Consider the following 57,671-nt stretch of genomic DNA (forward strand, 5'->3'; position numbering starts at 1 on the left):
CTGAATCCCACCTCGGAGCGAGTACGGCAGGATGCGTTTATCAAAAATCAAAGCAGCAAAGCAATTAGACTTTTTGAAATCCGTAAGTGACAAGACAATTTTAATACCACCAGCTCACGGTTGTTCAAAAAATCAAGGCAAAAAACCAAATTAGGCTTCGGACATAAGAAATAGTATGGGCGCAATCAACTAATCGGTGTGCGAAGTTTGAGTAAATTATTTTTATTTCCATGCAACATTTCGTGATATAATACCACATATGAATAGAACATCATTTGATGAGCCAATCCTGTGTATTATCGGAAACGGAATTTCTTTCGAACCAATATCAATATTAGAATCATATAGGAGGTGATTGCAATGACAACCGGATTAACTTTAAGTGCTGTATGTATCCTTGGGCTGATCGTGATCGTTGGTGGTATCGTGATTGGTTTCCATTTCTGGGATAAGGATTGAACCGCAGAAGTCACAAGGGCAAAGCTGATGCTTTGCCCTTGTTTTGACTGCGTTACGAACAGCTTTCTAGAACAAAAGGGCAAAACCAGCGTTTTGCCCTCCAAGAATTGCTTCGCAATTCTCGTTGGCATTCCACCACGTTACGAGCATTTTCCTATGCCAGAACAAAGTGGACAAGCCCACTTTGTGCGTCACCGCACAATTGCATATGTAATCTTCCTCTGTGCGGTGATCGCATCCTCGCGGAGCTTTTTTACATTAATAGGAAACTCGTTTCCTATAATGTAAAAAAGGAGCGGAGAGACATATTGTTTCTCCGCTTTCCAGATTCAGATTGCCCAAAATTCAGATTGAACCGAACATTTCCAGGCATTCCCGGTTGGTGCCGCGGAAGATGTCATCTTGTCCCTCAAACATCCGGCAAAGCTGTTCGAGACGATCCCAATTATCCTTCACATAATATTCGTAGCTATGTCCCCAGATGTAGAATAACAGCTTCTCGCCCGGTGCAGGCTCCACATCAATAAACTTCTGCGCCAGTTCAAACAACTGCTCATCGTCGTGATGACAGGTTGCTTTTAAGAGGATCGGCTTCTCCGGTACCGCAAAGCCGTGTGTCGCTTCCACAGTGCGGCCGTAACGGATGCCGTGACGCAGCAGGTAATCGACTGTCGCCTCATCGTACGCACCATAGGCATACGCCATGCCTACCGGTCTCTGTCCATAAAGCCTTACAATGTTGTCAATGTCTGTCTGATACTCCTGATCCATCTGCTCCTCGCTCAGATCAACTGGGGCACAGTGGGTGAGTCCATGAACGGCAATCTCATGCCCCTGATAAAGATCCCCGATCGTCTCCTGATCCATCCGGTAGATTTCCTTACCGTCAATATCAAAATGGCTTTCTCTGCTCTGGATCCCTGTATTCAGGTTAAACGTACATTTCATGCCGTATCGGTTGAAGATCTCCACCAGCTTCCGGTCAGATTCTATTCCATCATCATAACTAAACGTGATCGCTTTCTGATAATTCATTACTTTCTGCTCCTTTCGCATCAATATCCTTCACATATAATATATCTTTCTGTACCACAAACCGCACTTCATGTCCGGCAAAGGTCATGCCATAGACCCGCTCCGGATCCTGCTGGTAACGCGGTCTTGGATCCTGCTCCAGCACCTTCGTCAACGCCAGAAGCTTGTCCGCAGGCAGCCCGCTTGCTGCAGCGACCTCCGATGGAAGTACCACAGAAACCATCCTTGCCTGTGTATGCCCGGTAAAACCCGCCTGAGCGTCCGGAACGCTGTCCGCATATGGAAGATATGGCTTAATATCATAAATCGGCGTCCCGTCCATCATATCCACACCTGACACCCATATCACCGGAGCCTCCGGTCCTTCCCTCTCAATCCGCTCGAGCTTCACGCAGGAGAGTGCAATCGGATTCGGACGAAACGGAGAACGTGTTGCAAACACCCCCATCCTCCGATTACCTCCCAGACGTGGCGGACGTACCGTCGGCGACCATCCCTTTCGCACCGCCTCAGAAAACTCCCACACCAACCACAAATGTGAGAAGTCCTCCATGCCGCGAACCGCATCCGCGTTACGGTACTCCGGTTCAAAAACAATCCTGCCTTGTAGCTGCGGCACAAGACCGCTCTGTCTCGGGACACCAAACTTCGATGCAAAATCCGTATGGATCCTTGCAATCCTTTTCATCTCCATACAAGTTCTCCTTTATCAAATCCCCCTAAATGCGAAAAAGGAGCCCGACACCGCTTACGCGCTTATCGAGCTCATCTCTTCATCAGCTACATCTCCGGACAGCTAATAATCAGGCACGTACCAGTTCTACCTGCCAAAATCCCTCCGTATGAGATGGTCCCTGTGTAATTTCGACTTTAAACTTATACATTGCCTCCTCCAACTTACGCTGGAACTGCACCTCGGAAAGATCTGAATCTGGCTCCTGCAAGATGATTGTGTCACCTACCTTTGCATAGCTGTACGCCGAACCTAATGTCTTAAATGTCGCCTTCCAAGTTTCCTTTTTCTTTAAAAAATCAAACACAATAATCACCTCTGCTTTCTATAAATATATGTCAGCTTCAAAATCCCGTGCCACTTATCCGCTATATAGATAGATTATAACACATTTTTCTATAAAAATAAAGGGATTCGGCTTATTTTTCACGAAAAACCGTAAAATAAATTACGATAATACCATTCGTACTGCGCCATACATGCCGGCATCGTTGCCAAGCTCCGCCAGACGGAACTGCTTGCCCTTCAGTGCAAACATAACATCCTGCTCATACTTCTCCTGTACGACATCCAGCACGATCTGTCCATTCTTGGAAACACCGCCGCCAATGACGAACGCCTGTGGATCAACCACTGCTGCCACATGGGACAATCCCTTTCCAAGATAACTTGAGAAGGTATCTACGATCTCTTTGGCAAGTGCGTCATCGTTCTTATACGCCTTAAACAGCTCCAGACCGGTGATCGGATGATCATACTGTCTGAGTTCTGACGGTGTATCTGTGCTCTCGAGCTTCTCTGCAGACATTCTGGTAATGCCGGTTGCCGAAGAATACTGCTCCAGACATCCTTTCTTGCCACAGCCGCAGGTACGTGTCTCGTGTGGATTTACAAAAAGATGACCGATCTCACCTGCCGCGCCGTTACTTCCGGTTAAGATCTTTCCATTCAGAATGATCCCACCGCCGACACCGGTTCCGAGTGTCACCATAACGATACTGTCAAAGCCTCTGCCGCCACCCTTCCACTGCTCGCCGAGTGCTGCAACATTGGCGTCATTACCGACCTTGATCTTCTCAACGCCGGTCAGCTTGCGAAGCTCATCTGCAACCGAGAAAATTCCCCAGCCGAGGTTAGCACATTTAAGCACTCTGCCGTCCTCTGTGATCGGTCCCGGCACACCCATGCCGATACCAAGAATATCTTCCTTCGCAATTGACTTCTCCTCGTTCTTATCTGCAATCGCCTTTGCAATGTCCGGCAGGATCTGCTCACCGTTATTCTCCTTACGGGTAACGATCTCCCACTTCTCGAGCATATTGCCCTCACCATCAAAAAGCCCCATTTTCACTGTTGTTCCACCAAGGTCTACCCCATAAATATACTTCATCTGTTCTTTTCCGCCTTTCCTTTATTGAACGCCAAAGCCTTCTTTGACATTTATGAGCGATAATCACCGTTTATTTTAACATAATCATAGGTCAGATCACAACCCCATGCCTTTGCTGAGCCATCACCCTGCTTTAAATCAATGTCGATGTAAATCTCATCCTCTGCCAGTACCTTTGCCGCAAATTCCTCAGAGAAATCAATACCGGCACCGTTTCTGCATACCTCAAGCGTACCCGCCGTTGACGAAAGATCCACATCCATCGTGTCAATCGCAAAGTCTGCATCTGCGTAGCCGATCGCACAAAGAACACGTCCCCAGTTTGCATCCTCTCCAAACATCGCACATTTAAAGAGAGGGGAACGAATCACGCTCTTGGCAACAATGATCGCTGTCTCCTGATCCGGAGCGCCCTTGCAGGAGCATTCTAAAAGTTTCGTTGCTCCCTCGCCGTCCTTTGCCAGCATCCGTGTCATATTCATCATGACAATATAAAGCGCCTGCTTAAATACCGCGAAGCCCTCTGCCTCCTCAGTGCTGATCGTAGCGTTGCCGGCAAGACCATTTGCCATAACACTCACCATATCATTGGTAGAGGTATCGCCGTCAATACTCAGACAGTTGTATGTGATCTTAACGATCTCATCCAGTGCCTTCTGGATCATCTGATGGGAAATTGCCACATCCGAGGTGATAAAATTCAGCGTAGTTGCCATATTCGGATGGATCATGCCGCTTCCCTTTGCCATACCACCGAGGCAGCACTTCTTACCGTCAATCTCAAACTCCACAGCAACCTCTTTCCTGACTGTGTCCGTTGTCATGATCGCTGTGGCAGCTTTCTCATGACCTGACTCACTCAGCCCGTCCACAAGCGCCTTCATGTGATCCGCAAACGGAGCAACCGGCATCAGCTGACCGATCACACCGGTCGAAGCAACAACCACCTGCGCCTCATCAATGCCAAGAGCCTCTGCTGCAAGCTTTGATGTCTCTGCTGCCACCTTCTCGCCATCGGCATTACCGGTGTTGGCATTCTTAGAGTTGACAAGGATCGCATGCGTCACTCCATTGCCAGCTGCCAGATGCTTCTTCGTCACACGGATTGGAGCACCCTTCACCTTATTCTGTGTATATACGGCCGCCGTCTCACACGGCTCCTTGCTAAACACCATACCAAGATCATTTTTATTTTTGTCCGGGTTCAGTCCGCAGTTCAGACCATTCGCCTGAAAGCCCTGTGCGGCACAAACACCGCCGTCTACGTAGCGGTAACCCTCAAATTCTGTCATATTCACAATAATCTTCCTTTCTTAAGCCCGCCTTTGGTCCAAGCCTCATTGTATTTGCTTTAGGCAGACCCACTTTAAGTTCCCCTATCCTCTCACTCGTAAGGGGCTTATCACACATTTGCGGCGATCGTGTCTTATATCCATATATCAATTACAGCTTCTCACCGGTCAGCAGCTCATATGCCTGAAGATACTTGGAAATGGTCTTCTCCACAATATCCTCTGGAAGAGTCCAGTCGTTGTCCGGATTCGCCTTGAGCCAGTCACGCGCAAACTGCTTATCAAAGGATGGCTGACCATGTCCCGGCTCATAGCCCTCTGCCGGCCAGAATCTTGAGCTGTCCGGAGTCAGCATCTCGTCACCCAGAACAATGTTACCGTTCTCATCAAGACCAAACTCAAACTTTGTATCAGCAATGATGATCCCCTTCTCCAGTGCGTAATCGGCGCACTTCTTATATAATGCGATCGTGTAATCACGAAGCTTCTGTGCATACTCCTCGCCCTTGCCCGGGAAATACTTCTCGAGATGAGCCACGCTCTGCTCATAAGAAATATTCTCATCATGATCACCGATCTCTGCCTTTGTAGATGGTGTGTAGATCGGCTCAGGAAGCTTATCGGACTCCTTCAGTCCCTCCGGCAGCTTAATGCCACAAACCGTGCCATTCTCCTGATAACTTGCCCAGCCGCTTCCGGTGATATATCCTCGAACGATACACTCGATTGGAAGCATCTCCAGCTTGCGGCACATCATGCTGTTACCGTCAAACTTCGGCTGCTGGAAGAATTCCGGCATATCCTTCACATCGACTGAGATCATGTGATTCGGCAAAATATCCTGTGTCAGATCAAACCAGAACTTTGACATCTGAGTCAATACAGTTCCCTTTTTGGTTACTTCGTTGTGAAGGATCACATCGAAACAACTGATTCGATCCGTTGCAACCATGATCAGGCTGTCTCCATTGTCATAAATCTCGCGTACCTTTCCTTCTTTCATCGGCTTTAGCTCTTTCATTTTTCCTCCAATCCCACACACCGCTCTATGTCGTCTGTGTGCGTGCATTCTGTCATTTTATTGCAGAGTTTGTCATTATCTCTTTAAGTATAATATTTTCTGGCAAAAATGCAAGTCAGGATTGGGAAAAGACGTCTTTGCGGAAAATATCACTCAAAAAAGCAGCTGTACCGGCAGACACATAATGATCCGCCGGCACGCTGCTTCTCTTTCATGCCATCGCAATATAGCGATACCGATTTTACGTTGCAATGCAAAATTCCGAAAATATTTCTCCGGTACAACAAAGATCCGATACGGATCATTCATTTACACTAACATTTCTTCTTATCAATCTGTGGATTGTATGCGTAGAAGTTCTTAGGATTTCTCTGATCCTGAATGCGGCGCAGACATTCCCCGAAACGCTGGAAATGCACGATCTCACGCATTCGCAGGAAACGGATCGGATCAGCAATTTCAGGATCCTTGATAATGCGCAGAATGTTATCGTAGGTCAGACGTGCTTTCTGCTCCGCAGCCATATTTTCGTAGAGATCTGTGATCGTGTCACCGGTACTCTGAAACTGGCTGGCACTGAACGGCTCCCCACTGGCAGCCTGCGGCCAGATTGCAAGCGTATGGTCAATATAATATTTATCAAAGCCTGATGCCTTGATCTCCTCCGGTGTCAGATCCTTCGTGAGCTGGTGGATGATCGTGGCAACAATCTCAAGGTGACCGAGCTCCTCTGTGCCGATGTCCGTCAGCGCACCGGCAACCTTGCGGTCTTCCATGGAATAGCGCTGTGAAAGATAACGAAATGCAGCCCCGGCTTCCCCATCCGGACCGCCGTACTGACTGATGATCACCATCGCCGCCTTCGGATCTGTCCTGGTAATATGAACCGGATATTCCAGTCTTTTTTCATAATTAAACATATGACAAACTCCATTCTATTTTATTAAATATGAAATTAAAATGTCAGAAACGCGAGCCGGTAAATGTCACAGCTCCCATGGCCACGGGGTTTCAACCCATGTCCAGTAATCCTTGCAGTTTACCTGATCCGCCTGAAGCGGTCCATACTTCTCGCTGTATTCCTGCACTGCCTCCTCACGCTGCTTTTTTACCATCTGATAATAACTCAGTGCTACCTTATCGCATGGGTGGGTGTCCAGATAGAGGTTTGTCTCCGTCAGAGCAAAGCTGACTTGGGAGATATATTTCAGTAATCGCATCTGATCCTTGCTCATAATCTGCCTCCTTTTGCGCAGCCCTGCGGGATGCATCCATAAAATTGCAAATTCAATTCCGGAAAGATCGTTCCATTGGCGAGACCGTCTGCCGGATCGTAGATTTTGCGCCACTGCTGCCACGGGACATAGCCGATGGCGAGAGGCATGCCGTAAAGAGGATCGGTACAGCTGTCACCGGCAGAATCATTCCGGCATTGTCCCTCTGCCGTGCGGCATGCGGCGTCCTGAGGAGTCATATTGCAGGATGGGACATTGTCCGGCATGCAGTCGCAGGATTCCGGAACGGCACGACAATTTCTGTTTCCGCGGCATCCCATATTCCCGCGGCATCCATTCATTGAGTTCATAGATATACTTCCTTTCTGCTTTTTTGAAATATCAGGAATATTTCCGTGATACTTTTAATATATGCAGGAACGAAAAATCGTTTACAGATAATTGGATGACATGAATTGTCTTGACGAAATAATTATCAAAGCGTTCGCTTGAGTAAAAAGGATCAAAATACGAAAAAGGTAACACCTCCGCTTTTATGCAAGGTGTTACCTTTTATAGCAATATATTATGTCGATTCAGCCTCCTGATACTGCCTACAAACCTAATTCTTTCAGTGCAGCCTCACTCGAAACAAATTCTTTGCAATCCGGATCATCATGTATTTCCCTCAACATCACTCTGTCCCACTCGTCAGGTGCAACAGTCTCTATATTATCCCAAGAACGTAGCGGAAAATTATGGATGATCAAATTCCACACAATCTCAGCCTCATTATCATTCATAACAGCAACCGCTCCCATAATTCGTTCCTTAATTGCTGACATATAAATACCTCATATCTTTTATAAACCAGTCCCCGACTATCAATTCTAATTATGTACAAAACAAAACCATCGTTATTAAATACTATACGATAATCTCCTACCCGCAAGCGGTAATTTTCTTCTCCCTGCAACTTTTTAACATCTCCAGCCGGAAGATGATTGGATTCATGTAAAAAACAATATAAACATTGTTTTATCAACATATAAGTTTATCCCCCTCGATGTTAATATGATCAAGAGGATATGTAATCCATGTAAAATTTTCTCATCACCCTCCATTTCCATTGACTTCCCATTTCTTTTCCCATATACTTAAATCGAAGCATTTTGACACGAAACACATGAACAAATGAAAGAAATGAGGGCATTTATGAAAAAAAGAAACAAACTTTTCCGAAACATCATCGTCTGCGCCTTGTCCGCCGCCATGGTGATTACCTCCGGCGATTTCTACGCAGCGAAGCCACAACATGCCGCAGCGGCTGACGTGATTCAGGCACTTGATTATGCCATTGTGGAAAACGTAGCGGATTTCCGCAGCTACATTGACAACGACTATCCGGCAAGCTCGCAGGATATCATTGAAACGGACTGGAGCGGAGATACACCTCTGTATGAGATCAACCTCCCATGTCCGGGTACACTTCTTGTGGCACCGATCAGCCCGGAGGGCTATGCCAAAGGCACCGTCTATATGGACCTTGCCAAAACGACTCCTGTGTTTAAGGCGGACGGCTGCGATTCCAGCCGCGACGAGATTTCTTCTTATACGATAGCCGCCGGTACATACTACTATCAGGCATCCCGCTGGAACGGAACCAATCCCCTGACAATCTCTTCCTTCATCGGCTTTATCCCGGCTAAGTCCGGTGGTCTGCGCTACACCAATGTACGCCCGGACTTTACCATTACAACCGATGTGACTGTTCCGGTCATCAGCAAGAAAGAGGATCTGACCTCCGCTGTCAACGCAGAAGCTTCCATTACGACAGACACGATCACGACTGACTGGAAGGGCTACAGTAATGTACACAGCTTCGTTGTCGAGGAAAGCGGCTGGCTGTTGGCGATGCCTCTTTGCGAAAATGACTATATCACTTGGGAGCTTTTCTCTGACACGGCGATCACATCCCGTATCTTCAAGGGAAAAACCCTCCAGAGCACGCAGGACACAATGTATAGCTGCTATCTGACACCGGGAACTTACTATTACCGTGGCAACCGCTGGAACGGAACCAATTCTCTTTCCTTTACGACATATCTTGGATTCATTCCGGATGCACCACGCTTCTCCGTAACATCCAACACACTGAATGCCGATGCTTCCGGTGCCAACGTTACCTTCCAGGGAGAAACCGGAACGATCCGTGTTATGGAGGGAGATTATGATCCATCCATTGTGATGAGCGACACATTCTGGAATACCTCCAACCGGGTAAATGTTATCAACGGCACTTCAACAACGATCAAGAAGAACGGTAAATACGTTGCCCGCCTTGAGACGGCCGATGGACTGTATGTGATGGTTCCATTCACGGTGTCCGGCGTTATCGAAAAGGTTGTTGTGATTCCAACCGCAACACCGGTGCCAACGCAGACACCGGCTTCAACACGGACACCTGTCACGACACCGACTCCGGGCAAGACAACCACCCCTTCCACAACTGCCACACCGGCGAAGAAGGTCTACAAGATCACGGTTGCCAAGAAAAAGCTGAAGATCAAGGTGAAGAAATCAAAGAAGATCAAATACACGATCACAAAGGGTTATGTCGGTCTGGTTCGTTTAAAGACCTCCAACCCTAAGGTTGCAACGGTCAACAGCAAGGGCGTTGTTACCGCCAAAAAGAAGGGAAAATGTAAGATTACACTGTCTCTGTCCAACGGTAAGAAGGTCGTTGTTCAGATCACTGTAAAAAAATAATTTCTCATACATCACTAGCACTTCAAAGGGGGTGTCCCAATATTGGACACCCCCTTATCAGACCATTTGCCGCATGATCGCGCCTTCCTCTCGCATCATACTTTAAAGCACTTCTAATTGTACAGCGAAATATTATAACGAAGCTTGCGGTAAATCTTGTAGAGGATCACACCGATCATACCAACAACCGTGCCTCCTACAAGTGCAATACCAAATGTTCCTCCAATTCCTAATAATATCATTCCTAAAATTTTCATTGATTATCAACCTTTCTTTCACTGCGTGACGCAGCTTAATAAAGGCCTGCAGCCTGTCGTGACCGCAGGCGCATCACCGGCAGCAGCCGCCGGCTTCTCCACTTCCACCGCCTGCTGCCGCATTTATTCCGTTTATATTAATTCATACCTTTATAAAATTCATACTGAAAGAAGCCCCTTTCTCCCGAAGAAGCAACTCCTCATATAAAACATTGAAATGTCCGATTCCGGACGGAAAACGGCATACTGCCGTCCTTGAAAACAGAATGATGCCGTGCCTGGCAAAAGGTATCCCTGACGGATGCCTCAGATTGCCCGATTGCATCATAGATAGGAATGATATCAGCCTTTAGAACCGTCCTGCTGATGTATGTATGCGATGATCACTGACTCACACGTCACGATCGCGCCTGCGGCATTCATTGCACGGCTCCGGAATATATTGTCCGAAGCACCACCGGCAGCCACGCCCAGCTTCACAAAGGAGCTAAGCTTTGAAAAAGTACGGTTCCTCTGACCGGATGCAGTCCGTCTGAGAACCTCGCCCGTACTGCGCAGCATCGAATCGCCAAGCTGCTCGGACGAACACATATCCTGACTGTCTGTCGGATTCTGCAAACTCTGGAATACGCCGGACGTCACAGTTTTGGACACGCCAAATTCAGGATCTGTCTTGACCTTCTCAAAACACATCCCTGAGAGGAATAAAACCACGATCAGGCAGATACTCATCCACCGCTTCATCTTATAAGTCTCTCTCATCTGTGACACCTCGTTTCGACTACATTTTATCAAATTTTAAACGTTTTGTCACGTCCCCTTTGTAACCACCCGGTTTACGCCCAAATAGATTTACCCCTTCGAAGAATTCCTTAGTTAAATATTATAAATTCCCTCTCTCCTGCATCTCCTTACCCAGGATCAGGAAAATCACACCGGTAAGGATCAATGCCGCCGGTCCGAATATATTGCCGGTCTGCAGATCCAGATTATCCACTAAAATATACGAAATCCTTCCGTTCAGGAACAGATTAAAGATCAGCATCGCCAAAAAAGAAACCGCCACCGAACGAACAAGGCATGCAATCCCATAGACCAGACACGCCGAAAAGAAGCATTGTATAAATAAACCAATAAAATCTTCCGGGTAGATATAATCCGGCCATCGATTCATGATCCACAGACATACCGGTACGATCATAATGTCATACAGCACAAAGTAAATCAGGACATCCACCCATTTATTCCTCTCATATAAGCCGAACAGTTCTCCCTCCTGCCCCATGACAGGCTCTACACAAAGCGCCGTCCACCACGCCGCCATGATCGGATAGATCAGCGCTATCTGATTCCACATGGTATCCAGCAGATGATACGTTGTCCCCGCAGACTGCAGTATGTAAATCGTAACCGGAACCAGAACATAACACACCAGAAACGGAAGATACTTTAACGGTCCCATTCCTCTCCACTGTAACGCCGTCCTGTCAAAACGGTTCATTATTTTTTCAATAAGCATATATAACCATCCTCCACTGTCGACTCCAGCGCATTTGAAACAGCTTCTCTCAGAATGACACGATGCATTTTTCTTCCCTTTTTGAGATATGTCTTCTCAATCTCACCATCAATTCCCTGTTTCACCTGTTCCTCATCCACCTCGACGATCCTTCCGGCTGCATATCTGCAAAGCTCCAGGGTATCTCCCTGATAAATAAAATTTCCATCTGCCATTACAATTGTTTTATCGCAGCTCGCCTCAACATCCTCTACGATATGCGTGGACAAGATAACAATCCTTCCGTCAGAAATATTGTCAATGACATTCTTGAACCGGTTTCGTTCCTCCGGATCCAGTCCTGATGTCGGCTCATCCAAAAGAATCACTTGCGGATCTCCCAGGATTGCCTGCGCAATTCCCACTCTTCGCACCATTCCTCCGGACAACGTCCTAATCTTTGCGTCCCTTTTGTCCTCAAGATTCGTATAGGTCAGACTCTGATCAATCTGATCCTTCCACTCTCTTCTCGAAAGCTTTTTGATATTGCAGAAATATTCCAGCATCTGATATACCGAAAGCTCCGGGTATCCGACAAACTTCTGCGGAAGATATCCGATTTTCCTGAGTCCCATTTTGCGGACATTGCTTTCATTTAAAATAATATCTCCCTTATATTGATAATACCCCGTCATACATCTCATCAGAGTTGTTTTCCCTGCTCCATTTGTGCCGAGCAGACCATAAACACCATTCTCCAGATCACAGCTGATCCCATGCAGGATTTCTTTGCGCCGGAATGATTTTCTGACCTCTTTTAACTGCAAGCTATTCCTTGTTTCCATAAACTTCCCTCATTATTCTAAAGATTCTATCCGATTATCGATACCCAGTTTAACCTCTGTATCATCCTCTGCCGGATACAGCATTCCTGTGTTTAATGTCTCAATGATATCACGTTCTCCCAGCAAAGTATCCACAATGTGATCGTTTGCAACGCACCAGTTAATATAATTATAATCCGGCGATACAATAAACGTTTTCCCTTTCATGGAATATTTCGTTTCCTGATCAATTTTGCGAAAAAGCTCTTTATATTTTGAAACATTTTCTCCCTCCGGAACATTTTCACAATCCAGACGGGAACATATCACCCGCACTCCTTCTATGTTCCTCTCCACAAGATAAGAATTTCCTATCAACGTGATGCCATCACTTCTCCCGGAAAGCTTCCATACCACAAATCCATGCTCCTTTGTTTGCGCGAGCGTCTTTAGATTCGAGGCAACCGGATATTTTCCTTTGCACCGCAGCGTCACTTTAAAATCCGTCTCCTCCGAAAATACCTCCCTTGAAAAGCAGTCGTCGCCCACGATCTTTCCTTTCAGCCCCGGATACGGATCGCCACTTTCCAAAAAGATCCTGTGCCATCCCGGCATCGGATAATATGCATAATTGGCAGGTAGCATCATTCCCTGCGTCGTTGCATAAAAGCCTTTGGTCGTACCATGATAAACAATCCGGATCGAATGCAGCTTCCCACGGGAATTATGAACCAGAAGATAATCCTCATCCTGCTCAAAAGTCAACTTCTCTCCCCGCTCATCCGTCACCTGATCAACCTGAAAAATATACTGCAGCGTGAACGGATACTCCTTTTGCGTCCCATCTGTCGGAACCACACAAGCTTCTGCCTGAAACTGATCCGTCACCGTAACATTCATATCATAACTCTCCACCTGAAAAGCCTTCTTATTCTGTCCCTTTTTCGTCAGAGAAATATCGGAATATTCCGCCTGCCGGTATCGTTCCACATACGACACAGAGTCCCATGTATTCGGAATATTCATCATAAAATAAACGGCTCCTGTCGGCTGAAAAAACAACGCCAGAAAGGTCACTGCCAACATTCCGGAAACAACACTCCAAGCCTTTCGTCCCGCCTGCTTCCACAATATGATTGCCAGCATGAAACACGCAAAAAATAACGCTCGGTAAATATGTACGTTTTCTGCCGTCAACAGATAATCCGCATCCCTGCAGATTCCACGTCTGCTTTGAAAGAAAAAGCTAAATAACGTTGTCAGTTTCCACAGAAATTCATGCTTGTCCGACATACTGCTTAACAGCGACAAAAAGCTCATATCGAAAACATAAAATGTAAGAGCGATCAACGCCAGACCATATAACCGGCTGGTAACCAGTGATATTACCCAGCCGATACATATGGCCACCAGAATCATCAGAAATATGTATATAAAGATAACCCTCACCGTGTACAGGACAAGTGCTTTACAAAGCACATCCGCCTGACTGTAACACATAATGTGAAATGCAAACAGATAAACGGAGCCCAGCAGATCCGCCCCTAATAATACAACAAACTCTTTCCCCTGCGCCCGCAGCAGTTGTCCGTTTCCAAGAAGCAGCTCCTCCATATGAAAACGTTTGATGTCGTAAAAACACTCGTATGCAATCACCAGATAAACCAGAAAAATATACGGTAAAATCTCCATCATCAGATCAATCGGTCTATTGACTTCGTTCCAGTATATTTTGGTCGTAAACAGAAAATAAGACACACAGCCCCAGAAGACAAGAAGCACTCCTGCCTTGATGGGACTTTTTAGAAATCGGATCACACTGGTTTTTATCATTTCACTCTCCACTATCTATTTGCTAATACACCCTTCTCCATTTCATAGACCGCATCACATAATACTGAGATATCCTCAGAAGAATGCGAAGCGATCAGTATCGTTTTCCCCTGCTCTCTCAGGTCGATCAGATACCGTCGCATATCCTCAACCCCGTCCTTATCAAGCCCGTTCATCGGCTCATCCAGAATCAGAATATCCGGATCCTCCATGATCGCCTGTGCCAGACCCAGCCTCTGCCGCATTCCAAGAGAATACTTTTTCACATGCCGCTTCAGTTTCGGATCAAGCCCTGTCCTCTCCATCGCCTGAATAATCTCCTCTTTGCCAATCTTGTTCCGAAGCCCCGCCAGCAGCTTAAGATTTTTGTAGCCGGAATAATACGGAATAAAGCCGGGCGTCTCAATGATGATCCCCATATTTTTCGGAAAATCCACATCCTTTCCAACTCTCTTCCCGTCCACGACCACCACTCCCCGGGTCGGTCGGATAAATCCGCATATGCATTTCATCAGCATCGTTTTACCGCTGCCGTTTCTGCCGATCAGTCCATGTATCTTTCCGGCTTCCAGAGAAACCGTCACATCGTTCAATATCGCCGTTTTGCCGATCGTAAGACTGAGCCCTCTGACCTCAATAATATCTTTCATAATGATCCATTCCTTTCCGATTACAGCTCCTTATTCCACCTGTTCGACATTAAATAATTCCATCCGATGCACTGCCCGGGCAGTAAGCACCAGCATCACACCGATAGCAATCATAAAATAAGCAAACGAACACCACACCGGCATTTTCGGCGCATTCAGAATCGTATCATAATGCAGCCAGATAATCGTATTTGCCATCGGAAACAGCCACATTGTATCCGTTTTCAATGAACATGTAACAACACCGGCAGCGATCACAAAAACTGCCACAAGAAGTCCAAGTGTCTGAACATGTTTTAATTTAAAGAAATAAATGATCAGGCAGATCAGAAACAAATATGCACACATCATACACAATGTCTGTATCACCGTCACACGCAGCGGAATCTGATTATACAGATTGGACGGCAAAAGCCGGGCAGTAAAGCTGTTTGCTTCATCCGGAAAATTTGCATTGTACTTCGTAACAACATCACTCCATCTTCCGGTAAAATCACCGCCTGTCATCAAAAGACTTCCTCCAAATACAACCCCCAGATATGTAAGAATCGTCATCATAAGGAACACAAGCTGCCCTGCAAACCAGTTAAACCGCCCTGTTCTCTGCAAGAAGAATAATGTATTACCTGTCACCTTCGGATAATCACTGATCAGTACCAGAAACACACAGGGCATAAGCATGACCAGCATTCCCGAATTGCCGATTGCAACGAACGGCTCCATCCGTTCCAGCTCCGCTCCCAGCTTTGCCGCCCGGGTCAACAGCGGTTCCACCGCAAGGATCCGCATAAACACCAGCAAAACCGGCACAATGATAACTCTCGGGTTTGTAATCCATTTGATGTATTCGCTTCTGGCAACTGCCAGAATACACTTTATACTTTTATTCACCGCAATCAACCCTCCTGCTTTGCACCACCAGATACACAATATAGAAAAACAGCACCAGCAAACCATGGTATAGCAGTACTTCTCCGATCTGACTTCCACTCCCTGCCAGATCCGTCAACTGATCCGGATCCAGAAATGCAGTCATACGCCGAAGCCATGTACTTACTTTTTCCGGATCTTCCAACATACGCCATCGTATTTTTTCGCAGGTCTGGTTGATTCCATATTTTATAAAAAACGGAATGCACATTACCAGATATTTGTTGCGGATCAGAGCTGTCATCATCATAATCGGTGCCGCCCAAAACATACCATACAAAAACATTCCGCCGACTTTAACCATAATCGTCTGAATATAATGTGTGCCCGAAATTTGTATATGTATTGCTGCCATCATTTCTTTGTATTGCGTCTGCAACTCGGGACTGTATGCGTTGATAGATGGAAATAACGCATGAACGACCAGCACAAAAATGATAAATCCAATCATGACTGCAAGTCCTCCGCATAAACAGCCTGTCATAAACCGGGATGTATAATAACAAAACCGATTCGTCCGAAACACCTCGAAACGTACCGATTTCGCTTCATGTTCATCGCAGACCAGAGGCACAAAGGCAAAGGAAGCAATGATCGGGACAAACAAAAACAGCCAGTTTCCCGCACCATTCCGGACAACCTCAAAGGAGCAGAACATTGTATCATCCAACATAAACTGCCGGTCAAAGGTCAGCAGCGAGCGGAATACAGAATACTTGTTTCCTGTAACGCCATCTTCATAAATGTATGCCGCAAAACACAGCAGACAGGTAAAGATAATACACAGATAAAAACCATATCCACTCAGAATTTTCCGAAAATCCGTTTTGATATTCCGCAGTATCATTTTCCGTTCCCTTTCCACCACTTTGTCGGTATCATGGCATACCGGTAATTTTGTCCGTCTGCCGCATCCAGATAACAGACATATGTCATTTCATCGTTTGTATTTTCCAGTGTAATCTTCCATGCCGGCGTAATCTTTGCAGACGAATGCTCCGTATCAATATATCCATTCTTTGTTCTGGCAAATTGCTGTGCATAGACAAGTTCAATCTCATTCACCTTAAATTTGATATGCTCTGTCATTTGGCTGCTGACAGATTTGATCGCACTTTCTAATGATATAATCTCCGACAGATTTGTTCTATTGACCGCATTTTCCTTCAGATAAAAGCCATCTATAATATCGACATCTTTACTTTCTACCATAAATGCGTTACCGATCAGCGAAGAATACTTGTCATATCCCAGACGTCCCTCATATTCTCCTGCTCTCATATAATCAAAAGGAATCCCCTCATACTCCTTCGTCGTTATCATATTATATCCATAGATATTTTTTGTTACACGGTATACATCCACCTCTGTCACAACTGTTTTCGCCGTCTTGTCTCCTGCACCTGGAAGACTGTTTATGTACTTTTCCAGAAATTTTACCGCATCGCAGACAGCAATTTTACGATCCTCTAACTGGTACTTCTCGGTGCTGTCCGGAGAATATGATGCAACATATTCTAAGTAAGCCGATGGATCATATCCATCCAGTCCCGGATACACTTTCTCATGCGTATCATCATTTTCAACTTTACTGCCATTGAGGGCAACTGTTTTCCCTTTATTAACCGTTCCGTACCCATACCCGATCGGATTACCAAGCTCCAGACAAACAGAGGGCTTCCACTCCGTCATGTTTTCATTCCATGTATCATCATAAATATAATAAACTCGTCCTTCTTTCCCGGAAAGAATCTGATCCTTCCAGTCCTTCACCTTATTATAATCCTGAACAAGTTCTCCCGTCTCGTCATCATACTCCAGCTTCGAACTTCCGCCACTATACAGCAGGTGATTCTCATTCATAGAATGATCCGGGAATAAATATCGAAACATTTCTCGAAACTCACTGTCATAATCTTTCATATCCACATCAAAGTTATAATCGGCAGTATATTGATATACACTCGTCTTCTTTGATGGAAGCTTCACGGAAAGTTCCTTTGAGGCCTGAAGATTCGAACAGGAATTGATCGTATCTATCACCTTGTCATCGCTGATATGCAAATCTACTGCGGATGTCTTATCTACTTGCCTCCTGCTCTCTGTTCCATGATTCTTTCCTCCACCGCAGCCGGTAAAGCAAAGGAGCACGATTACTGACAATGTCAGGTATATTGTTGTCTTCTTCATAAGCTTCCCCCTAATAATACCTATATAATTTTGTCCACCAGATCCTCATAACAATGTGAATCTGGTGGATCTTGTTATTATAAAAACTTATCCTTTATTACTTGCTATTAATTTATTGCCACAATGTTTCCTTGAGAATTGTATGTATCATTTGTTGTCGGAGTATAAGCAGACACTTTATACTGTACCGAAATGTTAGCAATCGGACTTCCCACACTTGGGTTGCAAGTAGCTTTACCTGTATTCGTTATTGTTTTCTTAGTCATAGTATAATTTTCACAGCGAATATATGTATAACCCGTTGTAGCCTTGCTATTCGTGTGAGTGCTATAATTACACGTTGCAGTTGCACCTTTTGCTCGCTGCTTAACAATAATGCTTTTTGCAACACCTTCAGAACTAGGTGCACCCGAATAATTTGCATGAGAAACCGCCCAGCTTGTCGCTCCTACATTGGCACCTCCGATCCCTAATGCTGCAATTAATGCTACCGCCAAAACACTCATAGTTTTTTTAAATTTTTTCATAATACATATCTCCCTTCAAAATAAATAACTTTAATTATAAATAAGTTGCTGTCAAATATTTTCTGGCATGAGCTGTCATATAACATCAAAACTGTCATTTTACCAGATTTAAATCTTCTTTTTACATCCCTCCATTTCTCTTTGCTCTTTTTAACTAAGCTTTTGTTTCTTCTGTGATACTTTTTGAAGCTGTTAGGAACATTCATTTCCAAAAACAAAACATAGATACCGATATTATATTGTTAATCGTTTGTTTTTCTAAACATTTACTATTCTTTCAACAGCCTTATTGATATTCTATTCCTCCTTTCTGTTTTTATGTTAACACATTTCTATTCATAAATGTCATACATCGTCTATTAGGTATCTTTTATTGACTAACTGGTTATTTTATTTTGATTTTTAGAACAATCCGTAATATAAATTTAAAGATAGAAGAAGCGCCCGAACCAGTATTTTACCGGAACGGGCGTTTCTTGGTAAGAGACTTATTTACAATCTTTTATTAAATATTTCATTCTTTGATTTTTCTGCTATGCACAATAATTCTCTGCATTTAATTCTCCGGCCAAACCAGCGATTCTACCTTAATCTTACAAACCTCTACCGTTTTTCCGTCCATTGCTGAACTCATGTCATTATGATATGTCAACTGTGTCGTTACAGTATCAATCCCCGGAAGTCTCCACGGAAGCTCCACCAAAACATACTGCGTTTCTATTACAGTTGTGACAATCCCATCTTTCGCTGTCCAATCTGCCTGCAGATTGATGACCATGTCCTGATCCTTCTGCTCTGTGGAAGTTAATGTTACATCATAACCATCGGTAACCGGCACTCCTACCAATGCAACCGTATTCTTCTGGAAATACTCATCATCCAGACTCTTTAACTTCTCTGCAACTGCCGCTACCTTATTGTTCTTTGATGCTTTGGCTTCGAGTTTCTTTGCTGCATATGCTGCTTCTGCAGTCGTATAGATCAGATCAATCGATTCCTTTGAAATATCCAGATCCGCATTCGGTGACTGTGTCGGTGTTGTCGTTGGTGCCGGTGTCTGTGTTACCTGCGGTGCTGCCGACTGTGTTGTAACCGGTGCCTGCGTTGCAACCGGCGTCTGTGTTACCTGCGGTGCCGTTGTCGTTGCCGGAGCTGTCGTTGCTTCTACCTTTTTCTTTGTCACCTTGATCACAAATTTAGCGGCAAGCTGACCCTTTTTCCCGGTTGTTCTTGCTGTGACATTGGCTTTTCCAACAGATACTGCCTTGATTTTGCCGGATTTGTTCACGGTGACAACCGATTTGTTACTGCTTTTCCATTTCACATTTTTCTTTGCGAATGATTTGCTGACCTGCAGTTTCTTCACTGCTCCAACCGTCAGTGAAATTGTCTGCTTTTTCACTTTTGCCTGTGTGGAAACCACATTAGCAGGCACGATCAGTGTTGCGATCAACGCTCCTGCGGTTACCATTGATACGATTCTTTTCATAAAGCTACCTCCTTGTTTTTCTTGTGAATGTTTCTTGCGTAAATTGTTGTTTATTTTAACACATATTTTATTACAAATGTCATACATTATCTATTCGGTCATTCTGATTGTCATATTGGTTATTTAAGCTTTTCTTAATACTGCATACTACAAAACCTCATCAAACCAAATAGACGTTTCATGATATACTTATTTCCCACTATTTATGCTTATTCCAATATTCAACCATTGTCTCCTCAACGACTTTCTTTTTTCTTCTACTGATGGACAACTCAATGTTATTGTCAAGAACCAGTTTATTCTCATTTTTCCAAACCTTTTTTATATGTTTTTTATTCACCATACATCCTCTGTATATCTCTATGAATAACTGAACCTCTTCCCCCAATTCGTTTTTTAACTGTGTTATATTCTTCCATGCTTCTATCCGTTCCTCTCTGGTATAAATAATACATTTTCTGTTTTCTAATTCAAAATACATAATATCACTGCTCTTTACTTTTTGAATTCCCTGGGTATTCTTAATAATGATATATGTTCGTCTGGAAACTGCAAGTTTTTCACACGCTGCTTGTAATGCCGGCAGCAATTCCTCATTCATATGATCCTTTCGAATATAACGAAACACTGCATACTCAAAAGATTGATACACATACTTCGTATAGGAAGTCATAAATATCACTATTGCATTCTTCTGCTCATCCCTAATTTTTTGGGCAATATCTATGCCCGATAAATTCCGCATTTTTATATCTGTCACAAATATATCGTATGGAGAGGTTTTTGCATTTAAAATTTGAAACATCTGACTTTCTTCATGACAATATTTTATATTAACATCATATTTTATCTCGCTCTGTACAGACTCAAGATATTCCTTTGTTCTCTGTAAATCTTGCAGATTATTATCCAAAAAAATTATATTAAACATTTTGTCCTCTTTAACCCTGCTGAATTATAATAATTTTGTATCTTTATAAATGATCTTTTAATTTTTCAAATCATGCCACTTTCCGAACCCCTCCCGGAAAACGGCACCTGATATTTTACATACTCAAATGTGCTGTTGTTACTATAATTTTGTATCGTTAAAACCCTTCTACTCCACCCTGTAGATTACGGTTCATACAATCCGTGTAAGACACGCTTCCGATCCTCTGTGTATAATGCACGGCACGATATCATCGCATTATCTTCCTGATAATCACCGGCAGCTGCAGCACACCGGTCAATATCACTCCGAGCGCCACACAGGACGAATAACGGTTGTATCCCATTACATTCATAACGACAGAAACAAAACAGGCAGCAAGAACCAAAACGATCGTTGTGCGCTGATAACGCATCTTTTCCTGTTCCGTTAATCTCTTATTTTCATGATCAATAGGACTGTTTATCGCAATACTTATTCCGCTGACGAGTAAGAATAACGGTATCAAACGGCTTACTGAGAAATGGGACACGGCATACAGACACCCTGCCAGAAGTCCGGTCGACATGATCATACAGATATACGCATGCTTTGCATGATACCCGCCGCCAAATTTCCGGATCGCCATAAACGGCATGATGATCAGAAAGCCCTCCGGAAACATACCAATAATACCGCTGATGACCAGAAAGATCACCAACGGTACAGTAGAGATTTGTCCGAAATCTGCTCCGGACAATTAAATTTTACTACTTTTTCAAGAACAAATCGATGGGGTTTGCACGAAACGACACAAAAACGCCATTTTTGGTCATTTTGGGGTGTTTTTGGCGATTTTGACCATGTATTTTAGAACTATTCCGTGAAATCGTTACCCGTTTTTCCAACTGTGACGGAACTATTCCGTGAGACAAACTTTTCCCGTGTTAAAGAGCTACCACCTTACACTTTGTATATTTCCGGTACTTTGCCATCACCTTTCTCGGGACATGCACCGTCAGATCCTTACAATTCCTCCATTTGCTGACGGATGCAGCGTGGAACTTCTCGCTGTGTATATAAAGATCCCTTTTAATTCCATTAGCATTCCAATCTATGCCCTGATACTTTCCATCCTTTTTCCATCCCCATTTAATTTTCTTTTTGGTCATACAATAAATTTTTTTAGTATGACCGGAATACCATTCGCCGATTGGAATCTTACTGACCTTCTTACCAAAAATGATCTTTTTCGCTTCACAATCACTAAAAGCATATTCACTCCACTCTACCTCATCCTCCACTCGGATCGTACTTTCCAGACTGTATTCAAATGCATCTGCCAATACCTTTTTTACCCGGTTCCTCCGAATAACAATCGTGCTGCCTTCCCCTTCGGCATCCACAAGACCTTTTTGGTAAATGACCATTCCGTTTTTCTGTGTATGCTTCTCCATCCACCATGGCAAATCTTTTAATGCACCCACATAATCCAGATTTGTAAACTTATCAAATTTAATGTTTTTCAAGTTCACACAATCCTTAAAGGCTTCTGACTCTATCGTCCTCATTCCCTTAGGGATCACGATCGTTTTTAACGACTTACATCCCATCAGATCCACCCACTCCAAGGAGTCTGTATCATCTGCCATCTCATAATACTCCATGTTGCTGCATCCACATACACGGCAGAACATAATGTCCTCTTCGTCTGATTGGGTGGAATATTCACTCCATCCGCTATATGCCGCCTTAATCCGCAGGCTTTTTATCTCATAGTGATCAATAAAGCTGTTGCAGTCTTTTACCGGAATCCCATCGATCTCCTTAGGTACTACGATATCCGTATATTTCGCGTTTCCATTCGCATCAAACTCCTGTTCAAAGGCGATCAGTTCATAAACCGGATCTGACACATCAAATCCATGTTTCTTCGGATAATACCACGATTCTCCCGCCGTTGTCTTATGATAGCAGAGTCCGTTCTGCTTCAGAGATATCGCTTCTTTCTGAAGCGGGGACAGCGTCGCTGCCGGTCCCCGTATCTCCTCTGCCTGCGCCTTGGGTGCGTCTAAACTGGAAATCAGTTTGTTTTCCCCGCTGTCCAGCCCACTGCCGGCTGTTATAAAAATGACAGCTGTAGCGAGAAACGTTCCAAGTAGTATCTTTCTCATAATACGACCTCCCTCTTCCTATAGTCTTTCTCTCTTTGAATTATCATCTATCATACAATGCTGATGTTTTAAAGCGCTACCACCTTACATTTCGTATATTTGCGATACTTTGCCATTACCTTTTTCGGGACATGTACGGTTACGTTCTTGCCGCAACCCCATTTCTTTACCGATCCCGTATGAAACTTATCACTATGTATATAAATATCGAGGTTTTGGGACTTTGGGGTATACATATCCAATCCTTGATAATTCCCATACAAGTCCACTCCCCATATAATTTTCCCTTTTGAAAGAATATGTACTTCTTTCAAATTATCATTGCCCCCAAAACACTGGTACGGAATCACATTTATTTTCTTTCCAAGAATTATTTTTTTTGCATTACAATCATCAAATGTCCACATACACAATTTCGGTGCACCGGTCACCTTGATTGTTTCTGCCTTGCTGTTTGCAAATGCATTCCCCATTATCTTTTTTATCTTATTTCCATGAATAGTCAATGTTCCTTCACGTTTTCCAGCATCAATCAGGCAATTTTTATAGATAACCATTCCGTTTTTCTTCGTATGTTGTTTCCGCCACCATGGTATTTTTTTCACTCCCCCTATGATTTCCAGATTAGAAAATTTTTTAAATATAACTTTCTCCGGTTTTTTGCATCTACTAAATGTATTGGCAAAAATCTTCTTCATACCTTTCGGAATAACGATCGTCTTCAATGAATTGCATCCCTCTAACTGCCACTTATCCAAATACACTGTATCCTCCGCCATTTCATAATACTCAAGGTTGGTACAGCCTAAAACACGAGATTCCACATAATCTTCTTCATACGATTGGGTGGAATAAACGCGCCAGCTACTATATGCTGCTTTAACCCGCAGGCTTTTTATCTCGTAATGATTATAAAAGCTGTTACAGTCTATTACCGTACCCCCATCAATCTCCCTGGGTACAACAATATCTGTATATTTCGGATTGCCGTTCGCATCAAATTCCTGCTCAAATGCAAACAACTCATAAATCGTATCTGTCGCTTCAAATCCATATTTTTCCGGATGAATCCACTCATCTCCTGCCGTTGTCTTATAATAGCATAGTCCATCCTGCTTCAAAGATAGCATCTCTTTCTGAAGCGGAGACAGCGTCGATGTCGGTCCATGTGGCTCTTCCTCAGCCTGTACCTTGGGTGCATCCAGACCGGAAATCGGCTTATTCCCCGTGCTGTCAAATCCACTGCCTGCCGCCACGAAAATAGCGGCAGCCGCAAGAAACATCCCAAGCAATATCTTTTTCATGTGCACTCCTCCTTCTTAACATATAAAATAATCATAATATACGTAATCTGTCTCATTATTAAATACCCGTAAAGACGGATCCTTATGATTGTAATTCACGCGATATACATCTGTACTGATCGACTCCAGTCCCTCATTTGTATATCCATTGCTTTCTCCATAGGCTCTAAGATTGTTTAACTTCAGAGTATATCCTACACCTGCAATAAAAATCGTATATGGCGAAAATGCACTATGATATAGGAAGCAGAAGCCCTGCCATATCATGATGATCTATCTCAAGCGACTGTATGATCGCCTCCGCATTTTTCCTTAGATTGTCATAAGATAATGCCACAACTTTTCCATTACCAACACTTCCTGATGTTGTTATAAGTAATGCCGTATTATCATCCAAATTGCTCCACACATCATTGTATCTTCTTTGATATCTCGTATATTGATGATATCCGGATACTCTTCGATAGTTTCTGCTTTTCAGTTCTCTCACTTGTTCTTCGTGTCGAAACTATTTAATTAAAATGTTTTTATGAAATCCTTTTTTTAAATTATCCGTCACATTCTCTACTTCTATTTCATCCTCATTAACCACATTACTCTGCTTTCCTCCCACATTTGCAATTATGTTCTGTTTTTGAGTACATACAATACTAATCTCTTTATTTGCACATTTTAACAATATGTGGTCTTTTTCAACCTGCCCTTCCGAAATCCATATTTTATTATTTTGAAGTTTTCTCACATTGTACATAAGATGAATCCTATTACTGATTCGAAGATCATCCTTACTTATTTTCAGCACATTGATGCATAACGTTACCATGCCATAGCCCTGGGTCGAGACAACAATAATCTCATCTTCCCCATCACCGTCAAAATCTCCACCAAAAACATCGCTCGTTATCTCCTCCAGTAAAAGCCCTTTTTCCCTATTAAAAATAATATATTGCTGATGCATATTGTCTTTTCCATTCCACGTCTTTATTCGATTTATTTGAAATCGCGTTTGAAGCCACACGGCATCGCTTACTTCACTGTTGACAGGATACACTTCGTATCTGTTCCATTCCGTCACTTCCGAGGAGATATCTTCTTTATCATTACTTTCATTTGTAAAATATTTCAAATGAATTCTACTGGAATCTATTTTTTTATCAATAGCTGATTTATAATATAAAAATATCAATCCTAAAATTGTCGCTACACAAATTACATATATGTTTTTTTTCATTTCATTTTCTCCACTCTTTTAACATACATATGCAATCAAAACAGTACTACTAACATGTTTTATTTAAAAATTATATTAAACATTTTGTCCTCTTTAACCCTGCTGAATTATAATAAATTTGTATCTTTATAAATGATCTTTTAAATTTTTAAATTATGCCACTTTCCGAACCCATCCCCGGAAAGCGGCACCTGATATTTTACATACTCAAATGTGCTGTTGTTACCATGATTTTGCATCGTTAAAACCCTTCTACTCCACCCTGTAGATTACGGTTCATACAATCCGTGTAAGACACGCTTCCAATCCTCTGTGTATAATGCACGGCACGATATCATCGCATTATCTTCCGGATAATCACCGGCAGCTGCAGCACACCGGTCAATATCACTCCGAGCGCCACACAGGACGAATAACGGTTGTATCCCATTACATTCATAACGACAGAAACAAAACAGGCAGCAAGAACCAAAACGATCGTTGTGCGCTGATAACGCATCTTTTCCTGTTCCGTTAATCTCTTATTTTCATGGTCAATAGGACTGTTTATCGCAATACTTATTCCGCTGACGAGTAAGAATAACGGTATCAAACGGCTTCCTGAGAAATGGGACACGACATACAGACACCCTGCCAGAAGTCCGGTCGACATGATCATACAGATATACGCATGCTTTGCATGATACCCGCCGCCAAATTTCCGGATCACCATAAACGGCATGATGATCAGAAAGCCCTCCGGAAACATACCAATAATACCGCTGATGACCAGAAAGATCACCAACGGTACAGTAGAGATGATAAAACTATAAATTGCGTATTCGTACAATTCTTTATCGTCAGACGAAATGGCACGGTTGTGAATCAGCCAGTCCGTTAATTCTGACAATAGACGATCCACTATTTTTCTCTCCGGAAACGTCCCAGCTCTTTTGGTGCTTTGGGCTGATAAACCACGAAGCAGGCTGTAGAATTAGCCTCTGTACGCAAAACGTGAGTGAGTGTTCTGGCTGTAAGTTCAGCCGCCTTGCTTTCAACTTTCTTCTTAAGATTCATAGTTGTATACCTCCTTGTATAAAATTGAGTATGTAGAGATTTGTCCGAAATCTGCTCCAGACAATTAAATTTTACTACTTTTTCAAGAACAAATCGATGGGGTTTGCACGAAACGACACAAAAACGCCATTTTGGGTCATTTGGGGGTGTTTTGGGCGATTTTGACCATGTCATACGGAACTGTTCTGCGAAATCGTTACCTGTTTTTCCAACTTTGACGGAATTATTCTGTGATACAGACTTTTTTTGCGGTCGAAGTTGTGATATACTGGAAAGAAGAGGAGGTATCCCCATGCAGGACATTCAACAGGAGACGATTGGACACCGCATCCGGCTCAGGCGCCGGGAACTGGGCTACAGCCAGCGAGAGATTGCCGGGCTGCTTGGCTTTTCCAAGAATCATCTTTCTTCCATTGAGAATGGGCGAACCGGACTAAGCCTTGATAAGTTCGTGGAACTATGCAGCATTCTTCGTGTGTTTCCCGATTATCTTTTACTGGGGGCATTGCATTCCGATCATATCCCTCAGAATATCATCGACAAGCTGCAGCTGTGCAGTGAGGAGGATGTGAAGCTATTGGAGCAGATCGTTGAGCTGATGGTAACACGCAATCAATCTGCCTGGACCAGGGATCCGGACAATCCGTAGGCTTCATATAATGTTTCATTTCGGACAGGAGGTGTTTTTTTGCGAATTGTGATCTGTGATGACGACAGGGAGCAGATTGAGCAGCTTACCCGTCAACTGAGACAGTTTTTCACCAGCTTGCACAGCAAGCTTCCGGATATTGTCAGCTTTGAAAGCGGAGAGGCACTTCTTGCCGATACCGGTTCTAAGGATATCGTATTTCTTGATATCGAGATGGCCGGACTAAACGGCATCTATGTTGGCAAGGCATTAAAGGAACAGAATAAAAACACCATTATATTTATCATCACTTCATATGTGGAATATCTCGATGATGCGATGCGTTTTCATGTGTTCCGTTATCTGACGAAGCCTCTGAATCCCCAGAGACTCTATGACAACCTGAAGGAAGCACTCCACCTGTACAACACCTTAAGTACCACGATCGCGATCGAGACAAAGGATGGGCTGTACACCTACAATGCGTATGAGATCATCTGTGTAGAGGCGCAGGCACGAAAAGTGATTCTATACACGCTGCAGCGCGAGTTGGAATCCATTAATAGTATTGATTATTGGGATGAAGAATTGTCCCTCCCCTGCTTTTTCCGCTGCCACCGGAGCTTTATCGTCAACATGAAATACATTGACCATTTTGATCACTCGCTGATCCATTTATGCAGTGACCGGTACACGGCATATCTGACCAGACGCAAATATTCCGAATTAAGGGAAAAGTATTTGCTTTATTTAGAAAGTACGAGGTAGAAGGATGTCGATTACTATTTGCTACGCAGTTATTTATTTTTTGGAGGCATGCATTTTATTGCAGTATTGCAGGAATCTTTTTACCGGGAAACGCTCTGCTGCTTTCCGGATCACGGCATTGACGGTCGGATATTTCATTTTATTTGCGGGCTCTTTTCAGGAGAATTTCACGCTGAATCTGATCCTGTTTCTGTCCGTGCATGTGATCTTTCTGTATCTGGCATATGACCTGAAACCGCTGACAGCATTGTTTCACTCTCTGTTTATCACGATCACCATGGTGCTCAGCGAGCTTGTCATCATCAGTCTTCTCTCTTATTTTGCGCCGGACTTTTATAATGAACGCACCTATTTCCGCAATGTTGTGATCCTGTCTGTGATCAGCAAATTGATTTATTTCTTCATTCTGCAGTTTACTTCGTATTATATCCAGAAGAGGTTTTCGCGAAAGCTGGTTTATGACAAAAGCTCTCTGGTCTTAAATGTTGTCCCTCTGATGTCGTGTGGGATCGCCATTGTTTTTACAAACGTCTGCATGAATATCGGTCTGAGCTTTTATTTGGACGTGCTGATCTCCGTATGCACGCTTCTGCTGCTGGTCATGAATATTTTCCTTGCCTGGTATCAGACCATGGTTCAGGAAAAGAACCGGCAGTTTCTGGAATTACAGCTCCTGCTGCAGAAGGAGCACGACACCACGCAGTATTTTCATTCCCTGTATGCGCAGGATGAGAAGCAGAAGATCCTGATCCATGACATCCGCAGGCATCTGCTGACAATCTCCAACCTCGCCAGGAATAAGGAGTACGATAAGATCACGGCATATATTGACCAGATCGTGCAGTCCTCGGATCTGCAGGAATCTGTCCGCTTCTGCGATAATAAGCTGTTAAATGCGATTCTTTACCGCGCAAAGCAGCAAGCCCGTAGCAGCGATACGACTCTGATCACCGATATCCGTTCCGGCTGTGCCGATCTTTTGTCCGAGCATGATATTACTGCGCTGTTTGGCAATCTTCTGGATAATGCGCTGGAGGCAACGCAGAACATTCCCCGCGCCTCCATTGAACTTGATATCCGGCATCATAATGCAAATATGATCGTGATCACACTGATCAACAGCTGCCGCAGCAATCCGTTCACGGCGAATAAACAGTTGTTTACGACCAAGCCGAATAAGCTCCGGCACGGCTATGGGTTAAAAAGCGTGCAGCGTGTTGTCGAGAAATATCATGGCGAATCGCAGTTTTATTTTGATTCCGATAATTTTACCTTCCACTCCATCATTATGTTGAAAAGTGATGTCCCTATAGCAGACGCAAAAATAGGGGGATAACCGGACCATTTCTTCATCCGGTTATCCCCCATGACTTAACAATCTTAATACAGTTCGCGGTAGATCTTGATCATACGCTCCCTGTCCAGAGGTACAAAGTTGTTGGCAAGCAGGCGCTGCTGGTTTTCGATGACGGAATCCGTAAACTCCTCGATCTCTTCCTCACGCATGCCATACTCATGCAACGGCTTCTTCTGGATCAGATGATTCAAAAGCTTCTCTAACTCCTCGTACACATTCTCTGTGGAGCAGCCCAGAATGTCCGCAATGAAACGGTTGAGCGTTGCAATCTCGCCGTCCGTCCTGATCTCCATGTAGTTCTTCATGACTCCGGTAAACATCGCATAATTGGACTCTCCGTGAGGCACATGATAGGTTGCCCCAAGCGGGTAGCTCATGGCATGCACTGCGGCACAGCCGGCGTTGCCAAAGGCGATACCGGCATAGTTGCTCGCCATCAGAAACTGAGGCAGAAGCGGCTTTCTCGCCTCCGGACCATGTGCGGCAATCTCTTTATAACCGTTTAAGATCATGTCGATCGCTTTGTAACCGAACATGCGGGTTGTCTGATTGCCCTTCGGGGACAGACTTGACTCGACCGCATGCACAAGTGCGTCAATGGAGCTTGTGGCAAATACGCCGAACGGCAGGCTTTCTAACAACTCCGGCACAAGCACTGCGCTGTCACCGTACATCTCGTCAACGGCAAGTCCCTTCTTGGTGCCGCGGCTGTTGAGTGCAAGGATCGCAATGTTCGTTACCTCGCTTCCGGTTCCGCAGGTGGTTGGCACAAGCACAAGCTCTTTGTCCTTGACCGGAGGGATCTTTCCATCGTACAGATCCAGTACCGGCGAAACGTCCTTCAATGCAAACAGCTTGGAAATATCGATCACGGTACCGCCGCCCACAGCGATCACACGCTTGTGCAGTCCCTTAATATCCTTGTACATTGCCTCAACCATGTCGTCGGAGGGTTCGCCCTGTCCGTATTTCTCCTGGAAGATCACATCGCATTTCAGATCCAGATCTCCGAAAAACGGCTTGTAAATATATTCGTTTGTGACCATCAGATCTCCTTCGCCGATCTGAAATTCCTCCGCAAATTCCCGCACCTTGTCAAAATGATAGATTTCCGGTTTTATCATTAATTCTTTCATATTCGTTTTCGTTCCTTTCTCTATGCAGTCAGCTTCGCAATGGCAGCCTCCATAATATCAAGACCTGCTTCAAGCTGCTCATCGGTGATCACAAGCGGAGCAAGGAAACGGATGACATTTCCGTAGATTCCGGCGCTCTCAACGATCAGTCCGTTGGCAGCGCATTCCTGTACGAGATCCTTGACGAGTGCCGGGTTTGGCTCCTTGGATGCCTGATCCTTGACAAACTCCAGACCGATCATGGCACCAAGTCCACGGACATCGCCGATCACACCGTATTTCTCCTTCATTGCCTTATAGCGTGCTGTGACCTTCTTGCCGATCTCCATCGCACGTCCGGCGAGATCGTCCTTCTCCATGATCTCGATCGCCTTGAGCGCGGATGCACAGGAAACGGCATTACCGCAGTAGGTTCCGCCGATCGTGCCTGCTGGAACTGCCTGCATGATCTCTTCTCTTGCCACAATGGCACTCAGCGGCATACCACCGGCAATGGACTTGGCGGTTGCCAGAATATCCGGTGCGCAGCCTGCCTCTTTCCAGTATTCGGAAGCAAACATGCGGCCTGTTCTGCAGAAGCCTGCCTGTACTTCATCGGCTACGAGAAGGATTCCGTTGTCATCACAGATCTTACGCACTGCCTTGACCCACTCGATCGGTGCCGGGATGAAACCGCCCTCACCCTGAAGCGGCTCTACGACGATTGCTGCGATCGTGTCTGCAGCACCGCACTCCTCAAAGACATCGTAAATGGAGCTGATGTAATAATCAATTGCCGCATCATCCGGCATTCCTGCCGGTTTCCGGTAGAGATATGGAAATCTCGCACGGAATACGCCGTGGGAAAGAGGTCCCATGCTTGTGGCATATGCTTTCTTGGAGGTCATCGTCATGGTCAGCTCGGTACGGCCATGGAAGGCACCGGAAAATACAATGATGTTCGGGCGCTTTGTGTAACCTCTGGCGATCTTGACGGCATTTTCATCTGCCTCGGCACCGCTGTTGGCGAAGAAGGTACGCTTCTTACCGCCCTTGACCGGAACGATCTCATTGAGCTTTTCTGCCAGTGCAACGTAGCCCTCATGTGTCACAATGTTAAACATACCGTGGAAGAATCTCTCTGCCTGCTCCTTGACAGCTTCTACCATAGCCGGCTGGCTGTATCCGACATTCAGGACACCGACGCCTCCGACCCAGTCAAGGAAATAGTTGCCATCCAGATCTTCCACCATGGCTCCCTCACCACGCTTGATCGCAACCGGATAAGCACAGCCGATGGCATCTGGAACTGCTGCATGTCTTCTGTCGATCAGGGCCTTTGACTTTGGGCCCGGTACACTCTCCGTAATAATCTTAGGTAACGCTTCTCTTAACATATCAGATTCCTCCTTGCATGTAATTTGCTTTTCTTTTGATATCAGAAATCTTAGCACAATATTTTGGCGTATTCTATGTGTTTTAGCATAATCATCCGGGAAGTTATTGTGCTGTCAGCACAATTCATGTATACTGATCCTTAGAAGCAGAAATTATCCGGAATCTCATGAAAATTTACAGGAATGTTATCTGAGTAGTCGAAATATCACGAATATTTACGGAAACGGGGGAAGCACTATGGCATTAACTCTAGAATATTTTTATCATCACACCCAGTCAAAGTATCAGCTCTGTCTGCTGACGCCGACCGCGAATCTGGACCGTCTGATCTCCTGGGTGCATCTCGTGGAGGACCGCAGCAACTGCAGCTTCCTGCGCGGCAATGAGCTGATCATCACGACCGGTATGGAGACCGCCAAGCCCGGCGAGCTTCTCCCTTTCGTGCAGCAGCTTGCCGATCAGCACGCCTGTGGGCTTGTCCTGAATATGGGACCGTATATCAGCTCTGTCCCGCAGGAGGTCAATGACTGGTGTCTTGCGCACCGTTTCCCGCTGTTTGCAATGCCATGGGAGGTTCATATTGCGGATATCATGCAGGACTACTGCAACGAGATCATCTCGGAGAAGCGGACGCAGGATCTGCGCACGGAGGCGCTGGAGCATGCCCTGCATATGAATATTTCCGAAAAGGACATTCCCGTGCTGGAGGGCTTCCGCGGCTGCTTTCTGCTGGTGAGCGATCAGGAGCTTTCCTTCCCGTGGTACGCCCATGTGCGGATGGGAGAACTGTTTTATTATGCTTCTGTCACACTTCCGTCCGTTCCGAAGGAGGCGCACTGCGGGGTGAGTGAACCTGTTTCTTCGCCGTATTCCCTGCCGGTGCAGGCAAAGCATGCCGGACGTGCGCTGACGGTCAGCCGGATCCGTAGCGAATCCCTGACGCATTTTCGCAATATCGGTCTTTACAATACGGTACTTGCCATCGATGATCCGGAGGTGTTTGCGCAGGCAGAGAAGCTTCTGTCACCGCTGACGGATCCCACGCTACGCCAGACACTTCGAAGCTGGCTTGAGCATGACGGCAGCATCCAGGCGGTGGCACAGGAGCTGTTCATGCACCGCAATACCGTGAATTTCCGGATCAAACGGCTGCGCCGGATCTTTGCGCTGGACACGGCTCTCCAGAAAACAGAGCTTTTACTGGCGTTTTACATGGAGGATGTGCGCCGTATTATGGCTTCGGACGAATAGCCTCGAATGCCCCGTACAGATCAAGCGTGCCATACCCCCACTCTTCGTTTGGGAAGCGGCGTCCGTCCCGGTTTGCTCCGCGGATCAGGTATTTCTGTACGCCGACCGTGTCCATGTTGATGTCGTTGCCCTTGACGATCCCCCACTCCACCAGAAGAATGGCAGCCCCCGCTGTCACAGCCGCCGCAGCACTGGAACCGCTGCGGCTCACATAGCGCACCGGTCTGTCGGGCTCCGCCGCCACATTGCCGGGCTCCGGTGCCGGACCGTAGATATTGATGCCGGGTGCCGCAATGTCCGGTGCAATCTCCCCTCGCACATTAAAGCCCCTGCTTGCCTGCGCAGCCACACTCCGGTTCGCACCATCGTAGTAGGAAACGGTGATGATCTGCAAATTGTTAGACGGATCGCACAAGGTCGTATTGGGATCCGGGCGCAGAAAATAAGTCCCGTTATTAATAAATTCACGGATCGGCAGCCACATGTCAAACTGCGCCGGAATGTCCGTCTCATTGTACACACGGAACCGCCAGATCCCCTCCTCGGGACCAAAGAAGCGGAGACGGATGCATTCATCCCCACTCTCAAAGGAAACCAGCAGATAATCAATATAGACAACGGTCTTTTCCAACAGAAAACGGATCATCTGCCGTTCGCCGACACGGGCATAGATTCTGCCACTGAACTCCCCGCCGGGCGAGATCAAAGCCACGGAGCAAAGTCCGGGCGCCTTGCACCAAAGCTCTGTTGTGAAGTCGGTCTCAGCAGGATCGACCCGAAGCTCCACCTCCGTCTCTCCCCGGGCGGCAAGCTGCTCCTGATGATAGTGGTGTGATTCGTTTCCCTCATTGCCGCCTGCTGCCACGACAACAAAGCCCCTCAGATCGCCATAGGACTGCGCAATATGACCGAGTGCCCCTCCCCGGTAATGGCTTCCGAGACTTGTTCCCATGCCGATACACACGACCATCGGCTTTCTGCGCCGATAGGCGATCCTTGCCAGATAGCGGATCCCCAGCATAATATCATTTTCCATAAAGCACGGCACATCCGGGTCGATCCCGTAATAATCACGGATGTTTCTTTTGGCAGCTTTGCATTTCACAACGACAAGCTCCGCCAACGGAGCGATTCCCGAAAATTCCTGTGCCGCATCTTCGTTGCCGCATGCCACGCCCGCCATAAAGGTTCCATGTCCCTCGGTATCTCTGCTCGGTACGATATCGTAAGGATTTGCCGACTGCAGCGCGCGGTTGATGGCTTCTCTTCCGTATTCCGTGCCATAGGAAAGCTCCTCCGGCAGTCCGCCCTCCTGTCCCGAATTCGGGACATACGGAATGCTCTGATCCCAAATGGAATAGATCCTTGTCGTTCCATCAGCATTCAAAAAAGAGGGGATCGTGTAATCAATCCCCTCTGGTGTGCGATAAAATTTTATTTATATAATTGCTTCGCAATAGTGCAATCCATCATTTAGTGGTAAATATCTTTTCGTATGTCCATACACTATTTATCACTTCCATGCACGAAGTCCGGCGTAGAATTTCCGCCCGGTTCCTGCCGATGCAAGTGCTGCCCGCTTCACGCCCCTGACAAAGCGGACACAGTCTCTGATCTCTTCCTTTGAACCGCACTCTCTGTCAAACCGCGCTCTCTCAAGCTGACGGAAATACCTCCCTGTCATGCCGCTCTCCACGCCCTTCGGATCAAGCCCGCTAAGAAGCGTAAGATATTCCTGATCGGTCATGTGCTCCGGCTTGCCAAAGCCACAGCAGCGAAGCACCTGCTCGAGCTGATGGTTCAACTCCAGAAGATATGCACCGCCTCCATGACATTTTCGCAGACGGTATCTTCTGCGCAGACGCTGGCTGTACCAGATCAGCCACAGAAGCAGTAAGACTGCCACCGTTCCTGTCACGGCAAGCAGGATTTTCTTCTGCTTCGGAGAAAGTGCTTTCCTGCCTGCATCGCTTCCGGCGGATGTACCGGAACTGCTTCCGTCTGAGGATGCGTCCATCTGATCGCTGCTTCCGCCATTCTGTCCGTCGGCATGCTCAGTCGCAGCCGGTTCCTCGGTGATCTCAGGTTCTTCCGTTTCAGAAGGATCCTGCGCTGCCTTTTCGCTGCTCTGCGGATCATTCTCAAGGAGGTGTCATCGCCGTAATCCGGCTCCTCGGTCGGTGCGGTCTGGGTAAATCCGGATCCGTTGTTGTTGATCTGACCGGTCGCATCCTGTGCGCTTGGTGTCATATCCGCCACGGTCCAGCCGCTGCTCAGACTGTAGACCTCCGTCCACGCATGCGCTTCCTGATCCAGCACCTTCGCCGTGTAGGTTCCATCCCCGTTGTCGACAAAGTCTGATGCCGGTACACGGTAACCGGACACATAGCGGGATGGGATTCCCATCGCACGAAACAGCACAGCTCCTGCTGTCGCATAATGCTCACAGTAACCAAGCTTCTGCACGAAAAGGAAATTCTCCACATAATCGGTACCGACTTCCTTTGCCTTCAGCGTCTGACTGTACTTTGTATTTTCATTCAGATAGATTCGCAGCGATTTGATCGTCTGATCCGGAGATACGAAAATGGTTCTTCCGCTTCCGGTGGTCTTCGTGATCGGAACATAATTGACCAGAAGATCCTTTGCAAGCTGCTTCGTCTGTGTCAGACCACCCGGCAGCCACAGATCCTCACTTAACACATACTGGAAATACCTGCCGAGATTCGGATCCGATACGGCAACATAGTACTTTCCGTCCTCTAACGACGGCATATCTTCCCCATCCGTGATCTGCTGCTTATTCGAGCCGAAATTGTCATCGTCTGTCTCATATATCGTAACGGATTCCTGATTTCCCAATCGTTCCCCGGCATAATACGGAACGCATTCCTTCTGCAGAAGTCCCGCCGAGCTTGCCTGAAAACGAAGACCCATTCTTGTTTTCTGGGTAAGCACCTCGTATTCGCTGACGTCATCGCTGCGCCGGAAGCCCTTGTCGTAATCAAGCATCAGCGTTCCCATGGAGCTTTCATCCAGCTTGGAGAAATATGGAAAGTACGCAAACGTTGTCGGGTTGCCCTTCTCATATTTGATCTTCATATGCATGGCGTTCTTTTGCCCCATCGAATCCGGATCTGCCAGATATTCCTGATACGATACTGATCGGTTGTCCGAAGCAAGCTTTCTTGCCTGATATACGTTATAATCCTGCGTCAGAAGCTGATAGCAGGTCTCGGTTCCAAACAGACCGGATATTTTCTTTTTCTTGGAATTGCTCCATCTGCCGTTTTCGTATCTTGTGCCGATAAAACCGCGCAGATAAATATCTTCCGTCGGTTTCTTGTCTACGGTCAGCGTAAGCACGGTCTCCCCGGTAAATTTCGGGGAAGTATTGGTAAGCACACCCGGCTGCTCAATGCCAAGAAGTGCCTGAATCTTCTGCACGGTCCGCACCCCAAAGTTCACAATCTGCTTTTCCATGGTGTGCTGCGTCTTAAGGAGCTTCTCCTCTCCCTGCAACGCCTGATCCTTCGTTGCTACCGACAGTCTGGCTCCTGCTCCAAACAGCACCAGAATACATACTAACATGATCGGATAGAATAAACGGTGACGCACAATGGAAACACTGATCTGGCGGAAATGTCTGGAACCGCCTACATGAAATTCATCGTAGCACATCTGTGTTCCCAGAATACCGGCGATCAGAAGGATCATTGCCGGTATGGTCGGCGCCTTTCCCCAGAGAAGACCACAGGCTACAAGAAGTGCCGCAGGCAGTGTCCCCCAGAACATGCCGTGACGGTGTGCATACACCCGTGACATAAACAGTCCGGCAAGAAGCTCCAGATCCAGAACGATCCATGTTCCAACGGCTCCGTGATACCGGTCCGCATACGGCTGAAATGCACCGGATACACCGTAATTATACTGTCTCTGACGATGCGCGACCGCATCCGTCAGTGTCGTCATATCTGCTTTGATGTGTCCCAGATATCGGACTGTCAAAATCCCCCATATTATTAGAGTAAAAAGCAGAAACAGATCCGCCACCGGATACTTCACAAACGGAATCTTATACCGGCTCTTTACCTTATGCTCCAGACGCCGGAGCGGTGCCGCTGCAAGCACGGTAAACCAGATCGACGCCACCGCAAGTGCAATGGCAAATTTATATAAGCTTCCTGCTTTCAGAAAGATGGAATACACACACAGATGCATTCCGAAAAGCTGCATGAAAAGACAGATTCCCTGCATAACGAACGGCTTTCTTTTCATGATATTCCCCCTTTATTTACAAGCGGCCTGTCCCCTCCGCTAAACAACTAATTTCTTCGCGCCAAGCTGCCTCTCGATATCGGAAACATCCCCGCTGTATCTTGCCTGTGTCTCGCCATTCAGCTTGAGCACCAGCTCTGTGTCAAGCTCCAATGTCGTAATACCCGGCATCTCATGATATTTCTGCCGATAAAGTTCAGTAAGCTCCTTCCGGCTGTGATACACCGGAAGCTGCCCCAGACGAAACAGCATTTCGTATATATTTTCCTCTTTCTCGATCCGGTATCTGCAGATATCATTTCTCTGACTGTCAAACCAGATGACATGATGACGGCATCCTTCTAACACCAGCGAATGGCTGATCGAAGCGATGATCTGCAGATAACTGTCGCGCTTTGTCTCATGCTTTCTGCCATGATGCCCCGCCGGCTGATACAGATCCAGATAGAAATCGACCGGACAGCCCAGCGGCAGTGACTGCTCGCGAACCATCATTTCGTCCGTCTTGGCTGTCAGCTTCCAGTGAATGCTGCGAAGCTTGTCTCCCGGCTGATAATCACGGATCTTGAACACCTCGGACGGATCATCTCCGCCGCGTTCTTTGGAATAATCCTCGCTCTCCCCCGCAAAATCACGGCTCTGGCGGCTGACCATCACCGGAACCTCGCAGATTCTCGGCAAAACGAGCATCGTCTCCGGCTTCAGTGCCTTCCAGTACTTCGCAGAAAGCGGCACTGCGACAAGTCCGAGAAAATCATAGCACCAGACCTTCCCGATCTCCATATGGATATTACCGACGCAGCGGGCATGATATTCTGTCTTGATGACGGCTTCCTTTTTGCTGCCCGTCAGATGTGAATAGAACCAGGTTTTCTCTGTTTTCTGTCCCATCGGCAGCGTTCCTTTCACCTGCACCGCAATCCTTCCTCCGATTGGAAAGCTTCCGTTGCGCACCCGCAGTAATACCGGCACCTTCTGTCCCTGCTCTACCACGGGAATCGGCAGCTCCATTGTAAGTCTCAGACTGCGCATTGCCGGCAGGAGAGTAAGCATCAGAAAGAACGGCAGGGCAAGCTCCACATAAAACAGCATCAGAAAACTGGTGCTCCATAAAGCACCGCTGTATAAAATGTCAACGCGATCACGATCAAATATGTGATGAGTCTTTTCATGGAATCACACGCCTCTCCGATTATTTTCTGACCTTCGGTTTCTGAACGCTGGAAAGAATCTGCTCCAGCACGGTATCTGTGGATACATGTCCAACACGTGCCTTGGAATTTAATACGAGACGATGTGCCACCACAGCACTAAATACTTCGGTGACATCGTTTGGCACAACAAAGTCACGGTCTGACAGGAATGCAGCCGCCTTTGCCATCTTTGCAAGTGCGATGGTTCCACGCGGACTCATACCAAGCTCCACAAGCGAATGCTCTCTGGTGGCTCTTGCAAGATCTACAATATAAGAATAGATCTCATCGTGCAGATAAATATTCTCAACCTCTGCCCGGATCAGGATAAGCTCCTGTGCCGGAATAACTCCCTGTACATCGTCAAGCTGTATGCCGTTGCTTCTTCCCTTTGCGATCGCAATCTCGTTCTCGGCATCCGGATATCCCATGGTCATACAGATCATGAAACGGTCAAGCTGTGACTCCGGCAGAAGCTGGGTTCCGACGCTTCCGACCGGATTCTCCGTCGCAATTACCACAAACGGCTCCGGAACACGTCTTGTCACACCGTCCACTGTGACATTGCCTTCCTCCATAACCTCAAGCAGTGCCGACTGTGTTTTCGGCGAGGTGCGGTTGATCTCATCTGCCAGAAACAGGTTACACATGATCGCACCCGGCTGATACACAAAAGCTCCCTGTGCCTTTTCGTACATGGAAAATCCGAGGATGTCCGCCGGGAGTACATCCGGCGTGAACTGCATACGGTGACTGTCCATCTCCATAGCTCCCGCAAATGCCATCGCAAGTGTTGTTTTACCGACACCCGGTATATCGTCGATCAGGATATGACCGCCTGCAAGGATCGCCGCCATCGCGAGACGGACACACTCATCCTTACCGATCACTACCTTTTTGACCTCGTTCATTACTGCACATGCTTCCTGATAATATCTTTCATTCATTTTGTTTAACACCAAACCTTTCCCCATTGCTCTGTTTATCAAACTCCATCCCCCGTATCAACAATCCCGAACATTACACCCTGTCCGAAAAGCTCTAACTGCGACTGTCTCCTGACTCTCGCCGCCCCTGTCTCCTCTAACGTCTGTGTTGAACTCAGAAGACCAAAGCATCGTGGTATCACAAGCTCTGCATTTCTGCGGCTCTCATCGACCGCACTGCCCTCCAGATAAACAACGGCAAACCGGAAATCTGCCAGCTGGTAACAGTCCGTCTGATACTGCTCCGACACCAGCTCCGACCAGCTGCCGTACTCCACGATATAATCTTCATATTCTTCGGAATATATTTTGTCCTGACAATCCACAACAGTGCTCCTTATACTAAGATGCTACGTGAAAGCAAAGGGTTCGAAAAAGCTGTGCTTTTTCTCACTCGCAGGCGCATTCACATAGCGTCCGCCTTCACGCATATAGATAATATATGCACTTAATCGTTGCGCTGTGTCAGAAGCGTTGCCTCACCGCTTTCCCTCATCTCAATCTTCGGCGAACCGTGATTTTCGATGTAGTCCTTTGTGATCGTTACACGACCGATCATATCATCCTTCGGGATCTCATACATAATATCCAGCATGAAATCCTCGATGATCGCACGCAACGCTCTTGCACCTGTCTTTTTCTCGGCTGCCTTCACGGCAACTGCCTGAATGGCATCCGCATCAAACTGCAGATCGACCTCATCGAGCAGCAAAAGCTTCTGATACTGCTTTAAGATCGCATTCTTCGGCTCTGTCATAACGCGGGCGAGCATCTCCTCTGTCATTGCCTGCAGTGAAAAGATAACCGGCAGACGTCCGAGAAACTCCGGAATCATACCAAACTCCCGCAGATCCTCACGGTGACCTTGGATAAAATATTCTCATCCTTATCATAGGCATCGGAAAGCTCCGCCTGAAAGCCAATGGATGCCTGACTGGTAAGACGCTTCTTGATGATCTTGTCCAGCTCCGGAAATGCTCCGCCACAGATAAATAAGATATTTCTTGTATCGATCGTTGTCATCGGCACCATGGCGTTTTTATTCGTGGCACCAACCGGTACCTCAACCTCGCTGCCCTCCAGAAGCTTTAACATGCCCTGCTGTACGGACTCGCCGCTGACATCACGGCTGTTGGTATTGCGCTTCTTGGCGATCTTATCAATCTCATCGATAAAGATAATGCCGTGCTCTGCTTTCTCGACATCATTGTCCGCAGCGGCAAGCAGCTTGGAAAGCACGCTCTCGACATCGTCACCGATGTAGCCTGCCTCTGTAAGACTTGTGGCATCCGTGATCGCAAGCGGTACCTGCAGGATCTTCGCCAGCGTCTTGACCAGATAGGTCTTACCACAGCCGGTCGGACCCACCATGAGAATGTTGGATTTCTCAATCTCGATCTCATCCATCGTGTCCGTCAGAACACGCTTGTAATGATTGTACACCGCCACGGACATTACCTTTTTGGCATAGTCCTGACCGATGACATATTCATCCAGATGCTTCTTAATGACATGTGGTGCCGGAAGGTGGTGGATATCAACGATACCCTTCGTTTCTTCCGGCTTCTCTGTCTTCTCCTCCGCCTTCGGCTCTTCATGCTTTTTCTTTTTGAGTTTCTGATTGTTCGGAATCTCCTCGAACATGTTCTGATTGCCGTTAAACATGTCCATATACGGCGCATGCCGCTCATCATTCCCGGAAAGCCGCTCATGCTTCCCATGGAATCAAAGGTCTTCTGCATGCAGTCCGGGCAAATGCAGATATTGTTCGGAATATGGATCATCTTTCCTGCCTTGCTCTCGGGACGTCTGCACAGATAGCAGATTTCCTCGTAATCGGAGTTGTCTGTCGTGGTATTGTTATCTTCTGCCATTTTGTAACCATGCCTTTCTATTTTCTATCAAAAGTCATAAAAGCTCTTTCCGAAGCTTTCTTTTGTTTTCTTGCGGTTTTTCTTCATTTTCCTTGTACTCAGGCTGCTTCCGCTGTCTGACATGCTGCTTCTTGACGTTCTGCGGCTGCTTGTAAAATCTGCCCCGCGGCGACGACGTCCCTTACGCTTGCTTGCCGAGAAGGACTTGCGGCTGTTCAGGGACATTGCCCCGTAGGAGCGTCTCGTTCTGATACGGCTTCTGCGCTTTCTGCGGGAGTTCATCCGGTAATTTACCACCAGAAGAACAATGAGTAAAAGGATCAGCCCTGCAACGATCACCAGAATCACTCTGTCCTTAAAAAAGGACACCATATTGTAAAAGCTGTACTTGATTCCGGACAACTTTGTCAGGATCACGGCATGCTTTTTGTTGGTTTTGATCTGTTTGATCTCGGAATCAACGATCTGTCTGGATGCCTCGTCCAGATGAGAGGCTGACTTGGAGCTATCGTAAATAATATCGGTGGAGCCGACCATGCGCCCATCGTAGGTATATTTCACGGTTCCGATGACATTTTCGCCGTCTTGGATCTTAACGGAATCATCGTATTTGATCTGCTGCTTTGCTTTCTTTATGCCCACGCCCTTCGGAAGGACAACAGCTGATTCTGCAGACAGACGAAGCGGTGACTGCTCCGCATTAAAATAGCTGTCAAAGGTATTAAAAAGGTTCTCGTTCACATCGCTGTTCTCACCGTTGACTTCATGTTTGGAGAACTTTTCAAAGGCAAAGTCAAGAATCCTTGTCGTGTCTGTATATTCATTCGGCTCGCCCTGCTTCGGACTGTTGCCCTTCATAATAACGGAGACAACCTGCATGCCGTCCTTCTCCGCGAAGGTAACGAGCGTCGAGTGCGCCATGGATGTATATCCGGTCTTACCGCCGATCACGTAATCCTTCTCGTAACGGCTGCTTGTCTCATATCCGTTGATCATCTGATGATGGTTGAGAAGCTGTCCGCCAAGGATCTCGCCGGCTTTACGCTTGTTGGTCGACTTGACCTGATAGGTTCTGGTGCCACAGATCTTCTGGAAGGATGGATTCTTCCACGCCTCTCTGGCAATGCATGCCATATCGTATGCGGATGTATAGTGATCGTCGTTGTGAAGACCATTCGGATTCATAAAATGCGTGTCCTTGAGCCCAAGCTGCGCCACGCGCTCATTCATCATGTCCACAAAAGCACTGACGCTGCCCGCCACATGATCGGCTGCCACAAGACACATCTCGTTGGCAGACTGCAGCATAATGCCGTACAATACCTGCTCGATCGTAAACTTCTCGCCCGGCACGCAGTACATGGAGGAGCTTCCGGTCTCAATGCCGTGCGCCTCTGCCTCGGTAAACGTGACAACGTCACTCGGCGAACTGTTCTCCAGCGTCAGCAGCGATGTCATGATCTTGGTGATACTCGCCGGATAATGCTTCTGGTGCACGTTCTTGGAATAAAGCACGGTTCCCGTGGAGAGCTCCATCACGATCGCCGATGCACAGCTTAAGCTTTTCTTGTCCGGTCCCTTCGGCCACTTGGACGCCGCCTGTGCGGTCTGGCTGCATATACTTCCTACCATAAGAATCCCCGCCATCACAGCAGCGATAAACCTTTTCTTTTTCATATGACTAATCCTCATTTCAATCTATAAAACTGCGTTATCTGCACAACTACACATTCTATACAAGTATAATATTATTTGCATAAAAAGGCAAATCATGCTATACTTGACAGCGAGCTTGTGTTCTCGTAGTTAAATGGATATAACGGCCCCCTCCTAAGGGGCAGTTGGGGGTTCGATTCCCTCCGGGAACGCTGAAATATAGGATTTGAGACGATATTTGAGAATGGATGTTGTTTCGGATCCTTTTTCTTTACCGGTGTTTCTTATATTTTTCTTAAAATCCGATGAAGCCATAGCATTCTGACCGCGAAAAATATATCATCAAATTGGTTTCTATGTCATAATTTTTGTATTGTCACAATTTTTCAAATTTTCCTGCATAAGATCCATTGACATGAAAACAATAGAAGAATATAATAAAAGTACGAAAAAACATACGATTTTTTGTACAGAAACGAGGTGTTAAGCATGTTAGCAGTAAAGAGCATGGATGTAAGAGAAAATTTCAAGGCATTATGTGATAAGGTTTTCCGAGGGGAAACATTGATTGTTTCAAGACCTAAAAACGAAAATATAGTGATGATGTCAGAATCTGAATACAATGCGCTTATGAAAGCGAAAAGAAACGCGGAATACCTCGCTATGCTGGATAAATCCATGGCGGAAGCAAAAGCTGGTGGTTTTATCACAAAGACAATTGATGAGTTAGGAGAATACGAATAATGAATGTAGTATTTACTCCGACTGCATGGCAGCAATACACGGACTGGCAGAAGGAAGATAAAAAGATTGTAAAACGGATCAACGAGCTTATAAAGAGCATAGACCGCGATGGCTTATTAGAGGGAATCGGTAAGCCTGAACCGTTAAAGCACAGGAAAGTATGTAGCAGACGAATAACGGACGAACACAGACTTACATATAACTTTGACAGCAACAAAAATCTCATAATATATTCTTGTAAATTTCACTATGAAGATTAGCACCGTTCAGGTGCTTTTCTTTATTGTCTGCATTAGTGCTTCTTCACATACAATTTATCATGTTTTTTAACAGAAATCTCCTAATCAATTCCAAGCAGCTCCAGCAGTGCGCTTTCTGCTGCCCCGGGCTCCTTCCGGAAAACATCGATCAACCGCCCGTCCCCGCTTCGATTTTTAAATGCGGGATAGAGGAATCCGCATTCCGGCTCTCCCGGCTCATAATCGTCCTCCAGCGGGCAGAATATTCCGATCAGAAAATCATAAACCTCCTCGGATTCCCATTGGCTTTCCCCGTCCGTTCCTTTCCGCGGGATATCGTAACCGCCGTGAAATACATACACCGCAAAACCGCCGCTTCTCTGGTAATGACGTCCGACCTCCTCGTAAAACATCTCCAGCAGAGCATCGTTTTTCAGCTCACTCTCATTCAGAGCGCAGAGAAGCTTTCGCATGCTGTCATCGGAAAGGTCCCTTGTCCGGTAAGCGTACTCCTTCAGCTGCACATTCGTCTCCGCAAACGGAACTGCCTTCGCCAGCTTCAAATTCTTGTCCCGCTCCGGTGCGGTCAGATTCAGAAAATGCTGATTAAAGGTTCCATCAATAAAACCTTCTTCATCCATATATGCGCCCGCAATGCGGTCAAAGCAGTTTCTTTTGACAGTCATGCGCCTTGTCAGTTCTAACATGTCATCCCGATTGATCATTCCCATTGTCCTAACGTACCTTTCCATTGTCCGGGAGCCGTGAAACAAGCTCCCACAGACTGTATTTTTATGCTATACTCTAAATGTACAGCTTTTGCCGAAGCTGTTAATTTACATAATATATTCCTTTACACATAAACGCAAGCACAAGAAAGGACAAACAACTATGATCGATATGACAAACATTAAAAATATAATCTTCGACATCGGAAGCGTTCTGCTCGAATACCGCTGGGAGGACATGCTGATGGATCACGGTCTTTCCCGCGAGGACGCCATCAAGATCGGCACTGCTATGTTTACAGATCCACTCTGGTCCGGCATGGATCTTTCCTCCACCGGAGAAGAGCAGGCTATCATCGAAAGCTACCACCGGAAATATCCGGAGTACGGCGATACGATCGAGTGGTTCATTAATCACTGCGAATACATGCATGTTCCAAGAGAGGATGTCTGGGAGCGCGTGCATCAGTTGAAGGGGCTTGGCTACACGCTGTATCTGCTGTCCAATTATCCGGAAACAATGTTTCACAAGCACACCGACAATGCTCCGTTTATCGCAGATATGTCCGGTGGCATCATTTCCTTTCAGGTAAAACAGATCAAGCCAAATGCCGAGATCTACCAGTCACTTCTTCGCAAATATGATCTTGTTGCCGATGAATGTCTCTTCTTCGATGACCGCGCCGACAATACAGAAGGCGCCAGAAAGCAGGGGATCCACGCCATCACAGTAACCTCAAGACAATTCCTTGTCGATGAGCTGGACAAAATAATAGCAGCAAAGAACTCCTGATTCTTTGCTGCTCTACATTAACTTACCGATTTCATCAAAAATACAGTGACACTTCTCTTCCTCGAAGCTGACGTTCACATGCATGTGACCGAACATCCACGCCTCGAACTCTGTCGTGTTCTTGATCTGATCCAGATAATCCGTCAGATAATCCTTCTGATAGAAATCCGGGTATCCATCCATCTGCTCCAGAATAGAGGAGCATGGACTGTGCGTGATAATATAATCAACCTTATTGCCATGTGCCGCAAGGTTATCTAAACCCTCCTGCATCTCCTCCTCAGACGGAAGCTCACGCTCCCACCAGGACAGATGGTTGATCCGGAACATCTTACGCATCTTGTACCAGCTCTCGATCCGCTCATCATCCGGCTCCAGCACGCCGTCCGGAATATCATGGCAGCTCGCACCGCCAAACGTAAAGATACTGCGGTCGTCAATATCAAAAACCTGCCCTCTCATCAGATGGATCACGGATGGACGGATAAAGTTCACCTTACCGCCATGCCATTCCTCCACCGGAAGATTGTCCAATATATCATAGTTGCTGTGATTACCTGCAACAAACAATGTCGTAAATTTCCTATTCTCCAGCCAGTCGAGATTGCCATTCTCTCTCGGACTGTCATCCCAGATTCCAAAATCACCGCAGATGATCACATAGTCATCCTTTGTCAGCTCTACCCCTTCCGGAAAAACATACTTGTTCAGTCTGCTCTTCCAATCGCCGTGGGTATCGCCCGTTACAAATACCATCTCCATCAGCTCCCAATTTTATTTGCGCGTGCGCACGAAATTTGAGTCATATATTTTATTATACATGTATTCGGGGCAAAATGCTACCAAAAAAATAATTTGGTAAATTTCATCAACTACTTTCACACCGGGAGCCTGATTTTCAGCATTTATGCCGTCTGCACCGTCATCCGCAGCACGTCCGGTCACCTACAGGGAATATTTACCTCTACTCCGTCTGATCCGCCGCCCACACGGCCTTCGGTCCGTGTTCCCCGGTACGGATGCGGACAACGTCCATCAGCTCGTAAACGAAGATCTTACCGTCGCCGTGTTCTCCGGTGTGTGCCGTGCGGCAGATCGCGTCCACCGTGCGCTCCGCCCACTCCTGGCTGGAGACAACAATCTCGAATTTCACCTTCGGAAGAAGGTTGATATCCACATCATAGCCCCGGACCTTCTCCTTATATCCCATCTGCGTACCGCAGCCCATCACCTGAGAGATCGTCATTCCATGCACCTGCAGCTCCTGCAGGGCATCCTTTACATCCTCCATCTTATCTTCGTTAATGATCGCATCTATTTTAATCATGATTCCTACCTCCATTTCAATCAATATGTTTCACTGCACAAATCCAAGCCATTCGCTGTTCACCGCATTAGTCCAGACCGTTAAAGGAAGGATATGCACTCTCTCCATGCTGGCTCTCATCAAGACCCATGCGCTCATCATACTCTGTGACACGAAGCGGTGTGAACAGCTTGACAATGGATGCACAGATCAGTGTTCCGACAATCGCCACGGCGATCGTTGCGACAATGCTGATCACCTGCGCCAGAAATAAACGATAATCGCCGTAAATCAATCCATCCCAGCGGGCAACACCATTGATCGACTTCTGTGCAAATATTCCGGTTGCGATACCTCCCCAGATACCACCGACGCCATGACATCCAAATGCATCGAGCGCATCATCGTAACCAAAACGCTTCTTTACAACAGACATCATGAAATAGCAGATCGGACTGACGACGATACCGATGATAATTGCAGACCAGAGCGGTACGAAGCCGGCTCCCGGAGTGATCGCCACAAGTCCGAGCACCGCACCGGTACAGGCACCGATCACGGTTGGCTTTCCATCACGGATCATATCGATCGCCATCCAGGAAAGCATTGCACAGGCTGCCGAAGTGTTCGTTGTCATAAAAGCGTGTACGGCAAGACCGTTGGCGCCCAGAGCACTTCCTGCATTAAACCCGAACCATCCAAACCAGAGGATGGAAGCTCCCAGCAGAACAAACGGAATATTGTGTGTGCGGTATGCTGTTTTCTCGTAACCGCGGCGCTTGCCAAGCATCAAAGAAAGCACAAGACCGCTGACACCGGAGCTGATATGTACGACATTGCCGCCGGCGAAATCGACAGAGCCGAGCACCTCTCCGAGAAGTCCTCCCTTGCCCCATACCATATGTGCCATCGGGAAATACACAATCAGAAGCCACAGTGCGATAAATGCGAACAGTGCTTTGAAACGCATTCTTCCTGCCACGGAACCGGTGATCAGTGCCGGCGTAATGATTGCAAACATCATCTGAAATGCTGCAAACAGCAATGCCGGTATTCCGTCTGCATATGCACCCGGCTCCCAGCCTACATTTGCCATACAGAAGCTTTTCAGGTTACCGATCACGCCGCCACAGTTGCCGCTGAAGGAAAGGGAATATCCCACAAGCACCCACATCATTGAGGCAAGCCCCATAATAAAAAACGAAGAGAGCATCGTGTTCAACACGTTCTTCCGGCGGACAAGTCCACCATAGAAAAATGCAAGCCCCGGCGTCATAAAGAACACAAATGCCGTTGCTATCATCATAAATCCAGTATCTCCAGAATTTAACATATCCGTACCACCTTTCTGTCCATAACCATTCTCCTGCCTTCCAAAAATAACATATCTTCGTATTTGCCTTTTTCAGAAAACAAAAAAGGCGCTTCTATCTTGAGATAGAAGCACCTTCGCTCTTTACGAAAGTCATCATAGCACAATCAAAAATCATTTTCAATAGTTTTTTCAAAATAAACTTGATTTTTCTTGGTACGGTTTCGGCAAAGACTTTTCAAAGCAAAGCGGACGCTTAATTTTAAAAAGCTTATAATCTTAGCATTGTACGTTTTCCATCTCGTTATACGTTGTGACGGTACTCGTATGGCAGCACCTTCATTCCGTTGTAGCTTGGACAGTCACGCACCCACTCCAGAGATTCTTTGACGATGGCGGTCTGCTGTGGAATGTTGTTTGGCTCACCGGCGTTGGAACCGATCGGCACATGCGGTGCGGTGATACGCGGTGCTCCCTGCTGTCTTGCGATCGGCGGAAGTGCGGCGATGACAACACAGCTCATGCCGGCTTCCTCGCAGCAGCGTGTTACGATGGTTGCGGAGCGGTGACAGGTGCCGCAGCCGCCGGTACAGAGAACGATATCAACACCCTGCTCCTTGAGCTTTCTGGCAATCTCCGGTCCTGTCTCCTCACGGAACTTCTCAACATTTCCGCCGCCTCCCATGAAGGTGTATGTCTCATCTGCCAGCGATCCGATGAATCCGGCGTCGACAAGCTCATGGAGACGGTCGATCGGGAACATTGCATTGACGTCCTTGTTGATATCTGAATTATCAAAGCCTCCGTGTGTTACCATCAGCTGGTCAGACGGCGTATCGAACGGAATGGTCCGGTAAGAAAAGTCGCCGGAGGTGTTAAACGGTGTCTGATCCTTTTTGTGGATACCTCCCGCTGTGATAAATGCGACCTTGCACTCGCTGAGCGGTTTCTTAAGCTCGGTAAATACAGGCTTTGATGTGATCGGTACAAATATTTCTGACTGCATTCCTTCTACTGTCGTTAAATTCATAATTGCCTCCTTATCTGTGCATTCTCCCGGAATGGATGTCATCCCGCAGGCACTGAATACTGTTATTATTCTTCAATCGTAGCTGTTTGTGTCATCAAAACTATTTCTTTAATACTTCAAACATTATTGCTTCCCTGTGCTAGATGGATTCCACCGGGATATCCCGTTTCCCGACAACCTTCATACAGCTAAAATAAAATTCCGTTTCCTGTCCGTTTTTCAGGACAACAGGGGTAAATATCCATCTTCTCGGAACGGCAATACAGCCGAGATCATTCATGATATTTACCTTGACCGCCGTGTCGTTGACCTCCACGATGCGGCCTCCCAGCAGACAGGGTTCGATCTCATGGTCCGTCACCATATCGGAGCTGTCATAATCGTATGGATTTTCTACAACCTGAATGTAGCTGAAATAAAATTCCATCTCATGACCCGGCTCCAGAGGTTCGGAAGTGATGACCAGACGCTTCGGGATCGTGATGACCCCGAGACGACCGTGCAGATGGACTTTGATCCGGTCATCCTGTACTTCCTTGATGAGTCCTCCCATTTTGATCGGATTGATCATATAATCCATTAGTGTAATGTCCCGTTATCAAGCAATTTTGTTTCCGGAAGTCCTAACAGCTTGTTATTCGCATTGATAACATCGTTGTTCCATTTCTTTGGTGCAGGCTTGATCTCTACACCAGCCATCTTATTCTTCAACATCTGAATTGCACGGGTTGCGACTTCCTTCGTTACACAGGAGCAGCCGGCCACATTATTTTCAAAGCCGCCCTTGTCCATATTCTCCTCAACCATTGCTGAGGCATATTCATTTCCAACAACAAGCTGTCCCTGATAAGCACAGAAGGAAACGCCCACAACAGGGATTCCGCGCTTACCTGCCTGACCGATATGCTGGATAAAATCAATATGGTTATTTCCAAAGCCCTCTGTCGTGATGATGCAGCCGTCAATATCGAGCGCTTCGAGCAGAGATCCGAGCCGTTCGGAAACCCACATCTTCTCATCGTTGACCTGCGGTGAACCGACGCAGACAACGCCGATCAGATCCAGCTCCTGATCTGCCGCAAGTCCTTCTACCAGCGGCTCACGGATGTAATGTCTTGTCATTTCCTTTGTTGCCGGTCCGATACATGTCAATGCATGGATGGAACCGTCACGCACCTGGTTCGGTGTCAGCATGATCGGCACGTTGCCGCAGTCTACGTTTTTCTGACCGCCGAGAATACCACACGGCTCTGTCGGGCAGATAACATTGTCATGCATTGCGCCCTGTCCCATGATCTCCTTTACCAGTACGACACGCGGGTTTCCGCTGCGGCGGATGTCCTCGCAGGTCTCCTCACGGATCACTTCACCGTCATATTTCTTCAGCTCATTCCGGATCGCCTGAATAATGTAATCCTGACATTTATGTGCGGCAAACGGACCCGGACGGCTCATACCGGTCTTCCTCTCGATCACGGCATGGCAGCGGATGATAATATCATTTTCATCGGCACAGCCCGGATGACCAAAGTACATTTTCTCATCAAGATATCCCTCGGATGAACCAAACTCATGAACCTGTACGCCATCCTCATCGACACCGGTCAGCATAAATACAACGCCGTCTGCGACCTTGGTAACGCCCTCGCCAAGCTCACCCTCTACCTTGGTTGCGATTGGGCAGACGTCCATGATCGTCTCGGTGTAAACATGACGTTTGTCCGGATAGATCACATCGAGTGCAAGGCTCTTGCAAAGAGGATCCTCCTTGACCGCCTTATCCACGATCGAACCGTCGATCGTAATCTTTCCATCCTTGATCGATGTCGTATCTCCAATCTCCACATCGGTGATCTTAATGTGCTTTTTGATCAGGGTGCGGATCACCTTTTTGATGCTCTCGTCAGATGCCGGTGCCTCCGGCGCTTCCACAACAGCAGGTGCTGCCACGCCGCCTCCTACCGGTACGTCCAGCTTAAAGCCCTCCAGGTTTGATGCCTTATCAATTTCAATATGTATCATGCCATTCCCTCCTGTCGTGGTGCGAATAACCGGGGTCTGTGCTGCCTCAACCGGCTCCGGTGCTGCCGGTGTTTCCGGTTCTGCGGCTGCCTCCTCACAGTCATTCACTTTATCTACTACTTCTTTCGTGATCGGTGTCAGTGCCTCGACATCCGTAAGCAGGGTGCTTCCAAGCACCTGCTCGATGCGAAGGCCTTCCGGGCTTAAGGTAAGAAGTCCTGCCTCTTCCATGTCATCAAACAGTCCCGGATCCTCCAGATCTGCTTCACTGATGACAAGTCCCTTTTCCCTGCGGCAACAAAAGATTGCCGGATCCTTTAAATGCTGCTGTAATGTTTCCTTTGTAATTGACATAGTGCTTCCTCCTTATCTATTTTTGATCTTTCTAATAAGATGAAAATTAACTGCCCGAAGGGCTGCGTCGGTTGAATGATACACCGGAAGCCCAAGCTGCGGCGCACACGACATTACCGTGTTGGAGCAGTCGGTACAATTGCCGATCAGCACCGCCTGTGCGCCGGCCTTCTTTAATGCCATGACCTTCTGCACCTGCCCCGGACATCTGCCCGGATTCTCGCATTTGAGACTGCCCTTCACCTCTTTCGCCTGCTTGCATTTCTCTACTCCCACAACCTCCGAGCCAAGACTGGCTGCAATCTGCTCCATTCTCTCCTGACAGGCACTGCAGGCACATACAAGAACGCCGATCTTTTCCGGTCCCTTCGGAAAACATTCCGTGGCGATCAGTCCGCCGGTTGTCTTGATGACAGGTGCATCAGGCGATGTCCGTTTCCCGGTAAACGGTCCTCCCATGATCAGCTCGCCATAGGAATCCCCCAGCCCGCCTGCCTTCTCAAACATGGCGGAAACCTTTGTGCCGAGCGGCACATCGAGGAATACCTGAATCAGCTTATCCTGCTCGTTGCCTGCAATCTTTCCTGCCACCGTCATGTCCTTGTCGATAAACGGTTTATGTTCATCCACTGCCTCCTGAATCCTGCAGGCGGTCTCAGCATTGGTAACAATAGCATCCGCCGCCAGCGGAAGATCGGTCACCTTCAAAAGCTTTCCAAGCACCTCTCTGATAATGGCTCTTTCTTCGCCCATCGGATACATGTCCTCCAGCAGTGTCAGCGAAATGTCCGGATCCTTATTGGCTTCCCTCAATGCCTTCACCGCCTCAGTATGTTTCTCCTTGATCGCGATCACTCCTTTTGTGGCATGAACCACATCCATCGCGATCCGAAGCCCCCGCAGGAGCTGTTCGGGCTTTTGCCTGATCCTCTCTATATTATGGGAAAGGATCGGTTCGCATTCTGCCGCATTGATGATCACTGTGCCGCCGTGTTCAAACGGTTTGGAAAGTTTTGCGTAGGTTGGAAATCCGGCTCCGCCCAGTCCAACCAGTCCCGCTTCCCGGATCAGCTCTAACGGCTCGCTCCCCTTTAACGCTCGTAGTCCGCTGTCTGCTCTCCGACAGCTTTAATGAAAATGCTTTGCTCTGTCACCTTCGTGACGACTCCCTTTACACTGGAATACAGGTTTGCTCCCAGAGTGTTTTCCCTCTGAAACGCAACAAGTTGCCCCCGGTTTACGCTGTCGCCATCGACAACCACGGGAACAACTTGCTCTCCAAGATGTTGTTTCAAAGGATATTCATAAATATCTTCCATACGAATATCACCTCTGCTCTATTTCATTTTGCTTGACTTCCTTGCTATGGCACTTAGTATACGGTAGGTCTGACCATAAGTAAAGAAGCAATCCTGCATCCATCCCATAACAAACTGTTATGAGAAGAGCGAAAAACCGGCAGACTGCCATATCACAATCTGCCGGTTTTTCGCATCTTTATTTACGATATTTGTAATGTCTCCTTGATCGTCTGCGCAAATTTTCTCGCCGCCGGCGACAACCCGGAATCCGCACGCGCACCGATTCCAAGCTCTCTGGAAAAATACGGTTCCAGCGGCAGCGCAAGGATCTTGCTTTGCGCCGTGCCAATCACAAGATTCGGAAGAATACTGACGCCGAGATTATTGGATACCATGGAGATAACGGTATGATCATCTGTCGAGGTGTAGCGGATGTCGGGCGTGATCCCCGCCTTCTGGATGGCGTTGTGAACATCATAATCCACGCCCTCCGCCGAAATGATAAACGGCCACTTCTCAATCTCCTTCATCGGGATCGCCTCCCTGCCATTGACCGGATAATCCTTTGGCAGAATCGCCATAAGTGCATCCTCGTAAAGCGGCGTCCAGCGCAGAGAACTGGCACGCTTTTTGCTGAGCAGTCCGAGATCCGCCTGACTGTTCTCGACCCACCCGACAATATCATCCGTGCCGCCCTCCAGCAGCTCGATCTCAATACCCGGATATTTCTGTTTGAACGCAAAGATGACCTGTGGCAGCCAGCTTCTGGAAATACTGGCAAATGTAGCAATACAGAGATGACCGGTTTCAAGTCCGTTAATGTTGCTGACCGTCTGCGTGAGCTGCTCATTAACTGCCAGCAGTTCGCGCACAAGCGGCAGGATCGTCTCCGCATTGGAGGTCAGCGTAACCCCCTTCGGCGTGCGCAGGAACAGAGGAAAGCCAAGCTCCCGCTCCATCGCCTTTAACACATGGCTGACACCGGGCTGCGTGTAGCCCATACGCTCCCCGCTTTTCGTGAAATTCTTTGTCGCCGCCACGTCAGCAAAAAGAATGTATTTGTTGATGTCCATCCAACCACTCCTTCCCATAATTGACACCACGTTATGAGCATTTTCCTATATCCACAATTTAAAAAACGGGGACATCCTGTGTTCAGGACATCCCCGTTGATATCGTTTCGTGTATCATAACACTATGTTATGGGAGTCGTCAAATGGAAATGATGTAATCACTTTTAATTTGTCCAAAACCCCAATTCAATATTTCGACAGGCAATCTCTTTAAATCTTGGCAACGTAAAATCGATCTTTCCGTATCCCTTATCAATCAGTATGTCTTTCGAAATAAGAATTCTACGATATTCATTGTAAGTATTCTTATTCATTTGTGAAACACGCAATATTTCCCGGGTCGTCAGTTCCTTCGCCTGAAACATTGCCTGTAAAACCTCTTTTTCTTTTTGTGACATATCTTCCCAGATAATATCATAAACATTATTCGTCATCTTTTCATCAAATTGATCAATGATTTCTTTGTAATTTTTCTTTGTCCGAAAACACAGATAACCCAGCACCTGAAACGCATAAGAATAGCCCTTCGTAAATAATGCCATGTCACCGGCTTCCCTATCTGTCAGCTGCAAGTTCTTTTGGTAATCCAACATAATCGAATTTAAGCTTAACTGTTTTAAATCTTTCTTCTCTGCCCGTTTCAAAAAACTGATACGATCATCTTTCTGCAAAGACAAAATATTTTTCTTCAATCCTGCCATTAATATTACAATGTCATAATCTTTTCTTAACCAGATATTAAATGATTGAAAAAAGGCTTTGATATTCTGCGTATTGGAAATCTCATCTATTGTAAATAAAATGCGTTTCTTTTTCTTTGTGATACATTCCAAATATTGTTCGATCTTATGATTTGCACTTTCAATCGACTGCGTCTTTTCCAAAGTGATACCCACCACAGAAACACTGATCTTTAATTCGTCTAAAAGTTTCTTCTGCGACAAATGTTCCAATGTCTGTTCAAACATATCGAGATCTCTGTTCAAAGAAATAACAATGAAATCTTCCCGCTTCCGAAAATATTTTTCCACAAATGACAGCGCAACTGTTTTCCCGCAGCCACGAAGACCTGTAAGAGCATATGCCCGGATACTTGGTTCTTGTTCCAGATAAGTCTCTATAATTTCATTTAACTCTAATTCACGATCAATATAATTTCCCGGCATTTTCCCAAATACCAGGGAATAAGGATTCTCCATGGACGCCACACTCCTTTATACATTTTTATATACTTCATATCTTTTTATACATTTCTATATACTTCAATATTTATTATATATTTCTATATACTTTATGTCAAACAAAAGAAATGCAAAGTCCGATGGATCATCCCTGTTATTCCCGATCAGAAAACTTCTCCTCAAGAGTGTCTAATCGTGATTTACTAAATCGTGATTTGGCAGTTGTTATACCCGGATTTACGCGAAAAAGGAGGGGGAGATAAGTCACACTGTTCTTTCGTATGTTCTCTATTCCCATAACAAACCGTTATACCATTCATTAAAAAATGTCGTTTCCCCTATGTCACCGTCTGTTTTATAATGATTATAAAGTCAGGCAAGGGTGCAGCTTCTATGCATCTTTGCCTTTTATTTTACAAAAAACTGTCGAATTGAAACATGATATACAGAAAGAAGGGGATTTGCATGAATTGTACCTATAATGAGAATCTTTATGAGCATTCCTTTCGCACGATCGATTCCCACACGATGGGAGAAGCAACACGCATCATATACGATGGATTTCCGGAGCTGCCGGGACAGACTATGATGGAGAAGAAGGAATATCTGATCAGCCATTACGATCACTACCGCAAGGCGTTGATGCTGGAGCCGCGCGGTCACCGCGATATGTTTGGCGCACTGCTGACACCGCCGGTGCATGAGGAAGCGGACTACGGCGTAATCTTTATGGATTCGGGCGGATGTCTGAACATGTGCGGACACGGCAGTATCGGCACCGCCTCCATGCTGGTGGAAACCGGCATGGTCGATGTTTCCGAGCCTTACACCGATGTTGTGCTGGATGCCCCTTCCGGGCTGATCCGCACACGCGTCAAAGTACAGAACGGTAAAGCGAAGCAGGTCAGCATTCTGAATGTTCCCGCCTTTCTCTATAAGGAAAACCAGACGATCGACATTCAGGGCTACGGCATGATCCAGTATGATATTTCCTTTGGCGGTTCGTTTTTTGCCCTGGTTGACGCAGAGCAGATCGGTATTGACATCACGATGGAAAACGTTGACATTCTGTCGGAGCTCGGCATGCTGCTTCTGAAAAAGATCAATGAAACCGTGCCGATCAAGCATCCGTATCTGGACATCACAACCGTGGATCTGGTGGAGTTTTACAGCCATACCGACAAGCCGGAGGCGGACATGAAAAACTGCGTGATCTTCGGCATGGCGCAGGCAGACCGCTCTCCGTGCGGTACCGGAACAAGTGCGAAAATGGCGGCTCTTTACGCGAAGGGCGAGCTTGCCCTGCGCACACCATTTGTCTACGAGAGTGTTACCGGCTCGCTTTTCACCGGGGAAGCTACGAAGGAGGTCGATGTCGGCGGATACCGCGGCATCATCCCTCAGATTACCGGAAGTGCCTATATGACCGGCATGAACACATGGCTTCTTGATCCGGAGGATCCGCTGGAGCTTGGATTTCTTCTGGGTACACAGAAAAAGGCACCGAAAGAGAGTGACCGCAGCCGCATCGTGCGCGCCGCATGGCAATTATTTCATGAGAAAGGATATGATTCTACATCTGTAGAAGATGTTGTGGAGCTTGCCGGCGTGACATCCGAAATCTTCCACCGGTATTTTCAGGAAAAGGATGATCTGGAATACACGCTCGGCGATCTGTTTGACCGCAAATACGCAGACCTGATGGTGCAGATCAACCCACGGCTCAGCCGCTACGAGACACTGCTTTATCTGAACCGTGAGCTTTTCCATCTGATCGAGACGGAGGTTCCTCTTCCTCTTGTGAAACATTTGTATATGGAAGACATCGATACGAAACACAATCTCCTGAATAAAAAGCGATTCTATTATTCTCTGATCCCGCAGATCATTGAAGAGGGACAGGACAAGGGAGAGTTCCGCCGTTCCGAAAATGCCAGAGAACTCGCCGATAATTATTTCTCGCTGGAGCGCGGCATCATTTACGACTGGTGCGTTAAGGACGGAAAAGACAGCCTCGTCCACAAGGGACAGCGGTTACTGCAGATCTTCCTGAAGGAGCTGCTGGCATAAATTTTCTTATTTCTCTGCCGGCTTCATATTGCAAAGCACCAGTGCGCCCAGGATCAGAACCATTCCCGCCACGCCTCCGAGACTCATTTTCTCGTGGAATATCACAATTCCAAGAAGCGTTGCCACAAGCGGTTCAACCGATGCAATGATCGAAGCACGGCCATTTTCCATCGTATTTAAACCATAATTATATAATGTGTACGGAAGCACGGTGCTGATCACGCCGAA

Annotated in this window: 59 protein-coding genes, 1 tRNA gene and 2 pseudogenes (1 of these 62 running past the window's edge); 11 read left to right on the forward strand and 51 right to left on the reverse strand. The window is 46.5% G+C overall.

Going from position 1 to position 57,671, the window contains the following annotated elements:
• Positions 1 to 804: 804 nt before the first annotated feature.
• The 10 genes from DXA20_RS11160 to DXA20_RS11205 all read right to left on the reverse strand — a co-directional run bounded on the left by DXA20_RS11160 (position 805) and on the right by DXA20_RS11205 (position 7,989).
• The gene (locus tag DXA20_RS11160; protein WP_158577214.1) at positions 805 to 1,494 is read right to left on the reverse strand and encodes a polysaccharide deacetylase family protein; all 690 of its coding nucleotides are present in this window, start codon (positions 1,492 to 1,494) and stop codon (positions 805 to 807) included.
• A complete protein-coding gene (tsaA, locus tag DXA20_RS11165) occupies positions 1,466 to 2,188 on the reverse strand; it encodes a tRNA (N6-threonylcarbamoyladenosine(37)-N6)-methyltransferase TrmO (RefSeq protein ID WP_243100635.1) in 723 nt (240 codons plus the stop codon). The genes DXA20_RS11160 and tsaA overlap by 29 nt, the downstream gene beginning before the upstream one ends.
• A 109-nt stretch (positions 2,189 to 2,297) precedes the next feature.
• Positions 2,298 to 2,534 carry a hypothetical protein gene (locus DXA20_RS11170; protein WP_022305857.1) on the reverse strand — a complete coding sequence of 79 codons (237 nt, stop codon included), beginning with the start codon at positions 2,532 to 2,534 and terminating at the stop codon, positions 2,298 to 2,300.
• Positions 2,535 to 2,675: 141 nt separating this feature from the next.
• Positions 2,676 to 3,617 carry an ROK family glucokinase gene (locus DXA20_RS11175; RefSeq protein WP_022305856.1) on the reverse strand — a complete coding sequence of 314 codons (942 nt, stop codon included), beginning with the start codon at positions 3,615 to 3,617 and terminating at the stop codon, positions 2,676 to 2,678.
• A 50-nt stretch (positions 3,618 to 3,667) separates the two neighbouring features.
• Positions 3,668 to 4,909 carry a bifunctional glutamate N-acetyltransferase/amino-acid acetyltransferase ArgJ gene (gene argJ, locus DXA20_RS11180; protein WP_118560926.1) on the reverse strand — a complete coding sequence of 414 codons (1,242 nt, stop codon included), beginning with the start codon at positions 4,907 to 4,909 and terminating at the stop codon, positions 3,668 to 3,670.
• Between the two features lie 151 nt (positions 4,910 to 5,060).
• Positions 5,061 to 5,930: a phosphoribosylaminoimidazolesuccinocarboxamide synthase gene (locus tag DXA20_RS11185; protein ID WP_022305854.1), complete on the reverse strand. Its 870-nt coding sequence runs from the start codon at positions 5,928 to 5,930 to the stop codon at positions 5,061 to 5,063.
• Positions 5,931 to 6,244: 314 nt separating this feature from the next.
• Positions 6,245 to 6,850: a manganese catalase family protein gene (locus tag DXA20_RS11190; protein WP_022305853.1), complete on the reverse strand. Its 606-nt coding sequence runs from the start codon at positions 6,848 to 6,850 to the stop codon at positions 6,245 to 6,247.
• Positions 6,851 to 6,916: 66 nt separating this feature from the next.
• Positions 6,917 to 7,165 carry a spore coat protein CotJB gene (locus DXA20_RS11195; protein ID WP_022305852.1) on the reverse strand — a complete coding sequence of 83 codons (249 nt, stop codon included), beginning with the start codon at positions 7,163 to 7,165 and terminating at the stop codon, positions 6,917 to 6,919.
• Complete coding sequence (locus DXA20_RS17895; RefSeq protein WP_022305851.1) at positions 7,162 to 7,515, reverse strand: spore coat associated protein CotJA; 354 nt, start codon at positions 7,513 to 7,515, stop codon at positions 7,162 to 7,164. Before DXA20_RS17895 ends, DXA20_RS11195 begins: the two co-directional genes overlap by 4 nt.
• 243 nt (positions 7,516 to 7,758) lie before the next feature.
• Complete coding sequence (locus DXA20_RS11205; protein ID WP_118560836.1) at positions 7,759 to 7,989, reverse strand: hypothetical protein; 231 nt, start codon at positions 7,987 to 7,989, stop codon at positions 7,759 to 7,761.
• A gap of 370 nt (positions 7,990 to 8,359) precedes the next feature.
• On the opposite strand from DXA20_RS11205, the gene DXA20_RS11210 reads away from it, so the two are divergent.
• Complete coding sequence (locus DXA20_RS11210; RefSeq protein ID WP_158577215.1) at positions 8,360 to 9,913, forward strand: Ig-like domain-containing protein; 1,554 nt, start codon at positions 8,360 to 8,362, stop codon at positions 9,911 to 9,913.
• Between the two features lie 113 nt (positions 9,914 to 10,026).
• Here DXA20_RS11210 and DXA20_RS16210 read toward each other — a convergent pair whose 3' ends face one another.
• From DXA20_RS16210 to DXA20_RS11305, 19 genes are all read right to left on the reverse strand, one after another.
• A complete protein-coding gene (locus DXA20_RS16210; protein ID WP_022305848.1) occupies positions 10,027 to 10,170 on the reverse strand; it encodes a hypothetical protein in 144 nt (47 codons plus the stop codon).
• Between the two features lie 342 nt (positions 10,171 to 10,512).
• Positions 10,513 to 10,932 (reverse strand): hypothetical protein, encoded by a 420-nt coding sequence (locus DXA20_RS11220; RefSeq protein ID WP_022305847.1) that lies wholly within the window; start codon positions 10,930 to 10,932, stop codon positions 10,513 to 10,515.
• A gap of 121 nt (positions 10,933 to 11,053) precedes the next feature.
• On the reverse strand, positions 11,054 to 11,689 hold the full coding sequence (locus DXA20_RS11225) for a hypothetical protein (protein ID WP_118560842.1): 636 nt from the start codon (positions 11,687 to 11,689) through the stop codon (positions 11,054 to 11,056).
• Positions 11,671 to 12,513, reverse strand: a complete 843-nt coding sequence (locus DXA20_RS11230; protein ID WP_118560844.1) for an ATP-binding cassette domain-containing protein — start codon at positions 12,511 to 12,513, stop codon at positions 11,671 to 11,673. The genes DXA20_RS11225 and DXA20_RS11230 overlap by 19 nt, the downstream gene beginning before the upstream one ends.
• A gap of 12 nt (positions 12,514 to 12,525) precedes the next feature.
• Positions 12,526 to 14,325: a DUF998 domain-containing protein gene (locus DXA20_RS11235; protein WP_147403745.1), complete on the reverse strand. Its 1,800-nt coding sequence runs from the start codon at positions 14,323 to 14,325 to the stop codon at positions 12,526 to 12,528.
• A gap of 11 nt (positions 14,326 to 14,336) precedes the next feature.
• A complete protein-coding gene (locus DXA20_RS11240; protein WP_022305842.1) occupies positions 14,337 to 14,975 on the reverse strand; it encodes an ATP-binding cassette domain-containing protein in 639 nt (212 codons plus the stop codon).
• Positions 14,976 to 15,005: 30 nt separating this feature from the next.
• Complete coding sequence (locus DXA20_RS11245; RefSeq protein ID WP_022305841.1) at positions 15,006 to 15,866, reverse strand: hypothetical protein; 861 nt, start codon at positions 15,864 to 15,866, stop codon at positions 15,006 to 15,008.
• A complete protein-coding gene (locus DXA20_RS11250) occupies positions 15,859 to 16,752 on the reverse strand; it encodes an ABC transporter permease (protein ID WP_022305840.1) in 894 nt (297 codons plus the stop codon). Before DXA20_RS11250 ends, DXA20_RS11245 begins: the two co-directional genes overlap by 8 nt.
• A complete protein-coding gene (locus DXA20_RS11255; RefSeq protein WP_118560848.1) occupies positions 16,749 to 18,095 on the reverse strand; it encodes a hypothetical protein in 1,347 nt (448 codons plus the stop codon). Before DXA20_RS11255 ends, DXA20_RS11250 begins: the two co-directional genes overlap by 4 nt.
• 107 nt (positions 18,096 to 18,202) lie before the next feature.
• Complete coding sequence (locus DXA20_RS11260; protein ID WP_022305838.1) at positions 18,203 to 18,622, reverse strand: hypothetical protein; 420 nt, start codon at positions 18,620 to 18,622, stop codon at positions 18,203 to 18,205.
• Between the two features lie 556 nt (positions 18,623 to 19,178).
• Complete coding sequence (locus DXA20_RS11265; protein ID WP_158577216.1) at positions 19,179 to 20,111, reverse strand: Ig-like domain-containing protein; 933 nt, start codon at positions 20,109 to 20,111, stop codon at positions 19,179 to 19,181.
• A 199-nt stretch (positions 20,112 to 20,310) separates the two neighbouring features.
• Positions 20,311 to 21,042 carry a LytR/AlgR family response regulator transcription factor gene (locus DXA20_RS11270; RefSeq protein WP_022306740.1) on the reverse strand — a complete coding sequence of 244 codons (732 nt, stop codon included), beginning with the start codon at positions 21,040 to 21,042 and terminating at the stop codon, positions 20,311 to 20,313.
• 250 nt (positions 21,043 to 21,292) lie between these two features.
• Positions 21,293 to 21,781 (reverse strand): accessory gene regulator ArgB-like protein, encoded by a 489-nt coding sequence (locus DXA20_RS11275; RefSeq protein WP_118560852.1) that lies wholly within the window; start codon positions 21,779 to 21,781, stop codon positions 21,293 to 21,295.
• Between the two features lie 187 nt (positions 21,782 to 21,968).
• Complete coding sequence (locus tag DXA20_RS11280; RefSeq protein WP_118560854.1) at positions 21,969 to 23,195, reverse strand: leucine-rich repeat protein; 1,227 nt, start codon at positions 23,193 to 23,195, stop codon at positions 21,969 to 21,971.
• Between the two features lie 68 nt (positions 23,196 to 23,263).
• Positions 23,264 to 24,499: a leucine-rich repeat protein gene (locus DXA20_RS11285; protein WP_118560856.1), complete on the reverse strand. Its 1,236-nt coding sequence runs from the start codon at positions 24,497 to 24,499 to the stop codon at positions 23,264 to 23,266.
• Positions 24,500 to 24,731: 232 nt separating this feature from the next.
• The gene (locus DXA20_RS16215) at positions 24,732 to 24,908 is read right to left on the reverse strand and encodes a hypothetical protein (protein ID WP_158577217.1); all 177 of its coding nucleotides are present in this window, start codon (positions 24,906 to 24,908) and stop codon (positions 24,732 to 24,734) included.
• Between the two features lie 99 nt (positions 24,909 to 25,007).
• Positions 25,008 to 25,730 carry a hypothetical protein gene (locus DXA20_RS11295; RefSeq protein ID WP_118560860.1) on the reverse strand — a complete coding sequence of 241 codons (723 nt, stop codon included), beginning with the start codon at positions 25,728 to 25,730 and terminating at the stop codon, positions 25,008 to 25,010.
• Between the two features lie 334 nt (positions 25,731 to 26,064).
• The gene (locus DXA20_RS11300; protein WP_158577218.1) at positions 26,065 to 26,631 is read right to left on the reverse strand and encodes an accessory gene regulator ArgB-like protein; all 567 of its coding nucleotides are present in this window, start codon (positions 26,629 to 26,631) and stop codon (positions 26,065 to 26,067) included.
• A complete protein-coding gene (locus tag DXA20_RS11305) occupies positions 26,631 to 26,786 on the reverse strand; it encodes a cyclic lactone autoinducer peptide (protein ID WP_022306738.1) in 156 nt (51 codons plus the stop codon). Before DXA20_RS11305 ends, DXA20_RS11300 begins: the two co-directional genes overlap by 1 nt.
• A gap of 292 nt (positions 26,787 to 27,078) precedes the next feature.
• Here DXA20_RS11305 and DXA20_RS11310 point away from each other — a divergent pair, with 292 nt between their 5' ends.
• The 3 genes from DXA20_RS11310 to DXA20_RS11320 are packed head-to-tail and all read left to right on the forward strand — an operon-like array spanning position 27,079 to position 29,518.
• Complete coding sequence (locus tag DXA20_RS11310) at positions 27,079 to 27,435, forward strand: helix-turn-helix domain-containing protein (RefSeq protein ID WP_243100636.1); 357 nt, start codon at positions 27,079 to 27,081, stop codon at positions 27,433 to 27,435.
• Positions 27,436 to 27,483: 48 nt separating this feature from the next.
• Positions 27,484 to 28,182, forward strand: a complete 699-nt coding sequence (locus DXA20_RS11315; protein WP_330420843.1) for a LytR/AlgR family response regulator transcription factor — start codon at positions 27,484 to 27,486, stop codon at positions 28,180 to 28,182.
• A gap of 4 nt (positions 28,183 to 28,186) precedes the next feature.
• Positions 28,187 to 29,518, forward strand: a complete 1,332-nt coding sequence (locus tag DXA20_RS11320) for a sensor histidine kinase (RefSeq protein WP_118560864.1) — start codon at positions 28,187 to 28,189, stop codon at positions 29,516 to 29,518.
• Positions 29,519 to 29,562: 44 nt separating this feature from the next.
• Here the strand turns inward: DXA20_RS11320 and DXA20_RS11325 are convergent, their stop codons facing one another.
• Positions 29,563 to 30,675: a 4-hydroxybutyrate dehydrogenase gene (locus tag DXA20_RS11325; protein WP_118560866.1), complete on the reverse strand. Its 1,113-nt coding sequence runs from the start codon at positions 30,673 to 30,675 to the stop codon at positions 29,563 to 29,565.
• Positions 30,676 to 30,695: 20 nt separating this feature from the next.
• On the reverse strand, positions 30,696 to 32,051 hold the full coding sequence (locus tag DXA20_RS11330; RefSeq protein WP_118560868.1) for an aspartate aminotransferase family protein: 1,356 nt from the start codon (positions 32,049 to 32,051) through the stop codon (positions 30,696 to 30,698).
• 238 nt (positions 32,052 to 32,289) lie between these two features.
• Here DXA20_RS11330 and DXA20_RS11335 point away from each other — a divergent pair, with 238 nt between their 5' ends.
• Positions 32,290 to 33,303, forward strand: a complete 1,014-nt coding sequence (locus tag DXA20_RS11335) for a PucR family transcriptional regulator (protein WP_118560870.1) — start codon at positions 32,290 to 32,292, stop codon at positions 33,301 to 33,303.
• Here DXA20_RS11335 and DXA20_RS11340 read toward each other — a convergent pair.
• From DXA20_RS11340 to DXA20_RS11375, 8 genes and pseudogenes are all read right to left on the reverse strand, one after another.
• Positions 33,284 to 34,690 (reverse strand): S8 family peptidase, encoded by a 1,407-nt coding sequence (locus DXA20_RS11340; RefSeq protein ID WP_158577219.1) that lies wholly within the window; start codon positions 34,688 to 34,690, stop codon positions 33,284 to 33,286. The two genes, DXA20_RS11335 and DXA20_RS11340, sit on opposite strands and share 20 nt — an antisense overlap.
• 126 nt (positions 34,691 to 34,816) lie before the next feature.
• Positions 34,817 to 35,320 carry a hypothetical protein gene (locus DXA20_RS11345; protein ID WP_147403746.1) on the reverse strand — a complete coding sequence of 168 codons (504 nt, stop codon included), beginning with the start codon at positions 35,318 to 35,320 and terminating at the stop codon, positions 34,817 to 34,819.
• Positions 35,218 to 37,581: a transglutaminase-like domain-containing protein gene (locus DXA20_RS11350; RefSeq protein ID WP_118560876.1), complete on the reverse strand. Its 2,364-nt coding sequence runs from the start codon at positions 37,579 to 37,581 to the stop codon at positions 35,218 to 35,220. Before DXA20_RS11350 ends, DXA20_RS11345 begins: the two co-directional genes overlap by 103 nt.
• A 39-nt stretch (positions 37,582 to 37,620) precedes the next feature.
• The gene (locus DXA20_RS11355) at positions 37,621 to 38,673 is read right to left on the reverse strand and encodes a DUF58 domain-containing protein (protein WP_118560878.1); all 1,053 of its coding nucleotides are present in this window, start codon (positions 38,671 to 38,673) and stop codon (positions 37,621 to 37,623) included.
• A 100-nt stretch (positions 38,674 to 38,773) separates the two neighbouring features.
• Complete coding sequence (locus DXA20_RS11360; protein ID WP_118560880.1) at positions 38,774 to 39,721, reverse strand: AAA family ATPase; 948 nt, start codon at positions 39,719 to 39,721, stop codon at positions 38,774 to 38,776.
• Positions 39,722 to 39,759: 38 nt separating this feature from the next.
• A complete protein-coding gene (locus DXA20_RS11365) occupies positions 39,760 to 40,086 on the reverse strand; it encodes a hypothetical protein (RefSeq protein ID WP_118560882.1) in 327 nt (108 codons plus the stop codon).
• A 122-nt stretch (positions 40,087 to 40,208) separates the two neighbouring features.
• Positions 40,209 to 41,634, reverse strand: a pseudogene (gene clpX, locus DXA20_RS18445) (ATP-dependent Clp protease ATP-binding subunit ClpX).
• Positions 41,635 to 41,661: 27 nt separating this feature from the next.
• Positions 41,662 to 43,311: a D-alanyl-D-alanine carboxypeptidase family protein gene (locus tag DXA20_RS11375; RefSeq protein WP_158577220.1), complete on the reverse strand. Its 1,650-nt coding sequence runs from the start codon at positions 43,309 to 43,311 to the stop codon at positions 41,662 to 41,664.
• A gap of 119 nt (positions 43,312 to 43,430) precedes the next feature.
• Between DXA20_RS11375 and DXA20_RS11380 the strand changes: the two genes are divergently transcribed.
• The 3 genes from DXA20_RS11380 (at position 43,431) to DXA20_RS11390 (ending at position 44,294) form a co-directional block, all read left to right on the forward strand.
• A tRNA-Arg gene (locus DXA20_RS11380) sits at positions 43,431 to 43,502 on the forward strand.
• Between the two features lie 277 nt (positions 43,503 to 43,779).
• On the forward strand, positions 43,780 to 44,034 hold the full coding sequence (locus tag DXA20_RS11385) for a type II toxin-antitoxin system Phd/YefM family antitoxin (RefSeq protein WP_118560886.1): 255 nt from the start codon (positions 43,780 to 43,782) through the stop codon (positions 44,032 to 44,034).
• Positions 44,034 to 44,294, forward strand: coding sequence for a Txe/YoeB family addiction module toxin (locus tag DXA20_RS11390; protein ID WP_118560888.1), 261 nt, complete (start codon positions 44,034 to 44,036; stop codon positions 44,292 to 44,294). The genes DXA20_RS11385 and DXA20_RS11390 overlap by 1 nt, the downstream gene beginning before the upstream one ends.
• 80 nt (positions 44,295 to 44,374) lie before the next feature.
• Here the strand turns inward: DXA20_RS11390 and DXA20_RS11395 are convergent, their stop codons facing one another.
• The gene (locus DXA20_RS11395) at positions 44,375 to 44,998 is read right to left on the reverse strand and encodes a DUF4317 family protein (RefSeq protein WP_022306722.1); all 624 of its coding nucleotides are present in this window, start codon (positions 44,996 to 44,998) and stop codon (positions 44,375 to 44,377) included.
• A gap of 166 nt (positions 44,999 to 45,164) precedes the next feature.
• Here DXA20_RS11395 and DXA20_RS11400 point away from each other — a divergent pair, with 166 nt between their 5' ends.
• Positions 45,165 to 45,794, forward strand: coding sequence for an HAD family hydrolase (locus DXA20_RS11400; RefSeq protein ID WP_022306721.1), 630 nt, complete (start codon positions 45,165 to 45,167; stop codon positions 45,792 to 45,794).
• A gap of 12 nt (positions 45,795 to 45,806) precedes the next feature.
• Here the strand turns inward: DXA20_RS11400 and DXA20_RS11405 are convergent, their stop codons facing one another.
• The 10 genes from DXA20_RS11405 to DXA20_RS11450 form a co-directional block, all read right to left on the reverse strand.
• Positions 45,807 to 46,550 carry a metallophosphoesterase family protein gene (locus DXA20_RS11405; protein ID WP_022306720.1) on the reverse strand — a complete coding sequence of 248 codons (744 nt, stop codon included), beginning with the start codon at positions 46,548 to 46,550 and terminating at the stop codon, positions 45,807 to 45,809.
• A 208-nt stretch (positions 46,551 to 46,758) separates the two neighbouring features.
• Positions 46,759 to 47,121 (reverse strand): P-II family nitrogen regulator, encoded by a 363-nt coding sequence (locus tag DXA20_RS11410; RefSeq protein WP_022306719.1) that lies wholly within the window; start codon positions 47,119 to 47,121, stop codon positions 46,759 to 46,761.
• Between the two features lie 67 nt (positions 47,122 to 47,188).
• Entirely contained in the window at positions 47,189 to 48,406 is a 1,218-nt protein-coding gene (locus DXA20_RS11415; RefSeq protein ID WP_243100637.1) for an ammonium transporter, read from the reverse strand.
• A gap of 310 nt (positions 48,407 to 48,716) precedes the next feature.
• Positions 48,717 to 49,442, reverse strand: a complete 726-nt coding sequence (gene prdB / locus DXA20_RS11420; protein ID WP_118560936.1) for a D-proline reductase (dithiol) protein PrdB — start codon at positions 49,440 to 49,442, stop codon at positions 48,717 to 48,719.
• Positions 49,443 to 49,581: 139 nt separating this feature from the next.
• Positions 49,582 to 50,022 (reverse strand): CBO2463/CBO2479 domain-containing protein, encoded by a 441-nt coding sequence (locus DXA20_RS11425; protein WP_118560892.1) that lies wholly within the window; start codon positions 50,020 to 50,022, stop codon positions 49,582 to 49,584.
• Positions 50,022 to 51,818, reverse strand: a complete 1,797-nt coding sequence (gene prdA / locus DXA20_RS11430) for a D-proline reductase (dithiol) proprotein PrdA (protein ID WP_118560894.1) — start codon at positions 51,816 to 51,818, stop codon at positions 50,022 to 50,024. The genes DXA20_RS11425 and prdA overlap by 1 nt, the downstream gene beginning before the upstream one ends.
• A 12-nt stretch (positions 51,819 to 51,830) precedes the next feature.
• Positions 51,831 to 52,889 carry a proline reductase-associated electron transfer protein PrdC gene (prdC, locus tag DXA20_RS11435; RefSeq protein ID WP_118560896.1) on the reverse strand — a complete coding sequence of 353 codons (1,059 nt, stop codon included), beginning with the start codon at positions 52,887 to 52,889 and terminating at the stop codon, positions 51,831 to 51,833.
• Between the two features lie 20 nt (positions 52,890 to 52,909).
• Positions 52,910 to 53,137: a hypothetical protein gene (locus DXA20_RS17910; protein ID WP_118560898.1), complete on the reverse strand. Its 228-nt coding sequence runs from the start codon at positions 53,135 to 53,137 to the stop codon at positions 52,910 to 52,912.
• Between the two features lie 182 nt (positions 53,138 to 53,319).
• Positions 53,320 to 54,192 carry a LysR family transcriptional regulator gene (locus tag DXA20_RS11445; protein WP_118560900.1) on the reverse strand — a complete coding sequence of 291 codons (873 nt, stop codon included), beginning with the start codon at positions 54,190 to 54,192 and terminating at the stop codon, positions 53,320 to 53,322.
• Between the two features lie 164 nt (positions 54,193 to 54,356).
• Positions 54,357 to 55,391 (reverse strand): ATP-binding protein, encoded by a 1,035-nt coding sequence (locus tag DXA20_RS11450; protein ID WP_118560902.1) that lies wholly within the window; start codon positions 55,389 to 55,391, stop codon positions 54,357 to 54,359.
• A gap of 441 nt (positions 55,392 to 55,832) precedes the next feature.
• Here DXA20_RS11450 and DXA20_RS18450 point away from each other — a divergent pair.
• Positions 55,833 to 56,861 (forward strand): annotated as a pseudogene (locus DXA20_RS18450) (proline racemase family protein); the annotation flags it as partial.
• 42 nt (positions 56,862 to 56,903) lie between these two features.
• Positions 56,904 to 57,443 (forward strand): TetR/AcrR family transcriptional regulator, encoded by a 540-nt coding sequence (locus DXA20_RS18455; RefSeq protein WP_243100640.1) that lies wholly within the window; start codon positions 56,904 to 56,906, stop codon positions 57,441 to 57,443.
• A 6-nt stretch (positions 57,444 to 57,449) separates the two neighbouring features.
• Here the strand turns inward: DXA20_RS18455 and DXA20_RS11460 are convergent, their stop codons facing one another.
• Positions 57,450 to 57,671, reverse strand: partial view of a DMT family transporter gene (locus tag DXA20_RS11460; RefSeq protein WP_199877073.1) — the final stretch only. It continues 675 nt past the right edge of the window; the window shows 222 of its 897 coding nt (coding positions 676–897); its start codon lies off the right edge, out of view — the gene reads right to left on this strand; its stop codon occupies positions 57,450 to 57,452.

This window comes from Roseburia sp. AM59-24XD (assembly GCF_003478445.1).
Classification (GTDB): Bacteria; Bacillota; Clostridia; order Lachnospirales; family Lachnospiraceae; genus Jutongia.

What these genes read in the sequence shown, in the direction of transcription:
- tsaA (WP_243100635.1), bottom strand. Translation starts at nt 2,188, where the DNA reads ATGGAGATGAAAAGGATTGCAAGGATCCATACGGATTTTGCATCGAAG.
- DXA20_RS11250 (WP_022305840.1), bottom strand. Translation starts at nt 16,752, where the DNA reads ATGATACTGCGGAATATCAAAACGGATTTTCGGAAAATTCTGAGTGGA.
- DXA20_RS11185 (WP_022305854.1), bottom strand. Translation starts at nt 5,930, where the DNA reads ATGAAAGAGCTAAAGCCGATGAAAGAAGGAAAGGTACGCGAGATTTAT.
- DXA20_RS11320 (WP_118560864.1), top strand. Translation starts at nt 28,187, where the DNA reads ATGTCGATTACTATTTGCTACGCAGTTATTTATTTTTTGGAGGCATGC.
- DXA20_RS11385 (WP_118560886.1), top strand. Translation starts at nt 43,780, where the DNA reads ATGTTAGCAGTAAAGAGCATGGATGTAAGAGAAAATTTCAAGGCATTA.
- DXA20_RS11345 (WP_147403746.1), bottom strand. Translation starts at nt 35,320, where the DNA reads ATGGACGCATCCTCAGACGGAAGCAGTTCCGGTACATCCGCCGGAAGC.
- DXA20_RS11210 (WP_158577215.1), top strand. Translation starts at nt 8,360, where the DNA reads ATGAAAAAAAGAAACAAACTTTTCCGAAACATCATCGTCTGCGCCTTG.
- DXA20_RS11390 (WP_118560888.1), top strand. Translation starts at nt 44,034, where the DNA reads ATGAATGTAGTATTTACTCCGACTGCATGGCAGCAATACACGGACTGG.
- DXA20_RS11395 (WP_022306722.1), bottom strand. Translation starts at nt 44,998, where the DNA reads ATGATCAATCGGGATGACATGTTAGAACTGACAAGGCGCATGACTGTC.
- DXA20_RS11400 (WP_022306721.1), top strand. Translation starts at nt 45,165, where the DNA reads ATGATCGATATGACAAACATTAAAAATATAATCTTCGACATCGGAAGC.
- DXA20_RS11350 (WP_118560876.1), bottom strand. Translation starts at nt 37,581, where the DNA reads ATGAAAAGAAAGCCGTTCGTTATGCAGGGAATCTGTCTTTTCATGCAG.
- DXA20_RS11160 (WP_158577214.1), bottom strand. Translation starts at nt 1,494, where the DNA reads ATGAATTATCAGAAAGCGATCACGTTTAGTTATGATGATGGAATAGAA.
- DXA20_RS11375 (WP_158577220.1), bottom strand. Translation starts at nt 43,311, where the DNA reads ATGAAAAAGAAAAGGTTTATCGCTGCTGTGATGGCGGGGATTCTTATG.
- DXA20_RS11405 (WP_022306720.1), bottom strand. Translation starts at nt 46,550, where the DNA reads ATGGTATTTGTAACGGGCGATACCCACGGCGATTGGAAGAGCAGACTG.
- DXA20_RS11410 (WP_022306719.1), bottom strand. Translation starts at nt 47,121, where the DNA reads ATGATTAAAATAGATGCGATCATTAACGAAGATAAGATGGAGGATGTA.
- DXA20_RS11285 (WP_118560856.1), bottom strand. Translation starts at nt 24,499, where the DNA reads ATGAAAAAGATATTGCTTGGGATGTTTCTTGCGGCTGCCGCTATTTTC.
- DXA20_RS11255 (WP_118560848.1), bottom strand. Translation starts at nt 18,095, where the DNA reads ATGAAGAAGACAACAATATACCTGACATTGTCAGTAATCGTGCTCCTT.
- DXA20_RS11355 (WP_118560878.1), bottom strand. Translation starts at nt 38,673, where the DNA reads ATGCTGTTTTATGTGGAGCTTGCCCTGCCGTTCTTTCTGATGCTTACT.
- DXA20_RS11265 (WP_158577216.1), bottom strand. Translation starts at nt 20,111, where the DNA reads ATGAAAAGAATCGTATCAATGGTAACCGCAGGAGCGTTGATCGCAACA.
- DXA20_RS11195 (WP_022305852.1), bottom strand. Translation starts at nt 7,165, where the DNA reads ATGAGCAAGGATCAGATGCGATTACTGAAATATATCTCCCAAGTCAGC.
- prdB (WP_118560936.1), bottom strand. Translation starts at nt 49,442, where the DNA reads ATGAATTTAACGACAGTAGAAGGAATGCAGTCAGAAATATTTGTACCG.
- DXA20_RS11310 (WP_243100636.1), top strand. Translation starts at nt 27,079, where the DNA reads ATGCAGGACATTCAACAGGAGACGATTGGACACCGCATCCGGCTCAGG.
- DXA20_RS17910 (WP_118560898.1), bottom strand. Translation starts at nt 53,137, where the DNA reads ATGGAAGATATTTATGAATATCCTTTGAAACAACATCTTGGAGAGCAA.
- DXA20_RS11445 (WP_118560900.1), bottom strand. Translation starts at nt 54,192, where the DNA reads ATGGACATCAACAAATACATTCTTTTTGCTGACGTGGCGGCGACAAAG.
- DXA20_RS11225 (WP_118560842.1), bottom strand. Translation starts at nt 11,689, where the DNA reads ATGCTTATTGAAAAAATAATGAACCGTTTTGACAGGACGGCGTTACAG.
- DXA20_RS16210 (WP_022305848.1), bottom strand. Translation starts at nt 10,170, where the DNA reads ATGAAAATTTTAGGAATGATATTATTAGGAATTGGAGGAACATTTGGT.
- DXA20_RS11450 (WP_118560902.1), bottom strand. Translation starts at nt 55,391, where the DNA reads ATGGAGAATCCTTATTCCCTGGTATTTGGGAAAATGCCGGGAAATTAT.
- DXA20_RS11360 (WP_118560880.1), bottom strand. Translation starts at nt 39,721, where the DNA reads ATGAATGAAAGATATTATCAGGAAGCATGTGCAGTAATGAACGAGGTC.
- DXA20_RS11260 (WP_022305838.1), bottom strand. Translation starts at nt 18,622, where the DNA reads ATGAAAAAATTTAAAAAAACTATGAGTGTTTTGGCGGTAGCATTAATT.
- argJ (WP_118560926.1), bottom strand. Translation starts at nt 4,909, where the DNA reads ATGACAGAATTTGAGGGTTACCGCTACGTAGACGGCGGTGTTTGTGCC.
- DXA20_RS11425 (WP_118560892.1), bottom strand. Translation starts at nt 50,022, where the DNA reads ATGGATTATATGATCAATCCGATCAAAATGGGAGGACTCATCAAGGAA.
- DXA20_RS11230 (WP_118560844.1), bottom strand. Translation starts at nt 12,513, where the DNA reads ATGGAAACAAGGAATAGCTTGCAGTTAAAAGAGGTCAGAAAATCATTC.
- DXA20_RS11205 (WP_118560836.1), bottom strand. Translation starts at nt 7,989, where the DNA reads ATGTCAGCAATTAAGGAACGAATTATGGGAGCGGTTGCTGTTATGAAT.
- DXA20_RS11325 (WP_118560866.1), bottom strand. Translation starts at nt 30,675, where the DNA reads ATGAAAGAATTAATGATAAAACCGGAAATCTATCATTTTGACAAGGTG.
- DXA20_RS11240 (WP_022305842.1), bottom strand. Translation starts at nt 14,975, where the DNA reads ATGAAAGATATTATTGAGGTCAGAGGGCTCAGTCTTACGATCGGCAAA.
- DXA20_RS11235 (WP_147403745.1), bottom strand. Translation starts at nt 14,325, where the DNA reads ATGATAAAAACCAGTGTGATCCGATTTCTAAAAAGTCCCATCAAGGCA.
- DXA20_RS11220 (WP_022305847.1), bottom strand. Translation starts at nt 10,932, where the DNA reads ATGAGAGAGACTTATAAGATGAAGCGGTGGATGAGTATCTGCCTGATC.
- DXA20_RS11270 (WP_022306740.1), bottom strand. Translation starts at nt 21,042, where the DNA reads ATGTTTAATATAATTTTTTTGGATAATAATCTGCAAGATTTACAGAGA.
- DXA20_RS11175 (WP_022305856.1), bottom strand. Translation starts at nt 3,617, where the DNA reads ATGAAGTATATTTATGGGGTAGACCTTGGTGGAACAACAGTGAAAATG.
- DXA20_RS17895 (WP_022305851.1), bottom strand. Translation starts at nt 7,515, where the DNA reads ATGAACTCAATGAATGGATGCCGCGGGAATATGGGATGCCGCGGAAAC.
- DXA20_RS11190 (WP_022305853.1), bottom strand. Translation starts at nt 6,850, where the DNA reads ATGTTTAATTATGAAAAAAGACTGGAATATCCGGTTCATATTACCAGG.
- prdA (WP_118560894.1), bottom strand. Translation starts at nt 51,818, where the DNA reads ATGTCAATTACAAAGGAAACATTACAGCAGCATTTAAAGGATCCGGCA.
- DXA20_RS11415 (WP_243100637.1), bottom strand. Translation starts at nt 48,406, where the DNA reads ATGATGATAGCAACGGCATTTGTGTTCTTTATGACGCCGGGGCTTGCA.
- DXA20_RS11330 (WP_118560868.1), bottom strand. Translation starts at nt 32,051, where the DNA reads ATGTTAAGAGAAGCGTTACCTAAGATTATTACGGAGAGTGTACCGGGC.
- DXA20_RS11305 (WP_022306738.1), bottom strand. Translation starts at nt 26,786, where the DNA reads ATGAATCTTAAGAAGAAAGTTGAAAGCAAGGCGGCTGAACTTACAGCC.
- DXA20_RS11280 (WP_118560854.1), bottom strand. Translation starts at nt 23,195, where the DNA reads ATGAGAAAGATACTACTTGGAACGTTTCTCGCTACAGCTGTCATTTTT.
- DXA20_RS11335 (WP_118560870.1), top strand. Translation starts at nt 32,290, where the DNA reads ATGGCATTAACTCTAGAATATTTTTATCATCACACCCAGTCAAAGTAT.
- DXA20_RS11295 (WP_118560860.1), bottom strand. Translation starts at nt 25,730, where the DNA reads ATGAAAAAAAACATATATGTAATTTGTGTAGCGACAATTTTAGGATTG.